The organism is Paraburkholderia sp. CNPSo 3274 (assembly GCF_024206475.1).
Lineage (GTDB): Bacteria > Pseudomonadota > Gammaproteobacteria > Burkholderiales > Burkholderiaceae > Paraburkholderia.
This window is the reverse complement of record NZ_JAMBPR010000011.1, coordinates 113,443-156,984: the sequence shown is the minus strand read 5'-3', so window position 1 is coordinate 156,984 and position 43,542 is coordinate 113,443. Positions and strand designations below refer to the sequence as shown.

Sequence of the window (43,542 nt, the reverse complement as noted above, 5' to 3'; positions counted from 1 at the left end):
CTATAACGGCGGCGGCTGGTATCACGGCGGTTATTACCATGGCGGCTACTACCATGGCGGCTACTACCATGGCTACGGCTGGTATCACGGCGGCTACCGTCACGGCTGGTATGGCTGCTGCGGTTCGGCGAGCGTCGGCTTCTACTTCGGCCCCGGCTTCATCTACGGCTATCCGTTCTATCCGTACTACTATCCGCCGTACATTGCGAGCGTCTACTACCCCTACGTTTCCGGCGACTTCTCGCAGCCCACTCAGTGGATCGAACAAGGCCAGGGCCAGGCCGAGCCCCAGTACGGGGGCGCCAATATGTACGATCAAAACGAGCAGTACGGGCAAGGCGGCGGGCAAGGCGGGCAGGGTGGCGAGGCACCGTACGGCGTGTGGTACTACTGCGTCGCGTCGCAGACCTATTACCCGTATGTGCAAACCTGCCCAGGCGGCTGGCAGCAGGTGCCGGCGCGGCCACCTGACAGTTGAATGACTGCGCGTCATCCCACCGCGTAGCGTTAGGCGGCGGCGTGCCGGAACGCGCCTGGTCTCAATTGACTAGCGTATAAGGGTCCGCTTCCAGCGCGACGCCCGCACCGCGAATCACCTGCATGTAAGCGAACGTGTCGCCAACGGCAGCGCTGGCCTGCTCCGCGAGACTGCGCACATCTGCCGACTTTTCGGCGCTCGCCATCATGGATTCGAGCGCTTCCGAACCCGCAAACCCGTGCGCGGCCGCCGCGCTGAGAACCGCATCGAGAATACGCCGGGCCGCCGCGCGGGCATCGACCGACGCGAGCGGGGCGCGGTAGGCGAGAAAGCCTGCCATCAGCAGAAATTCGGCTGGGCTGATACGGTGACCATTGCCAACCGGCACGCCTTCCGGCATGTCGTGATGTCGCGACATACATCGCCTCCCGCTTTGGAGCGCTGTGAATGCTGCTGCCAATGCCAAAAAATATAGTACAGAAAGCATCGCTCATGCCGACGAATGCGGTGTTCGCGGTGTTCTGCCGTGTTCAATCGGCGGCGGCGTTGTTAATTGGGTGTTTCGATAGGCGGGCACAGACGTTTTTTCGACGTCCCGCGACAGCAAGTCGTAGTATTCTTGACCCGGGCAAAGCGGCTATCCAGCAAATTGTCATGTTTTTGTAGGCTTCGAGACAAATTCACGATTTTTCTCCGAGGGCATTCATGAAAACGCTGTTTCTGCAGGCACCTTCCTATGAAGGCTTCGATGGCGGCGCGGGCTCGCGCTTTCAAACGAAGCGCGAAATCCGCTCGTTCTGGTATCCCACGTGGCTCGTCCAACCCGCCGCGCTGGTCGAAGGCAGCCGCGTGGTGGATGCCCCCGCAGACGACCTGACGCTTGAAGCGACCCTGGATATCGCTCAGGAATACGAACTGGTTTTCATTCACACGAGTTCGCCCTCATTCCAGAGCGACATTCAGTTCGCCGAGCACCTGAAGCGGCGCAAGAGCACGATCCTCATCGGCATGATCGGCGCAAAAGTGGCGGTCGATCCCCATGGTTCGCTGAGTGCGAGCGACGTGCTCGATTTCGTGTGCCGGGAAGAATTTGACTTCACGTGTCTTGAGATCGCCCAAGGTCTGCCGTTCGAATCGATCCTTGGCCTGAGCTATCGCCTGCCCGACGGCGGGATCATGCACAACGACGCCCGGCCGATACTGGAAGACATGGATCGGCTTCCATTCGTCTCGCCAATCTACAAGCGCGACCTCACGTCCGAGCATTATTTCAGCGGCTATCTCAAGCATCCGTATCTCTCGCTCTACACGGGGCGCGGCTGCAAGTCCCGCTGCACGTTCTGCCTTTGGCCGCATACGGTGGGGGGCCATCGTTATCGCACGCGCTCGGTCGAGCACGTGCTGGAAGAGGTGAAATGGATTCGGGACAACATGCCCGAAATCAAGGAGATCATGTTCGACGACGACACGTTCACGGATCTCAGGCCGCGCGCCGAAGAGATCGCGCGCGGGCTTGGCAAGCTAGGCGTGACGTGGTCGTGCAATGCCAAGGCGAACGTGCCGTACTCGACGCTCAAGGTGATGAAGGACAACGGCTTGCGGCTCCTGCTCGTCGGCTTCGAATCCGGCGACGACCAGATTCTCGTGAACGTCAAAAAGGGCGTGCGTACGGACTTCGCGCGCCAGTTCAGCGAGGATTGCCGCAAGCTCGGCATCAAGATTCACGGGACCTTCATCCTCGGCCTGCCGGGCGAGACGCACGAAACGATCCAGAAGACCATTCAGTACGCAAAAGAAATCAATCCCCATACTATTCAGGTCTCGCTCGCCGCGCCTTATCCTGGCACGGTGCTTCATAAACAGGCGGTCGAAAATGGCTGGCTGAACGATACCAAGGTCATCACGCTCATCAATTCGGCTGGCACGCAGGCATCGACGATCGGCTATCCGCACCTGTCGCGCGAAGAGATCTACCTTGGCGTCGAGGAATTCTACAAGCGCTTTTATTTCCGGCCGTCGAAGATCTGGGAAATCGTCCGCGAGATGCTGGTGAGCTGGGAGATGATGAAGCGGCGCCTGCAGGAGGGCGCAGAGTTCTTCAAATATCTCCGGGCGCGCAAGGTCTGAAGAAGCGTCCCTCCTCGAAAGAAAACGCCCGGGATTCCGGGCGTTTTTTGTTGCCGCCCTTGCCAAACTGGCACTCGGGCGTGCGCTTTTCAGTTCTTTGGGGAAGTATCAAGGCCTGCCGGTAGCAGGCCGGTTCGGCTGGCGATTCGAACTCGATTGCGATTGCACCTGCGTCGGCGCGATCACTCCAGATCGCGCGTTTCAAGCTCCACGGACTGGCCCCCGTTTTTCTCCAGCGCGTGGCGCGCGGCCAATTCGATACTCGGGCGGTTCGCCTCGAATGCGCTCAATAGCGCATGCGCCGATGTGCCGGTGTTGCCGAAGCGGTCGTTCAGCGCGTCGAGCGATACGCTGCACCATACCGGGCGGTTGTCCACGTTGGCTTCGAACGCTACGCGTGCGGCAGCCACGGCGTGACGGCGACTCGTGAATTCGATTCTCATCCTGGTCCTCCGTGAGTTTCATCGTTAAAGGGTAGAGCCTGGCGCGGCCAATGGTGAGCTCTTTTTGCGCTATTTCGCCTGAGCGTCACTGGCAGGGTCGCTGCGCATCATCTTGTCGTGAGCGGCGGGCCCCTTGGGTTTCTTCACAGGCATGTTGTCGGGGTTGGATTCGCTCGCAATGCCTGGAGCCGCTGCCGGCGGCTTCACCATCGGCGGCGCAGGTGGATGAGCGGTTGTTTGGGCCTGTACGTTGGCGGGTAGCGAGGAGGCGGCGAGCGCCACACAGGCGATCGAGCCCCAGACGTGAACATGCGCTGGCTTCATGGCGTCTCCGTTGGTCTTCATCGTCATGGTCCAGCAAGGTGTCGCGAATCGCATGCACGGCGCGACGTCATTTCTCTCTTGAGAACAGGGTCTTTCGCATTGGGCGTGCCTGCTTCGCGTTTCATGCGCTCCGGTTAAACCCCGACCGTGCCAGGGTTTTGAAAGGGGTTCTAGAATGAGGTCGTGAGTGTAAAGGAGACCGTAATAACGTCATGGATACACAAGCGAAAACATTCGAGGAATTGCTACAGCGGGAATATCGGCACGGGTTCGTTTCGGACGTGCAGTCGGATACGTTGCCGCGCGGCTTATCCGAGGAAGTGGTACGTCTCATCTCGGAGCGCAAGCAGGAGCCGGACTTCATGCTCGAATGGCGGCTCGCCGCCTACCGGCATTGGCTCACGATGACCGAGCCGCATTGGGCGAGCATCGAACACCCGCCCATCGACTTCCAGGACATCGCCTACTATTCGGCGCCGCATACGCAGGCGAACCGACCGAAGAGCCTCGACGAAGTCGATCCGGAACTCCTGCGCACTTACGAAAAGCTCGGCGTGCCGCTGCAGGAGCGCGAGGTGCTCGCGGGCGTGGCCGTGGACGCGGTATTCGACAGCGTGTCCGTCGCCACGACGTTTCGCCGGCAGTTGGGCGAGCTTGGCATTGTCTTCTGCTCGTTTTCGGAAGCGGTGCGCGACCATCCGGACCTCGTGCGCCAGTACCTCGGCTCGGTCGTGCCTTACACCGACAACTTCTTTGCAACGCTCAACTCGGCCGTATTCAGCGACGGTTCGTTTTGCTACATCCCGCCGGGCGTGCGTTGCCCGATGGAGTTGTCCACGTACTTCCGCATCAACGCGCGCAACACGGGCCAGTTCGAGCGCACGCTCATCGTGGCCGACAAGGGCGCTTACGTGAGCTACCTGGAAGGCTGCACCGCGCCGATGCGCGACGAAAACCAGTTGCACGCCGCCGTGGTCGAGCTCGTTGCACTGGAGGGCGCGCAAATCCGCTATTCGACGGTGCAGAACTGGTATCCGGGCGACGCGCAAGGGCGCGGCGGCATCTACAACTTCGTGACCAAGCGCGGCGATTGCCGCGAGGCTAACGCCCGGATTTCGTGGACGCAAGTCGAAACCGGCTCCGCCATTACCTGGAAATATCCGAGCGTGATCCTACGGGGCGACAACTCGATTGGCGAGTTCTATTCGGCGGCGCTCACCAACCACTATCAGCAGGCCGATACCGGTACGAAGATGGTCCATATCGGGCGCAATACGCGCAGCACGATTCTCTCGAAGGGGATATCGGCTGGCCGCGGCAAGAACGCCTATCGCGGTCTCGTGAAAATGGCGCGCTCGGCCGAGAACGCGCGCAATTACACGCAGTGCGATTCGCTGTTGCTCGGCGATCGCTGCAGTGCCTTCACGTTTCCTTATATCGAGGTGAAGAACCCGAGTGCGAAGGTCGAACACGAAGCGTCTACGTCGCGTATTGGCGAAGACCAGCTGTTCTATTGCCGGCAGCGCGGGCTCACTGAGGAGGACGCGGTGTCGATGATCGTCAACGGCTTTTGCAAGGACGTGCTCAGGGAATTGCCGATGGAATTCGCCGTGGAAGCGCAGAAGCTGCTGGGCGTGAGCCTGGAAGGCAGCGTAGGTTGAAAGGGAGAGAAGCATGCTGGACATCCGCAATCTGAATGTCGAAGTGGAAAGCAAGCCGATTCTGCGCGGTGTGGATTTGCGCGTGAATGCGGGCGAGGTTCACGCGATCATGGGGCCGAACGGCTCCGGCAAAAGCACGCTCGCCCATGTGCTGGCGGGGCGCGAGCAATACGTGGTCACGGGGGGCAGCGTGCAGTACGACGGCTGCGACCTGCTCGCGCTTGCGCCCGACGAGCGCGCGCGCCGCGGGCTTTTTCTCGCGTTTCAGTATCCAGTGGAAATACCGGGCGTGAGCAATATCTATCTGCTCAAGGCCGCGCTCAACGCGCAGCGCAAACATCGTGGCGAGGCGGAACTCGACGCCATGGATTTTCTCGCGCTGGTGAAGGAAAAAATGGCGGCCATGGAGATGAAGGAAGACCTGCTGTACCGGGGCGTGAACGAAGGGTTTTCAGGCGGCGAGAAAAAGCGCAACGAGGTGCTCCAAATGACGGTGCTGGAGCCGCGTCTCGCCATTCTCGACGAGACCGACTCCGGGCTCGATATCGATGCGCTGCAACTCGTCGCCCGTGGTGTGAACCAGATGCGCAGCGCGGACCGGGCCATCGTGCTCGTGACGCACTACCAGCGCCTGCTCGACTACATCGTGCCGGACCAGGTGCACGTGCTTTCGCAAGGGCGCATCGTGCGCTCGGGTTCGCATGAGCTCGCGCTCGAACTGGAGCGCAGGGGTTATGGCTGGCTAGGCGAGCCGGATAGTGACGGGACGGCAGGTGGGCAGGGCGCCGGCACGCAACACACGGCATCCGCCAGGGAGCAACGATGAGCGAATCAACGCGCGAGCATTACCGCGACGCTTTCCGCACGATGGCGGGAACGCTGGCGGGCGTCGAGCTGCCATGGTTGCGCAAGGCGAGGCGGCACGCGTTCGACCGGTTCGAAATACTGGGCTTTCCCGGCACGCAACTCGAAGCGTGGAAATACACCAATGTCATGCCCATTGCAAAGCCGCATTGGCATTTCATGCCTTCGGACGGCGAGCAAACAGACTACGCCCGCCTGATCGACGACCTCGTGCCCGCCGATGCTGGGGGGCGCATCGTGTTCGTAAACGGCCGCCACGCGCCGAAGCTCTCGTCCTTGCCGCCTTTGCCGGAAGGCGCGTTCGTTGGCACGCTCGCACAGGCAATGCGCAGGATTCCTGAGCGGATCGAATCCCTCATGGCTCGGCGTGCGCCCGAGGACGGCTTTGCGGCGCTCAACGGCGCATTTCGCAGCGACGGCTACGTGGTCGTACTGCCGCCCGGCTGTGCGCTGGACTGGCCGCTGCACGTGCTGTTCTTCAGCAGCGAGGCCGCGCTCGCCATGCATCCGTTCAACGCGGTGGTGGCGCAGCGGGGCGCGCGATGCTCGATCGTCGAGCAGTTCGCGGGCATCACCGACGAGGCCTATTTCGTCAACACCGCGACGGAAATCGTCGCCGAGGAAGAGGCTGACGTTCAGCATTGCCGCATCCAGCAGGAGGCGCGCAGCGCGTTTCATATCGCACACGTAGGCGTTTCGCAGCGGCGGGCCAGCCACTTCACCTCGCACTCGTTTGCGTTTGGCGGCGCGTTGTCGCGCACGCAAATCGACACGCGCCTGGATGCGGAAGACGCGCAAGCCGACCTGAACGGCCTGTATTTCGTGAGCGCGCGGCAACACGTGGATCATCACACGCGTATCGACCATGAGATGCCGCGCGGCACGAGCCGGGAATACTATCGCGGCGTGCTCGACGGCGCTTCGCATGGGGTGTTCGATGGCCGTGTGATCGTGCACCAGAACGCGCAGCAGACCAACGCGCATCAAGGCAACGACAATCTGCTGCTCTCGCGCAACGCCGAGATCGACACGAAGCCGCAACTGGAAATTCACGCCGACGACGTGAAGTGCACGCACGGCGCGACCGTCGGCCAGCTCGACGAGAGCCTGCTCTTTTACCTGCGCTCGCGCGGCATAGACGAGCGGATGGCGCGCGCGCTACTCGTGTGGTCGTTCGCGCGCGTGAGCGTGGATCGCGTGGAAAGCGCCGCACTGCGTAGCCGGCTCACGCAACAACTGCTCGCGCGCCTGCCCGGTGGCGAATACCTGCGAGGACTGTCATGAATCTACTCGAACCGGTGGGTATTCCCGACGCCGAAACGGTCATGGGCTGGCGCCGCGACTTTCCGATTCTGCGCGAAAGCGTGCACGGCAAGCGGCTCGTGTACCTCGACAACGCCGCTACCACGCAGAAGCCCGCGAGCGTGATCGCCGCCGGCCAGGCCTATTATGAGCACGACAATGCCAACGTGCATCGCGGTGTGCATCTGCTGTCGCAGCGCGCGACCGATGCCTACGAGGGCGCCCGCGCGCGCATTGCGCGGTTCATTCACGCGGCGCACGAGAAGGAGATTGTGTACACGCGCGGCACCACGGAAGCGATCAATCTGGTGGCGCAAAGCTACGCGCGGCCGCGCCTTCAGCCCGGCGACGAAGTGCTCATCACCGCGATGGAGCATCACTCGAATATCGTGCCGTGGCAACTCGTCTGCGCACAGACGGGCGCGGTGCTGAAGGTGGCGCCAATCGACGACGACGGCACGCTCGACCTCGACGCATACGAGCGCCTGCTCAGCCCACGCACGCGCATGGTGGCAGTGGCGCATGCGTCGAACGCGCTGGGAACCGTGAATCCGCTTGCGCAAATGATCGAGCTTGCGCATGCGCGCGGCGTGCCGGTGCTGGTCGATGGCGCGCAGGCGATCGCGCATCTCCCCGTGGACGTGGCCGCGCTCGATTGCGATTTCTACGCGTTTTCGGGTCACAAGATCTACGGCCCCACCGGTATCGGCGCGCTGTACGCGAAGGCTGCGCTGCTCGAAGCCATGCCGCCATGGCAGGGCGGCGGCGACATGATCCGCTCCGTGACGTTCGAGAAGACCGAGTACAACGTGATTCCGTGGCGGTTCGAAGCGGGCACGCCGAATATGGCCGGCGCGATCGGGCTCGGTGCCGCACTAGACTACGTAAGCGCGATTGGGCTGGAAGTGGCACAGAGGCACGAGGCCGATCTGCTCGCGTATGCCGACGAAGCACTGCGTGCGATGCCTCACGTGAGAATGATTGGATCTGCGAAGGAAAAAGTGGGAATTCTCTCGTTCGTCATGGAGAACGCGCATGCCCACGACATCGGCACGATACTCGACCAGTACGGCGTGGCGGTGCGAACGGGCCATCATTGCGCGATGCCGGTGATGGAGCGCTATGGTGTGCCGGCCACGGTGCGCGCCTCGTTTGCGTTGTACAACACGCGCGCCGAAGTCGACGCGCTGCTGGACGGCCTCGCGCGCGTAGAGGAGGTGTTTCCGCTATGAGCGACTTGCGCGACCTATACCAGGAAACGATTTTCGACCACTACAGGCGGCCGCGGAACTGTCACGCCCTGCCCGGTGCGACGCATAGCGCCGAAGGCTACAACCCGTTGTGCGGCGACCGCGTCACGTTGTATCTGCGTATCGAGGACGGCGTGGTCAAGGACGCCGGGTTCGAGGGCGCGGGGTGCGCGATCGCAACGGCTTCGGCTTCGTTGATGACCGAAGCGCTCAAGGGCCGCACGCAAGCGGAAGTCGAGGCGCTGTTCGAACGCTTTCACGCAATGGCGACAGCGCCTACGGACCGCCCAGTCTCTGCCGAAGGGCTCGGTAAGCTCGCGGTGCTCGGGGGCGTGCGCGAATTTCCGGCGCGCATCAAATGCGCGACGCTTGCGTGGCACACGCTGCACGCCGCGTTGCGCGATGAGCGCGGGACCGTTTCGACGGAATGAGGCTGCGCATGCCTGGAGGTAAATGACGATGAATACGCAAACCGCGAGCAACGATCTGCGCGAACGCGTGATCGACGCGCTGCGCTCGGTGTTCGATCCGGAGATACCGGTGAACATCTACGATTTGGGGCTCGTGTATCAACTGGACGTGGACGCCGAAACGGGTCGCGTGACGATCCGCATGACGCTGACCGCGCCGGGCTGCCCGGTCGCGCAGACGTTTCCCGGCACGGTCGAAGAATACGTGAACGACGTGGAGGGCGTGAGCGCGACGAATGTGGAGTTGGTCTGGGACCCGCCGTGGACGAGAGCGCGCATGTCCGAAGCGGCGCTGCTGCAATTGGGGATGCTCTGACATGGCCAATTGGGTGGACGTGGCGCCATACGCCGAGTTTCAACCGGGCTCGGTACGTAGCGTCGACGTGGACGGCACAGCGGTCGCCGTGTTCAATCTCGAAGGGATCTGTTATGCAATCGAGGACACCTGTCCGCACGATGGCGGCGTGCTCACGGGCGGCGACGTGGAGGGCGACGAGGTGATTTGCCCGCGACATGGCGCCCGTTTTTGCATCAAGACGGGGAAGGTCCTCGCACCGCCCGCGTATGAGGACGTTGCGGTGTTCGCGGTGCGCGTGGAAGCGGGCATGGTGCAGGTTCGGGATACGCGCTGGGACGAGGGCTTTTCCTGAGCGCGGAAGGCATGGCGGCGCCTCGCGCGCAGTTGTCAGCGGCATAATGGGTGCGCGGATTGGAGGAGCGGTGGCTTGTTCCGATCGCGCCGATCTCCGCGCTTTGCATGCGTTGCAACTATCGAGAGGCATCCATGAAGGCACTGTTCCATCTTGCGGCGGCCGCCGCGGCAGGCACGCTCGTCATGTTCTATCTGGACCCGGTTTCCGGTCCGCGTCGCCGCGCGCGGCTGCGGACCACGCCGTTTTCGCGTCATGGCGGCCGTGCGAACGCTCACGGCGATGCGACTCAGCTTGGCGTAGACGGTGAACTGGCGGGCCCGGGCGGCGGCATTGGCACCGCGCCGTGAGCGCGTTAAGGCGAGCGTCTTGCGCGAGAGCGGCTATGAAATGGAAACAAATCGCAGAAGGCAGAGCGCCGCCTCGGCGCGGTCGATGTGCTCGTGAACAGGTGGCGTCAGTTTCATCTAAGCCACCTGTTCAATTTCCGGTCGCGGTGCTGTGGCCATTTCATTTAGTTCATCTTGTTTGCTAACCGGCGCGTGAGCGCCGCGCAATCTTCATACCTGAATTCAAGACCGGTTTTATCGCCGCAGTGCCAATTGAGTGCCGATTCAGCGCCAAACTTACCAATCGAAAATATTTCGTAAGGAGTCTGACGCCGAGCATTCATACCCCGATGCTCTAATCCTCATGCCGTGTAGCCTCCGCATTCAGCTGGCATGAGTGCCACGATGCGGGCTGCATAACGCCTTTGCCGGCTTCACGGTGATCCCGACAATACGAAACCAACCAGGAGCCGAATATGCAATGGCGTCACGTCGCAGTTGGTTCGCTCACAGCCGCAGCATTCGCATCGACAGTTGCGTGGAGTGCTGGTGACGATCACGACAAGAATCATCCGGAACACGGTCACACTGCCACCCCGATCAAGCACGTGGTCGTGATCTATGGCGAGAACGTTTCGTTCGACCATTACTTCGCGACCTATCCGCATGCGACCAACCCGTCCGGCGAGCCTGCATTCAAGGCGCAACCCGGCACGCCCGAAGTGAACGGTCTTACGGGCACGCTGCTGACCAAGAACCCGAACTCCACGAATCCGGGCAATGGCGCGGGCGCGGCCAATCCGTTCCGTCTGGATCGCACGCAGGCGGCCACGGCCGACCAGAACCACGCTTATACGGCCGAGCAGCAAGCGTACGACGACGGCCGGGCCGACCTCTTCCCCGAGTTCACGGGTAATGGCACGAGCGGCGGCGCTGGCGCGTTCGGCACGAAGGGCCAGGTGATGGGCTATTACGACGGCAACACGGTCACGGCGTTGTGGAACTACGCGCAGCACTTCGCGTTGAGCGATAACGCCTATACGTCGACCTACGGTCCTTCGACGCCCGGCGCGCTCGAAGTGGTCTCGGGTCAGACCAACGGCATGAAGGTTGTGCTCACAACGAAGAAGCCTTCGACCGCCGGTTCGTACTATGTGAACGACGGGCAGAACGGCTTTACGATGATCAACGACGTCGATCCGGCCTACGACCTCTGCTCGAGCACGACCGATCAGGCGCAGATGACCGGCAAGAATATCGGCGACCTGCTGAACGCGCGTAATGTCTCTTGGGGCGGCTTCATGGGCGGCTTCAACCTCGCGACGACGAACAGCAACGGCACGACGGGTTGCAAGCGCAGCACGCTCTCGCCGGTGGTCGGCGCGTCCACGGCCGACTATATTCCGCACCACAACTGGTTCCAGTATTACGCTTCGACGTCGAACCCGCAGCATCTGCGTCCGGGCTCGCTCGCCGCGATCGGGCACACCGTGGGCAAGAATGGGAACCCCGACCCGGCGAATCACCAGTACGATATCGACGACTTCTTCAATGCCGTGAAGGCGGGCAATTTCCCGTCGGTGAGCTTCCTCAAGGCCCCGGCCTACCAGGATGGCCACGCGGGTTATTCGGACCCGCTCGACGAGCAGGCTTTCGTCACAAAGGTCGTGAACTTCCTGCAGCAGCAGCACGACTGGGAAGATACGGCGGTTATCGTGGCATGGGATGACTCGGACGGCTGGTACGACCATGCCTACGCGCAGCCCACTAGCGCCTCGTACGACAGCGTTGCCGACCAGTTGACCGCGGCCGGCATCTGCGGCACGGGTACGGCGCCGGCCGGCTTGAGCGGCAAGCCCGTGAACGGCCGCTGCGGCCCGGGCACGCGCATTCCGTTTGTGGTGATCTCGCCGTGGGCCAAGGAGAACTACGTCGACCATACGCTGATCGACCAGTCATCCGTGGTGCGTTTCATCGAAGACAACTGGCTTGATGGCCAGCGCATCGGCGGCGGTTCGTTCGATGCGACGGCAGGCAGCATCATGGGCATGTTCGACTTCGACCGCCGCGGCCGCGGCCACGAAGACCGCACGCTGTTCCTCGACCCGACGACGGGCGTGGTGCTCGACAAGGCACCGAGGATTTGACAGGTCAGGATCGCTTGTCGTTGATGTGTGAAAAAAGAGCGCGCCCCTGCGAGATTCGTCAAGCAGGGGCGCGCTGCGTTTTTCAGCAGTCGATCACGCGGGGTGGGAAGCGTGCCCGTGATCGCCTGCTCCGCGCACGTCGTCGTATTCGCGCGAAATATCCTTGTTCGTGTAGTCGCCCATGCGCCAGGCGGCGAGCAGACTGATCACCGCGCACACGGCGATATAGATCGCAATGGCATAACCCGTGCGGTAGTACGCGAAGAGCGCCGTTGCGATCAACGGCGCCGGGCCGCCGGCAATAACGGAAGCCAGCTGATAACCGAGTGAGGCGCCGCTGTAACGCAGCCGCCCCGTGAACGATTCGGCGATGAACGCCGCCTGCGGACCATAGAGCATGGCGTGCGGCACGAGCGAAAGCACCACGGCCGCGAAAATCAAAGCTGTGTTTTTCGTATCCACCATGCCGAAGTAGATAAAGCCGAAGATGCCCGCGGCCACCGCGCCGATCATATACATGCGCTTGCGTCCGATCAGGTCGGACACGTGCCCAAAGAATGGAATGGTCGCGAACTGCAGCACGGCGGCCGCCAAAACCGCGGTGAGCATGAGGTCACGCGAAACGTGCAGCGTCTTCACGCCATAGGTAAAGACGAAGGCCGTGTAGATGTAGAACGGCGCCTGTTCGGCCATGCGCGCCAATGCCGAGAGGAGAATGTCCTTGGGCTGGCGGCGAATGACTTCGAGCATCGGCGTTTTCTCGATCCTGTTCTCGGCGAGGAGCTTCGCGAAGATCGGTGTTTCAAGAATGCTCAGGCGGATATAGAGTCCGATCGCGACCAGCACGATGCTGAGCAGGAACGGCACCCGCCATCCCCATGTCATGAAGGCGTCTCCGGAGAACTGGCTGACGGCGAGCACCACGAGATTGGCGATAAAGAGACCCGCCGGCACGCCGAATTGCGGCCAGGAAGCGACGAAGCCGCGGTGCGAATTGGTGCGCGCCCATTCCATGGACATCAGGACCGAGCCACCCCATTCGCCGCCCACGCCCACGCCCTGAATGAAGCGCAGCACTGTTAGGAGAACGGCGCCCCAGATGCCAATCGATGCATAAGTCGGAACAAAGGCCACGGCAAAGGTGGCGAGCCCCATGAGCAGCAGCGTGACGATCAGCGTGGCTTTGCGGCCGACGCGATCGCCATAGTGGCCGAATATGGCTGCGCCAACCGGTCGGGCGATGAAGCCCACGGCATAGATGAGAAAGGCCTGCAGGGTGCCAACGAGCGGGTCGGATTCAGGAAAGTACAGCTTCGCGAAGATAAGCCCGGTGACAATACTGTAGAGGAAAAAGTCGTACCATTCGATCGTCGTGCCGATGGTGCTGGCAATCACAGCGCGGCGCAACTGGCGATGGGCGTCTTCCTCCGAAAGGAGCGTGGCTCCCGGTTGATCGGCATTCATTTCGCACCCCCAAGGAAAGGGCGATATGGCCAGTGCAAATCGCATGGCCAGGGCTCCCGGTGGCGCGCAATAAACGTGCCCCAATCTGCCGGGATGATGGCTTCGCCGGATCGGGTGGAAGTGATACGTCCCTCGCTATCGCTCCATCCTGATTGGCATGGGTTGAGACGTTGTTATACAAGTAGATGGTATATCACGTTGTGATGCAGTGTGCGTGTTTTGAATGAAATCGCCATGCGGCAGTGCATCACGCAACACAGAGACGCGATGATCTCCCAGCTATCCTCGCAGGCACTCAGCCCTTCGGAGTATATTGCGCGGCATCTGCAGAATTTCGCCTCTTCCACACCACCTTCGGCGTTTGTGGATCGGCATCCGCAATTGATCGTGTGGAATGAGGACGTATGCCTAGTCGCGGGCGTTCTGTTCGTTGTGCTCGCATGCATCGGTGCGCACCGGGACAAGTGGGCGCTGTGTGCGCTGACTCCTGGAGTGTCGTTCGGCCGGCGTCATTAGGTCTGGTGGTCCTGCGCCTGGCGTCAGTGGTTCGCGAGCGCGTGCGCGCAATCATCGCCGGCAATTTCGCTTGCGATTGCCGGCATGCCCTTCATCCGACAACGGCTTTCAACGGTATCAGCCGCCATTCGCCGGCGGTCGCGAAAGCGATGATCTGCGAGAACGTGGCGGGCGCGCTTTTGAAAATCTCGGCCTCGAGCGCGGGTACGTCGCCGGTGCGATGAATGATCGAATCCGGGTCCTCGTCCAGCAGCCCGTAGAACACCTCGACGACGATGCGGCCGACCACCGGTCCAAGACGCGTCAATGCGCCGACGCCGAGCTTGTCGTCCTGTGTGCCGAGCATCGTGTCTTCACTGAAAGTCACGCCAACGGGCGCAAGTTTGAGCACCGGAAGTTGCGCTTCAGCGACGATATAAAACCATAACGGCGTGTCGTCCTTGAACGTGTCGCCAAGCGCAGGGCTCTCGCCATCCGCATTCAGCGATGCAATGCGATCGAAGCGGAAGGTCTTCGACGGGTCGCCCGAAACCTGTGTGCGGACCACGAGTTCGTCGGGACCGAGCGGCGTTACGCCAAGCGCACTCGCCACCGTTTCGCCGCTCGGCAGGCCGTAGACGTTGCCGCGCAACAGGTTGAGCATGGCGAGCGAACGAAAGCCGTTTGCCGATGCCAGTTTGTTTGCCGCGTCGGGAATCGGCACATCGGACACGCTGTGCGGGAGTTTCGAAAGGGGATCGACGAGCGACGTATCGAACTTGTACGCGTATTGCAAACGCTTGACGTCGTTCGAAGCATTGTCGGCAATACCGGCGGCGGCTTTGTTCGCGCCATCGAGTCCGGGTCCGCCTTTCTCGCCCGGTAGCGGATGCTCGCGCGGGAAGAAGCGTTGCCAGTCGTCGATCACGTGCGTTTCGGGCAGCCGGTCGAAACCGACGAGGCTATCCTTGTTCGCATTCGTGCCGTCGAATATCGGTGCGCTGAAATTGTCGTTCAGCACATAGCCGTTGCGCACGCCCGAGTGGCCATACCGGTATGCGGCTCCCGTGAATTCGCGCGGCAGGTTGCGTCTCGCTGGACCCGGACCATAGAGCTTGTAGGCATGCGCACGGTCCTGGTCGTGCGCGGTCGCGAATGCTTCGACGACAGACGAATCGACGATCCGATGCAGGAAGTCTTCGACCAGCACGCGCTGATAGGCCCAGCGCACCTGCGCGCGCGCCGCTTCGAACAGATCGCTTCCGCGCAGCGTGTCGTCGGCTTTCGCGAGCCGCGCGACCACGCGGTTGTGAAAACGCAGGAACAGCATCTGAATCTGGCAGACGATCGAATTCTCGTCGTTGCGCTTGTCGCCGATAATCGCGCGAGCGTTATACGCATTCTCGGTTCGCGGCAGATCGTCGTGACCCTCGATCAGCGAGGCGCCCTGATAAATCCCCTTATTCGGGTGGTTTTCGTCCGCATACATATAGGGCGCGTCGTCGGGTCCCGGGCCGTAGACGTTGTCGAGATCGAAGCGCGGCGTGCGCAGATTCGTTGGAAGCTGGCCAGTCGTGCGCGCCTGGATCAAGGTCAGCTGCGACGTGGTATCGAGCGTCAGGTCGTGATCGATGAACTGGCCAAAATACGTGTATCCAGCCGGTACATAAAGGTTCTCCTCGGGGTCGGGATCGTTCGATACGGTCTCCGCCGCTGACTGCATACCTCGGGCGAGTACGGCCAGGTGCGCGGGGTCATGGTGATTGAAGCGCGGCGGGAAAATCGAAGTCAACTCTTCGTTCAGGCGGCTCATTCCCGCATGGGCTTCGACGAGGTTGCGCGGTGTACCTTGGGGATTCATCATCGTTATCCTAAGTAATTCATCGCAGAAAAGACACTTCGCAAGCGAGCTGGCGAAGGACCCCGTTCGACTTCGGACCAAGTGGATTATTTTGAGGCGCTGCGGCGACGATCGCCGCAGACGGAGAGGGCGGATTGACAGGACGTGGAGTTAATCTTTTTGAAAGCTTTGAATGTGCGCTAACCCCCGCTTGGGCGGCGCTTCGATTTGCGAACGTTCGGAAACGCATGTAGGCAATCGCGCCGAAACGGTCCGGTTGATTTTTACGTTACGGTATTCGCGTGCTGCGCGCCGAACTGCAGCGCCGCGAGCTGCGCATAAAGCGGCGAACTCTGCAGCAGGTCCGCATGCCGCCCTTGCGCCACGATGCGGCCCTGGTCCATGACGACAATGCGGTCGGCTTGCTGCACGGTGGCGAGACGATGCGCGATGACGAGCGTCGTGCGGTTTTGCGCAGCGTTGTCCAGCGCCGTCTGCACGAGCCGTTCGCTCGCGGCGTCGAGCGCGCTGGTGGCCTCGTCGAGCAGCAGAATGGGCGGATTTTTGAGGATCGCGCGCGCGATGGCAATACGCTGCCGCTGGCCGCCTGAAAGGCGCACGCCGCGCTCGCCGAGGAACGTGTCGTAGCCTTGCGGCAGTTCGTCGATAAAGCCGGCCGCCGCCGCCATGGCGGCGGCGCGCTGGACGGCTTCGAGCGTGGCGTCGGGCGAGCCGTAGCGAATGTTGTCGAGCACGCTGCCCGAAAAGATCACCGACTCCTGCAGCACGACGCCGATCGCCTGGCGCAACGCCGCGAGCGACACCTGTTGCGTCGGGACGCCGTTGATGCTGAGGCTTCCCGATTGCGGGTCGTAAAAGCGCAGCAGCAATTGAAAGAGCGTGGTTTTGCCTGCGCCCGACGGACCGACCAGCGCGACATGCTCGCCCGGGCGCACGTCGAGCGAGAAGGCGTCGAGCGCGGCAATGCCGGGGCGCGAGGGGTAGGAGAAGCCAATGTTGTCGAACCGGATGCCCGCGCCGTGAGCCGGCAGCGGCACGGTCGCCGCCGCCTGCGCCACGGGCGAGCGCGCGGCGAGCAGTTGCAGCAGCCGTTCGGTGGCGCCAGCGGCCCGTTGCAGATCGCCCCACACTTCGGCAACGGCGCCCACGGCGCCGGCCGTGAACACCGCGTAGAGAATGAACTGGGAGAGCTGGCCGGCGCTCATCTGGCCGGCCAATACTGCCTGCGCGCCGAGCCAGAGCACGAACACGATGGCGGCGAACACGAACACGATCACCACGGCCGTCAACCCGGCGCGCGCCCGAATGCGTGTGAGCGCCGTTTCGAAGGCCGCTTCCACGGCGCCGCCAAAGCGCTTTGCCTCGAACGATTCCTGGGCATACGACTGCACCGTGGGCATGGCGTTGAGCACTTCGCCCGCCAAAGCGCTTGCGCTCGCCACCTTGTCCTGGCTCGCGCGCGAAAGCCGCCGCACGCGCCGCCCGAAGATGACGATAGGTGCGACCACAACGATCAGTGTGGCGATGATGTAGCCGGACAGCACCGGGCTCGTCGCGACGAGCATCGCCACGCCGCCGACCGTGAGGAGCAGGTTGCGCAGGCCCAGTGAGAGGCTGGTGCCCACCACGGTCTGGATCAGTGTCGTGTCGGTGGTCAGACGCGAGAGCACTTCGCCCGTTTGCGTGGTCTCGAAGAACTGCGGGCTCATGCGTATCACGTGGTCGTACACGGCGCGCCGCAAGTCGGCTGTCACCCGCTCGCCGAGCCACGAGACCCAGTAGAAGCGCAGCGCCGTCGCCGCGGCGAGGATCAGCGAAACCACGAAGAGCGCGATGAAATAGCGGTCGATATGCGCGCGATCTCCGCTGGCGAAGCCACGGTCGATCAGGTACTTGAACGCCACCGGCAGCGCGAGCGTCGCGCCCGCCGAGGTCAGGAGCGCGAGGAAGGCAAGCGCCCAGCGCCCCGCATAGGGGCGCAGGAAGGGCAAAAGGGCGAAGAGGGGCGCGACGCGTGAAGGGCGGCGGGCGGCGACATCTGGCATGGAGCTTCCTGGCGGATCGACAATGAAGGGATTGTGCCAGCCCGTGGCAGGACGAGGCTGGCCCTGGCTTACTGCGCGGGCGGCGTGGCTCCATTGCGCACCTGCTCGCGCTCTTCCGGCGTCATCTGCTGCCACTGTTGCCACTGGTGCCAGTGCATGCGTCGGCGGCAGCCGCCATGTCCGCGGAATCCGCCGAACAGGATCCGGCACAGCACCAGCAGGCCGATCGCGCGTGGATAGTCGATGGCATGCGCATTGGCCACGATCGCCGGTGCGATCCAGTTCCACAGGCCCATGACGATCCCGCCCAGCACGGCGATGACCGCAATCATCAGCAGCGCCTTGGCAAACATTTTGCGGCGAAACTTCATTCCAGTCTCCTTCGGTTCAAATCTCGAGGTCGTCCCATGACGCGCGCAAACGTTCGCGCAGATGCAGCACCGCATAACGTTTGCGCGCCAGCAGCGTGTTCACGCCTACCCCGCTCGCTGCGGCCAGCTCCTTGAAACTGCGCCCGTCCAGTTCGTGCGCGATGAACACCTCGCGCTGGCTGACGGGCAATTCGTCGAGCGCGGCGCGCAGTGCGTCGAGCATCGCTGCGCGCTCGTAAGCGGCCTCGGGGCCGGCGTCGGGCGACGGCAGCGCGAGGTCGAGGCGGTACTCGCCTTCGTCCTCTTGCGGCTCGATGAGCGACACTTCCCTGCGTTTGCGAAACCGGTCGACGATGCGATTTCGCGCCACGCGAAAGAGCCACGCGCCAACCTGCTCGATAGGGTCCGGCAGGCGCCACGCCTGGACCAGTTCCTCGAACACGTCCTGAAGAATGTCCTCGGCTTCGTCCTGGTCGATCACGCGGCGGCGGATGAAATTGCGCAGCCTCGGGCGCTCGCGGGCGACCGTGTCGGCGATTTCGCGGTCCTGCGTACTCAGCGGGCTCGGGGTGGGCGGCGGTTCCATACCCGTGTAGACGATCCGGAAAGAGAAATATTGTGACGCGTAATCGCCGGATTTATGTGGCATGAATATTTCGCTAAACAGGGCCGGAGATAGCCGCATTTTTATTGACATCGGTCACTATATTTCGGTCACAATGCAGGCGTCGAACAAAACCAATAAATTCACACGCAATCGGTCATGCACCTTCACGAGCCTGGCAGCGGTACTGCGTCAAAAACTCTGGAACTCCTCGCGGACCCTGGGCAGCTGCCCCTGGAAACACCGCTGCCATTGGCGGTGTTTCACCATGATGGAACGATGCTACTGCCGCAAGGCGGTGTGCTGAACGGCGAGCAGCGCGACTTCCTCTTCGCGCACTTCCAGCCTTATCGCAACACGGCGGAGGAGGCGAGTCTCGCGAGCGCGCAAGACAGCCTGGGCGAGCGTGGCGAGCGTGGCAAAGGGCCGTTGACGCTGGACGACATGAATCTCGCCATTGGCGCGCTGCTAGGCATACGCAGCCAGGCGGGCACGGGGCGCGAGATGCTGCCGTGCCGGCTGATCGGTTTCCGGCCGGGCGGCGCGATGTTCGTCACGCCACCCGCCGCGTCCAAGCCCGCGTGGGAGCCGTTCCAGGGCGAGCAGGTCGAGATCGTTGCGATCGCAACACAAGCCGTGTTCTGGCTCGTCTGCACCGTCGAGGCGGTCTGCACGCATCCGTTCCGCTATCTCGTGCTCTCCGAACCGGGCACGATTCGCCGGCTGCGCGAACGCCGGGCCGTGCGCGTGCGCACGCAACTCGCAGTGCGCTATGGCGTGGACCTGACGGGCTCGGAACTGGACCGGCTCGGCATTGGCTGCGATATCAGCGTGCTGGGCATGTCGCTCGCCGCCGGGCGCAAGATTGGCGAGATTGGCGAGCGCATTTGCGTGGTGTTTCCAATTGAAGCGGGGAACATGGGGGCGACGTTCCAGGCCGTCGCCGTGATTCGCAATCTGCGCGCCGATACTCCACAGGAAGGACTCACCTTGCACGGACTCGAATTCGACGCGATTTCTCCCGAGAACCAGGTCGCCCTCAAGACGTTCGTGTTCGATCGGCAGGATGCCGTGTCTTACTGGGCTGGCATGCCGACCTGAACCCGCCAAGGGATAGCGCTTAATTCCGCTTACCGCGCTTTGCCGCCACCGCGCCTTTTTTGGCTGCCGCAGCGGTGGCCGTTTTTTTCGCGGCGGCTTTGGGGGTCGACGCTGCGGTGGGCGCTGCGGTGGACGGCGCGGCGGCGAGTGTGTAGCCCTGCGCTTTCGCTGTCATGTGCTCGGCAATCAATTCCGTCTGAAACCGGTTGATCGTGTCGGGGTCCGTAAAGATGGTCTGCGTGTTGTTTTGAGCCAGGTAGCCCGGGCCTCCCGGCGCGCCCTTGATTACGAACGTTCCCTCGCCGGACGCCGACCAGTTCACCGATCCCTCGCCGCCCACCTTGCCATCGGCCACGAATCCCTTCGTATGACTGATTTGATGGGTCGTCGACTCGCCGATTACGAAGAACGTGTTGAATTTGACCGGGTCCTGCGCAATATCGGACTCGAGTAGCTTCTTTTCATGCACACCGGCCGCCTGGCTTTTGTCGAGCGTGATCATCATGGTGATGGACGGGTCGAGCGCTTGCTGCATGAGGATTTCGTTGAGCTCTTCGTCGTCGAATCCGAACATGTTCATGTAAAGCGAAACGCTGGCGCGGGAAAGGACGTACTTCAGGATGTCGTGGACGTCGTCGCGTCCCACGTAGAAGAGATGGAAGTCCTTGCTGGCTGTGCTCGAATAGCTTTTCTCGCGCGTGTATTGCTGCAGTTCGAGCAGATCGAAAGTCTGCAGGGTTTGCGTGACATCGGATATGACGTTGCTCGCACTAACGTTCTCTGCCATTTCAGGTCTCCTCGTTTGGGTCAGCGCAATGACCGGGTATTCGTACTCGAAGGCACGGGTGTGAATGTGCAATTTGGGTCTTTGTGCGCCGGATCTTTGCAGCATGCCAGCAAGGCATCGACCGACGCGACGTTTGCCTTGTCCCATTGCTCATTACTCATCGCGTTGTCGGTCGGCATCCAGTGGTTTAGTGGATAGTTGTTGGCGAGCCGGTCGTTTCCTGGCGCTTTGAGCTTGCCCACCGAAAGCCCGAGAAAAACCGTACAGCTCTGCTCGCTGCCGATACGGTGGCAGCCAATGCAGGTGTTGCCGGGTGTGCTCATCGTCATGAGGTGATACGACGAGAAAGCCTGCCCGATGCTCGAATACTTCCCCCATGGGTCGGTGGGCACCTTGTCCCACACCTGCCCGATATACGGGCTGAAGATAAAGGGTCCCGCGTCGTGGCATTTTAGACAGGTGGGGTTGTCCGCAGTGCTGGAGGCGACCATGGCGGGTGTCGCCCAGAATTCGACTGCGGAGAGCTGTCCTGCGGGCGGCCTTCTCTCGTTTGGCGGCGGCACACGTGTCGCAACGAATCCGCTACTCGCTGGCACGTCGGCTTGCGATTTGGGTAGCGGCGGCGGCTTCGACGCGAACCAGCAGGTCTTGCCGTTGCCCGAGTGATGCATCACGACGACTACGAGGTCATAGTGTGGATCGTTGTCGCCGCGCGGCACATCGCGACGGCAGTACGCGGAAATTTGCGTGTTGCCGCGCGACAGATTCAGAATCTTCGAAAACGGCGTGCATTGACCGTCTGCTTCGGTGCGTGGGTGTAGCAATGAGGGCTTGTCGCATCGCTTCGGGGACTCATTTGGGCCGGGCGGCTTTCCATCGATCGTAATGGGAATATCCGTTCCGTCATTGCAATTGAACGGTGGGATTTCGCCAATTTCTCTCACGCATTGATCAGCGTATTCGAGCAAGGTCTGCTCATGCGTGAAGGCAGCAAGGGGCACGGCGAACAAGCAGCACAGAGCGAACAAGCGGGCGCGGACAGACATGGTCATCCTCCGCTTTTCATCTGCATTTGCGCGACTTTGCGAATCGCTTCGCGATACTTCACGTAGCCTGTGCATCGGCACAGGTTTCCCCCCACCCAAGTGTCGATTTCCGTTTCGAGCTGGTCTGCGCTGATACGGTACGCCTTCACATGTTCGAGCATGGCGGTCGCCGCCATCAGAAAGCCCGGCGTGCAGTAGCCGCACTGAAATGCGAAAGACTCGAGGAACGTCTGCTGCAGCGGCGAAAGCTTATTGCCGTCCGCGAGGCTCTCCACGGTATAGATATGTTGATTCGCAAGCGCGCTCACAGGCGTGACGCACGCGAGGGTCTTCTCCATCAACGCGTCGTGGCTGCTGCGCAGGCCGACGGTGCACGCACGGCATGCGCCAATGCCGCAGCACACCTTGGTCCCCGTCAGGTCGAGGCGCTCGTGAAGGTATTCGGCGAGGCTCATGTCGGTATCGGCGGCCGGCACAGTGACGGCGTGTCCGTTCACGTGAATCTTGATGGCGGCTTCGCTCACTTCAGGGCCTCGCGTATCTTTTCGGGCGTGACGGGGGTTTCCCTGAAGCGATGCCCGGTTGCCATGGCCAACGCGTTCAGGATTGCCGGCGCAATGGGACACATCACGGCCTCGCCGATGCCGCGCGCGCTGTGATGGTCCCCGTCTGGCGGCGGCAGCGCGATCAGTTCCTGCTGCGGGACGTCGGTCATACGCGTGATGAGGTAACGGTCGAGATTCCACTCGCCGTTGCCGGGGCCGTAATTGTCCAGCGGACACGACTCGCTCAACACATTGCTCATCGCCATGGCCACCGCGCCTTGCGATTGGCCTTGTACGATCTCTGGGCAAATGAGGCGGCCGGCGCTGAGCGTCGTGACGACATGTTCGACCTTCACGTGGCCGCTTTCGGGGCTCACGGACACCGCGACGAGCGCTGCCGAAGGCGCATAGTTCGTGCGCCCGAAATTGAACGTATCGGTTGGCGGCAGCAACTTGCCTTGAGGCAAGCTCTTGAGATTGTGCGTATCGGTGCCAACGGCTATGAAGTCGCAGTCCATCTCGAAGGAGCCCGACGCGAACGTGTACGTGCTTTTCCAGAACCCACCCGCATAGGTGACGTGAGCGGCGGCCACGGTAGGCAACTGCCGGCGGTTGATCTCGTCGAGCAACGCAGGCCAGTCAATTGGCTCGCGACCCGCGGCGGTCAGCTTTCCGTTTGTCCACTTGAGGTCTTGCCGCGCGATGTGCGGGTTGCGCCATAGTGCGCGTGCGGCAGGCAGCACGCTTTGCAACATCAATACCATTGCCGCGCGGTCTACCGCCTGAAAGTGATGGAACGCACCGAGGCAGGCGCTCGAAGAACTAAAGGGGCCCGAGATCGCTTTGCTTCCGTAAGCGTCCAGGATGCCCAGCTTTGTGTAATCGAAACCCGGTATCTGAAACGCCTCGACTTCGTTCATGGTGATTTTCTGCGCGTTCTGCCCAAGGTAGCTGGCAGGCGCGAGGGCTAGCGTGGTCGCCGCGCCATTGCCCATGTCCGTGTAATGCGTGAGCACATGCAGGCCCGCGTTCGGCTGAATCTGCACCATCGCGAATACGGCGTCTTTGCCGGTGCCGTATGCCTGATTCGACATGGCAAGCCCAACGCCATATCGCAACCCGTGTGTGCGCCGTTGCGCGCGCACGCTTTCCCTGTTGCGCCATAACTCGTGCGCTTCAAGCCGGTTCAGCAGCTCGGCGAGTTGCAGGTCGAACAGAATGGGTGCGCCCGTGATTGTTTTGCCATCGCCCTTGCTGAGCAGGTTGTTGTGCCGGATATCGAACGGACTTTTATTCAGCGCCTGGGCGGCCTCGTCCATGAGCGTTTCGATGGCGAGATAAGCCTGTGGAGCGCCGAAGCCGCGCTGCGAGCCGCCGAACAACGCAGGCGTATAGCTCACGTAGCTTTGCGCAATGGCGCGCGGAATGTCGTAGCAACTCATGGCGCTCATGGCGGCAAGGTCGCCAACTGGGCCCGTGAGATTCTCTTTGCCGCCGCCATTGAAGCTGAAGGAACTGATGAGTGCCTGGAGCCTGCCGTGATCGTCGAGCCAGATGGACTCCGTGAAATGCGTTTCCGCGCGCTTCAAACCGACCTGAAACTGTTCATAGCGCGACTGCTGCCAGCGCAACGCCCCCTTCGCGAATGGCGCAGCGAGGGCGAGATAAACGGGAAAATTCGATTCATCGCGGCCGCCGAATCCGCCGCCTGGGTAGCAGCTGATCACGTGAACGTGCTTGACGTTGATATTGCTGTCCTTAAACACCTTACCTGCGGATGTGCAATCGCCGCGCGGCGATTGCGTGCCAAGCACCAGATTCAGACAACCGGAATCCGCCTGAAACCACGCCAGCCCCGACTCCGGCTCCATGAAGACGGGATCCATTGCGGGCGTTTTGAAAGTGCCATCGAACTGGTGCCACGTCTTGCTGTCGACCTTGGCGTTGGCTCGATCGAGAATTTCTTTACTCGCGCTGTTGCGCGCGGCGGTGAATTTCTCCTCGGGGAGGCTGTTCCTCTGGAGGTTCGAAAACGACCTGGCGTCGTCGCGGACATAAGCCTTGGATGCGGACGCATACAAGGTGGTGACGGTGCTTTTCGGTACCGTTGCGCCGTAACGAATCACCGACGTGTTGAAATCGAGCAGTTTCTTTGCGTGGCGATAGGTATCGAAGTCTTCGAAGATCAACAAGGCGACGGGCTGGCCGTAGCAATTGGCGGGGCTGCCTTCCTGCGCAAAAAGATAGATATCCTGGTGACCGACCGGATCCTTCTCGGAAGCGAGATAGATGCGATTGTCATTCAACGTCTGGTTGGATACCACGGCGATCGGGCGAAGAGGGTGCGGCAAGACGCTCAGGTCGAAACCTTCGTAATTCCTGTCGATGCAGTTGCATCTCAGGGCGTATAGCCAGTTTTCCTCTTTCGGCCAGCCGTCGAAATCGCGCGCCTTGTAATCGCGTGCGTAGAGCTTCCCGCCTGTGACCTTGGGCACGCCCTCGATGCGCCAGCGCGCCTTGCCCGGCTCCGGCGCCCAGTCGGGCGCGCCATTCGGCGCTTGCGGCGTGGTGTGGGCGTTCGTCGCGGCATTCGCTGTGGCGTTTGCGGTAGAACTGGCGGCGGCGAGGGCGGTGATGGAGCTGACCGAGACCGTGAATGCGCCACTCCCCATGGCCTTGAGGAATGTCCGGCGAGTGATCGGAACATCGCAAGCCATGTTGCGCCTCCACGTACGGTAACCAGAACCTTACGCGTGTGCTCACAGGTTTTGGGCGGCTGCCCATAGTCTATGAACAGGCCCAGGCAAATTCAAGGAAGCGGCTATGCGCTTCCAGGCAATACCCGCAGCGTAATCTGCGTTATTTCATATCGCGCGCTACGCGAAATCCATTGGCTTCGTAGCGAACGCTGCTGTCGTATTTAAAGCGCGTGGCGGCGAGCATATAGCCCGCGCCGTCGCGCCACGATCCGCCACGGATCACGCGCGTCTGGCAGTTGGGCTCGTCCCACGAGTGGCCATCGTTCGGCGCGTTCTTATACGAGTTATGCCAGCAGTCGCTGACCCATTCCCAAACGCCGCCGGCCATGTCGTAGAAGCCAAACGCATTGGCCGGAAAAGAGCCGACGTCGTCGGGCGCCTCGACGTGCCACGGCGGGCCGCAGTCCTTGCAGTTCGCCGTGCCCTTGCGCATGTCGTTGCCCCACCAGTAGCGTGCTTCGGTGCCGGCGCGCGTGGCGTATTCCCATTCCGCCTCCGTCGGCAAGCGATAGGGTTTGCCACTGACCTTCGAAAGCCATTTCACGTATTGCTGCGCGTCGTCCCAGCTCAGGTCGCGCACGGGGGCGTTCGGCGAGACGTTGTTCTCGTTCGACAGGCGCGGGCAGGCGCCGGCGGCGACGCACGCATTCCACTGCGCCACCGTCACCGCATACTTCGCGAGCGCATAGCTATGGCTGATCGTCACGTGATGCGCAGGCCGCTCCGATGCGTCGTCGGTGTCGATGCCCATGGTGAAGTTGCCTGGCGTCACCGCGATCAGCACCGGGCAAGATGGGCAGTCCTGAATGTCGTGCGGACCCGGCTTCGAAATGGCGGGGCTCGCCTTCGCAGCAATCGCCGCGGCTGCGGCCGTCGCCGCTGCCGTGGCCGCGGCGGGAGGCGCGGAGGCGGGCGCTGCCTTGGTCTGCGCGGCTGGCGGTGTGGGTGACGGGGCGGCCGGAGGCGGCGGTGTCTTTGCCTGAGGCGCTGGCGCTGGCGCGGGTGCCGGCGCGGCGGCAGCGGGGGTGCTAGCCGGGTGCAGGGTGGACGTAGCAGGTGCGGCGGACGCTGCAGGCGGTTTCGATGCTTCCGCACGCAAACGTGTCAGGCGGGCCTGCGCGAGCGGCGCGAAGCGTCCATTCGGATAGGCCTTGAGATACGCCTCGTAGTCGCTCGGGTATTGACTGTCCTTGATCGAATTCCAGAACGTGATTTCGTATTCCTGGGAAGTGTCTTTCGGCATCAGGCCGACTCGCACGATCGCTACGCCATAGCGTTGCCGCGCTGCGCTGGCCGCGGCGACCCAGCCATGCGCGGCGGGGGCGGTTGCGTACCGACCAGGGTCTCGCAGCTCGAGACGCGGCTGCACGCGAACCGGAGCCGGACGGTCATGCGCAGCCGGCGCGGCTGAGCGTAGCGTCGAGGTCAGGCCTAGCGAGATCAACAGGCACACAGGCAACACTAGCCGCCACATGTTCGTTCTCCCTATCAGGTGCCAGCCGAGGTGCAAACCCAGGCGTCATCGCCTTCCAACGCCGACAGTGCGCTACCCCGCTGCAGTCGCCGGCCGCGCTCGCGTGAAACGCGGGCCGCCGCCGGCACAAGCACTGCCTGCGCACAACTACAAAATAGCACGCACGCCGGGCGTTGCAGTAACTGGGTGGCACTCGCGCGCCCGCGCCGATTTATCTCCATCCGCTTGAATCCGTCCTAAGCTGTAGAACACGCACCGAACTCCAAAGCCGCGCGCCGTCTGCCGAACAAGGAGCACGAAGATGCAACGAAGAGCAACCCTGTTGGCCCTGGCAGCGGCCGTTCTGATGCCGCGACTCGCGTTTGCCGAGCGTACCCCGTCGCCGCCCGGCGCGGAGGTCTACATCATCTGGCCGCCCGACGGCGCGACGATTCCCACCGGCAAGTTCTGGGTGCGCATGGGGCTGCGCAACATGGGCGTCTGCCCCAAGGGGATCAACAAGGCGAACACTGGCCATCATCACTTGCTCATCGACACGGATCTTCCACCGCTCGATCAGTCGATCCCGTCGGATCGCAATCATCTTCATTTCGGCGCGGGCGAAACGGAAGCCCGGATCGAGCTTCCGCCGGGCAAGCACACGCTCCAGTTGCTGATGGGCGACTACAACCACGTGCCGCACGATCCGCCGGTGTACTCGAAGAAGATCACGGTCACGGTCAAGTAGCGAAGGACGTCCGTGTTTAGCCGCAGCGCAAAAGAAGCGGGAGTGCATGCCATGAACAGGTTCCTTGTTTTTGCTGCCAGCCTCGTGCTGCTCGCGGGCGGTGCGGCGCATGCAGGCACGACGCCGGCCGACCCGAACGCGCACGTCTATATCGGCTGGCCCAACGACGGCCAGGTCATGCCGGCCGGGCGGCCATTTCGCGTCTGGTTCGGCCTGCGCAACATGGGCGTGGCGCCGGCTGAAGTCGAGTTTCCCAACACGGGCCACCACCATCTGCTGGTCGATACTGACTTGCCGCCGATGGATCAGCCCATTCCATCCGATCGTAACCATCTGCACTTCGGCGCCGGCCAGACCGAAACCATGCTTCAGTTGCCGCCGGGCAAACACACGCTGCAACTGCTGATGGGCGACGCGCACCACGTGCCGCACAACCCGCCTGTGCATTCGAAGAAAATCACCATTTACGTTAAGTGATTCATACGATTCGATCGCGCACACCACGGCGACACACGAACGTTTGCGACGCTTTCACGTCACTCCGCGAAGCGTTGTTCGCAACACACCAACATAAGCCGATCGACGAGTTGGCGCACACCCATCACAGTGCACGACTCGCGCGCGCCACGCGCCGCGCGTGAGACACCGGGAATTCCAGAATAGTCCTTATGAAACGGGCGTTGTGCCGAGGCGCGCTCGCGCGTTCGTGCACCTGGCACGCCTCATGCCTTGTTGGACCCGAGCCCGCAACCTTGCAGCTCAAAACCCCAACAATGTTGCATCCTATTTCTGGAGAACTGCCATGAGCAAGCTGATGATCGCCGACCTGAGCGTCGCACAAGAACTCGACCGCCGTGAAATGAGCGCCGTACGCGGCGGCCTGGGCCTCTGGCCCGTCTACTACCCGACGCCGAGCGTGAAGGTCGACTCCACCAACTTCACCGCAGAGCAGCTGATCGGCCAGACGAACACCATCCTGAGCAACACGGGCAATGACGTGGCGTTCGTGAACAACCTCCATTCGTCGGTCAACCCCGTGCAGACGGCTCACAACACGATCAACTTCTGATCGTGCTGCCAGCCGTGGAGGCTTACCCGCCTCCACGGCGCCGCCCTCCACCGCATCCGTTGCACACCGCTTCGTCGTCGCATCATTCGCCGCCTTCCGCTCAAGGAGTCGATTGTGAACACACCGCTCTCGCCGTCCGCCGCACATGCAGGCCGCGGCGCGTCGCGCTGGCTGACCCGCTTCGTCGGAACGGCTGGGTTGTGTGCCGTGGCGCTGTGCGGCTGCACGGATCTGAGTACGCCTGCGTATCGACGCCCGGACATGCCTGCGAAGGACGCCTGGGCGCATACGAGCCGCACGTTTTCCGCGGCTGATACGGTCAATCCGCAGTGGTGGAAAGCGTTCGACGATCCCTACCTGAATACACTTATAGCAAAGGCGATTGCGGGCAATATCGATATCCGGGTGCTGGCGGCGCGCATTGGCGTGGCCGGGGCGCAGATCGGGGAAGTGCAGGCCGGTGCACTTCCCACGGTCGACGCGGGCGCGGGTATCGACTATGAGAAGAGCACGGGGCTAGCGCTCTCGAAGACCTATAACGTCGCCACTCAGGTGAACTGGGACATCGATATCTGGGGCAAAGTCGAAAAAAGCGTGCAGGCCCAAAAGGCTGAGTATCACGCTAGCGAAGCGGATTGGCGTGCAGGCTATTTGACGCTCGTTGCGAATGTGGCGAGCACTTATTTCCAGATTCTCCAGTTCGACGATCAGATCCGGGACGAGGAAGGCACGCTCAACAGGAACAAGCAGATTCTCACCATTTACCAGCAGATGTACGCAAACGGTGTAGCGCCCAAAACCGAGGTGCTGCGTCAGAGCGCGGAGGTCAATGGCGTGACGACCGAACTGCTGGAACTGCACCGTGAGCGCGATACCGCCGAAAACGCCCTTGCCACGCTGGTCGGCGTGCCGGCGGGCGAGTTCAAAATGCCATCAGGCCAGTTGCGCGAGCGCGTGAAGTTGCCGGACGTGCCCATGGGCCTGCCCGCGCAGTTGCTGGGGCGCCGCCCCGATGTGGTGGCCGCGCAGTACCGCATTCTCGAATCGTATGACGAAGTCGGTTCCGCGCGGCTCGCGCAATTGCCGACCATCAGTCTCACCGGCCGCGCCGGCACAGCCGCGTTCTCGCTCTCCGACCTCTTCAAGGTGTTCACGCTGAGCTTCATGCCGAGCATTGACTTCCCGATGTTCGACCCCGGCGTGCATGCCCACATCAAGACGACCGAGGCGCAGAGCAAGGTTACCGAAGAGCAGTATCGCCAGGTGGTGTTCGCGGCCTTCGAAGAGGTCGAAAGCGCGCTCGTGAATCTCGACGCGCATAAAAAGCAGCGCATCGAATTGCTGCAGCAGAACGAGCGGCTGCGCACCGTCGCGGCGCAGGTCGAGGCGCAGTTGAAGGAAGGGCTCGTGTCGCAGCTCGAAGTATTGGAGTCCGAACGTTCGCTCGCTAACGCGGAACAGTCGCTTCTCTCCAACCATGAGCTGATCCTGAGCGACACCGTCACCCTCTATAAGGCGATCGGCGGCGGCTGGCCCGACGCCGATGTAGCCAACGTGGCCTCGAGTTCCGCTGTGTCGGCGGCGCCCGTCAAGTGAGCGCGCTCGTTGCGTTGGGCCGCGTCAGTTGTTTGACTCCAGCCAACAGTCGCCTACACTTTTCTAACACCCCGATCGCCGTGTGCAAGGCGCGCGGCTTCACACGGAGAGTCAGTGCGCACGCGGCGCTTGCGCCACGCGCCGCCTGGCTGACAACTGCTGATCGCTGGCGGAATCATGGTGCCTGACGCCGCTTCCATTGCCGAGAGCCAGACATCGCTCGACCGGACGTTCGATATCGTGCTGCGGCCGATATCGCATGCGGAGCTGGGCGAGGTCCGCATCGACAAGGATCTTTTCGCAGTTGGGCGGACACAGCCGCCTTTTGCCGCGGCGCGGCCGGAGGTCGTCGTCGATGTCTCGCGCCGTCACGCACGCATCTTCCGCGAGGGCGCGGCGGCCTACGTCGCCGACCTGGGCAGCAAGAACGGCACAGCGGTCAACGGTGTCGAAGTCACCCAGAAGCCCCACGTTCTCAACGACGGCGACGAACTCAGCTTTGCCGGCGCGCTCGCGTTTCGCGTGAGCTTCGCGCCGCGTACGGTGCGCGCGGCGGTGCGGGCGACCGTGGTGACGCTCACGCCGGAGCGCGCCGATCTCGGTTTGCAGCAGATCGTCGTCACGAGCTTTCCGTTCCTGGTCAGCAAGGCCGACGAGACGTTCTCGCAGTATCACGACGCGTATCCGCATCAGGTGAACTATTTGTCGCGGCGTCATGCGCACATCTATGCCGAAGACGACGCGATGTATGTCGAAGACCTGGGCAGCACCAACGGCACGTTCCTCGACGGACAGCGGCTCGACGATCACGCGGTCAGGCTCGAAGACGGGCAGCGGATCGCATTTGGCGGCGAGCACTTCGTTTACCGGGTTGGCCTCGAAAGTACGTATGGAAGCGATGCCACCGTGACCGCGACGCGCGAGCGCCACGCGTCGGTGCTCGCCGAAGACGCGGACCGCACGACCTTCATCGGCAGCGCGCACTCGTTTCTCGACATTTTCTGCACGCCGCCCGCGCCCGCCCAGGACGACGAAATCAACCCCGATGCGCCTCAACCCGCGCCGGAACCGGGCCACGACGCGCGACGCCGGCGCGGCAGGCTCGAGGTCTTCCTTAGCGAGCTGAGCGAAGCGCTGGGCGGCAGCGGAAAGATCAACATGGGCGCGTTCGCGCGCTGGGGCGGCGGCGGGCTTGCCGTGATCGTCGCGCTCGTTGCGCTCACGTATTTCCAGGGCGCGCCGCAGCGCGACATGCAGGCATTGCTCACGAGCGGCCAGTTCGAAAGCGCGGCGCGCGTGGCCGATCAATATCTCACGCGCCACCCGAATGACAGCACGTGGCGCGCGATGGGGACAGAAGCGCTCATCAAGGCGGACGTACCCGACTGGGTCGCCGCGATCAATGCGGGTGCGTTCGACCGTGCGCGTGCCATCGTGGAAGATATGCGTACGCTCGCGCGCCACAATCCGGACGCCGCGCCGCTCGTGGAAAACATCGGCTGGATCGGCGCGCTGCAATCGTTCGTGCAGGGACGGGGCGGTCCGCAAGCGCTGATTCGCATCTACCGCGACGAAGCGCCGATCCACACGCTGACGAGCCGCTGGAACGACGACCCCGGCGAGCATCAACGTGCATTCGACCGGATCTCGGCCTACGTGCCAGCGTTTGCCGCCGTGTATGCGGATTCGCTCAGCCACTTGCGCAAGCTGCAGAGCGACGACTCCGTGTATGTGGCCGCGCTCGATCGCATCCATCAGGCAATCGACAGCGCGCTCGCAAGCGACCGCTTCGACGCGCTCACCGCGATGCTGAGCGACTATGCGCAGCGCTATCCGCGCCTCGCCGGGCTCGATACTGTGCGCGCCGACGTCGACGAGTATCAGCAGATCGACAGCGAGGCGCACGCGGGCCATGTGCAGGCCGTGCACGACCGCCTGGCCGCCGCTCACTTCGCGACGCCGCCGTTCGCTGCCCATGCGGGCGCGCTCGAAAAGCTTGCGCTAGCGGGAGGGCATGTTGAATCCGCGCCAGCTCATTGAGCGCCTGCGCAAGGTGTTCGGCATGTATGGGGGGCATGCGGCGCCCGAACCTCCGCGGCCACTTGGCGAGGCGCTGGGCGACCACAGCGAGGAGGGCGTAGCGATCCTCACGGCGCGCCCGTGGCGCCTCATTGACGCCACGATCATCACGATGGTTGCGCTCGTGGTGTGCGCGCTCCTGTGGTCGTTCGTCGGGCGCGCCGATGTCATCGTGAGCGCGCAGGGGGCACTTGCTCCGGAGTCCGAAGTGCGCCGCATCTACGCGCCAGTGGATGGAGAGCTGGTGGATATCTACATTGCCGAAGGTCAGCCCGTGGAGAAGGACGACGTCATTGGCCGTATCAACGCGCGCGGCGCGATCCAGGCGGCGACCAACGCGCTCGACGCGCGCCTGAAGCTCGACGACGCCGAGCGCGACTGGAAGGAGTTCCCCGAGAAGAAAGCGCTCATGGAGCGCAAGGCCGAGGCGCTCAAGGCGCAGATGGACGTTGAAGCGCATATGCACGAAACACGCGTGGCGGAAGGCACGAGCAAGCTCCAGCAGGCCGAGAACGCCCAGCTCGACGAAGCGCGCGGCAATATCGACAACGCCCGCCACGTGCGCGACCTCGCGAAGGAAGACCAGGACAAGTACGAGCGCCTGTTCGCGCTGCCAGGCGGAGGCGGGGTCTCGCAAAGCCAGGTCGAGGAAAAGCGCAGCGCGTTCCTGCAGGCGGATAACAACTACCGGATCGCGCAGGCGCGGCTCTCCGAATTGCAGGCGCAAACGAGCCACGAGTTCTCACAGGCGAAGGCGCAGCTCGAAGGCAGCGCCGGGCAACTCACCTCACTGCGCATCGAATACGACGCGACGGAGCGCGAAATCGCCAATACCGAGGACAAGCTGCGCCTGCAGGTGCAAACCGCGCGCCTTGCCGCCGACGCTGCGGCGCGCATCCGCTTCGAGAACATCGACAAGGACAACTTCCTGCTCGTGCTCGCGCCGGTCTCGGGCGTGATTACGGACGTGACGACGACGCAGCCCGGCGACAAGATCCAGGCGAACACGCCGCTAGGGGGCATTGCACCAGCCAATGCGCGCCCGGTCGTGAAGGTGGCGATTGCGGAGCAGGACCGCGCGTTCCTGCACGAGGGTTTGCCCGTCAAGCTGAAATTCAACGCGTTTCCGTATCAGCGCTATGGGGTGGTGGACGGCACGCTCGAATATATCTCGCCGACTACGAAGCCGCAGGCGCAGACGAAGGAGCCAGTTTACGAGGGGCGCGTGCGTCTCGCACGCGATCACTTTTCGATTGGCGGCGCGACGTATCCGCTGCGCTACGGCATGACGGCAACCGCCGAAATCGTGGTGCGCGAGCGGCGCGTGATCGATTTCGCGCTGGACCCGTTCCGGCAGATCGCTGGCTGAAGACACTTACCAGTTCAGAATTCGGGCATCAGAAATCAGGGGAATGCAATGACGACAATCGTACGGATCGACGATGAAGCGATAGGCACGGAAGATTTCATCCGCGCGCTCAAACTCACGGGGCAGTTCGAGAGTCTCGTCGAACAGCAGGTGCGCGACCGGCTGACGGTCATCGCCGCGAAGAAAATGGGCGTGAAGGTGGAGCCCGACGAAATCCAGCAACGCGCCGACCAGTTTCGCCGCGTGCGGGGGCTGCACCGCGCGGCGGACATGAATCGCTACCTGGACGTGTTCGGTATCAGCCTCGATGAATTCGAGCGCTTCATTACCGATACGCTCTATCAGGAGAAGACCTTCAACCTGATCTGCAACGACGAGGCGGTCGAAAGCTATTTCAAGCTCAATTCGCCGAAATTCGACAGCATCGAAGTGAGCCACATCGTGGTGGACTCGGAAGGCAAGGCGCGCGAGGTCATGTCGATTCTGGAGGACGAGCCGCAGGCGTTCGGCGAAATGGCGCGCGAGCATTCGATCGCGGACACGAGCGAACGCGGTGGCGTGATCGGCAAGGTGCTGCGCGGGTCGTTGAAAACGGACATCGAGGCAAAGGTGTTCAATGCGCAGGTTGGTGACCTGCTTGGCCCGTTTCCCGCGTCGGACGGTTCGTTCTTCGAAATTTTCTGCGTGACGGCAAAACATCCGGCGTCGCTCGAAGCGGACGTTTCTTCCGAGGTGCGGCGGCTTTTGCGCGAAGAGTGGCTCGCGGAGCGCGCGCAAGAACATATCATCGACGCGCACTGAGCGCGCAGAGCCACGCTGATGGACACCCAGGCGCCCGCACCGGCTAGCGCACCGTCGCTGGCGGATTTTCTCGCATCGGTCGAACCGCTCTCGCTTTTTTCGCGCGAAGAGCTCGACCGTCTCGCCGCGCAGGTCGAAACGCGCAGCTATGCATTCGGCGACACGCTCTGCAAGCGCGGCGAGCCCGCAGCCGGGCTCTATGTGATCCGCTCGGGCTCCGTGCGGCTCATCGCCGAAGAGCGCGGCAAGGAAATGAGTCTCGGCGTGCGCAAGGAACGCGAAGTGTTCGGCGAAATCGCCATGTTGCGCGATTACTGGCACGAAGTGTCGGTGCGCGCTTCCGCGAAGACCGAGGTGCTTTGCATCCCCCGCGCGGCGCTCGAACCGCTACTGGCCGCGAATCCGGCCGCGCAGTCGTTCGTGACGAGCTATGTGGCGATCAGCTCCGCGGGCGGTTTCGTCACGCGGCTTTTCGACCTGCGTGGCAAGCTTTCGCGCGCCGAACTGGAAGAGTATGTGTCGAGCGTGGGCGTCAAGCGCGTGAGCGCGGGCAAGGAGATCATCCATCAAGGCGCTGGTGGCGACATGCGCCTGTATGTGGTGCGTCAGGGCGAGGTCAGTATTGCGCGCGAGGAAGACGGCACCGTCTATCAGATCGCGAAGCTCGGCGCGGGGGAGATTTTCGGCGAGCGCGCGTGCCTGCTTCGGCAGGATCAGCCTGCGAGCGTTACGGCGCTCACCGATGTACGGCTGCTGGTGATTCCCGAGAAGACCGTGCATTTCATGCTGGAGCGCAACCCGAAGCTGCGCGAGGTGCTGGAAGAGCGCGTGCGCTTCAACGAGCGCGAATTGCAGCGGCAGAAGAAGGTCGCTGAGCGCCGCAGCCGGCCCGTTGCCGTGGACAGCGGGGCGGACGCGACTTTCAGCGAACGCGTGATCAAGCGCTTCGTGCTGGTCGAGCAGGCCGAAGAGATGGATTGCGGCGCGGCGTGCCTCGCAATGATCTGCCGGCATTACGGCATTCCCATGACGCTCGGCAAGTTGCGCGACCTCGCGAACGTGACGACGCAGGGCGCGACGCTGGACAGTCTCGCGCGCACCGGCGAGGCGCTCGGCTTCACCACGCGCGGCGTGCAGTGCACTTACGAAGCGCTGCAAGGGTTCGAGCTGCCCTTCATCGCGCACTGGGAGGGCTACCACTATATCGTCGTGTACGGCGTTTCGAAGCAGTGGGTGAGGGTGGCGGACCCGGCGCTCGGGTTTCGCAAGCTGAGCGTCGAAGCGTTCGAGCGCGGCTGGAACGGCACGTGCCTCTTGTTCACCGCGGGCGAGACCACGGGCGCGCAGGCGGCGACGCGCTCGCCGTGGGTGCGCTTCATCGGTTATCTGCTGCCATACCGGAAAATACTCGCCCACCTGTTTCTCGCGACCTTCGTGATCCAGATGCTGGGCGTGGTGCCGCCGCTCATCATCCAGAACATTCTCGACAGCGTAATCGTCCACCAGAATGTGAGCTTGCTGCATCTCCTGATCGTGGGGCTCATTATTTCGCACGTGTTTACGCAGCTCATGACGACGATACGCGCGCATCTGTCGAATTTCATGGTGCGCAGTCTCGACTTCGCGATGATGTCGCAGTTCTTCAAGCACACCATGTCGCTGCCGTTCTCGTTTTTCGCGCGCCGTAAAACGGGCGATATCTTCGCGCGCTTTCAGGAGAACCAGACGATACGCGCGTTTCTGACTGAATCGACGGTGACAACGGCGCTCAACCTGCTGATGATCTTCATCTACTTCACGATCATGTTCCTCTACAACGTGAAGCTGACGCTGCTGCTGATCGCGTTCGTGATTCCCATCATGGCGCTCACCGCCATTGCCACGCCGCGAATCAAGCGCTACGCGCGCGAGGTCTTTGCCGTGTCCACCGACGCGCGCTCCATGCTGATGGAGACCCTCGGCGGCGTCGAAACCGTGAAGGGCATGGGGATAGAAAGAGCGGTGCGCCTGAAATGGGAGCGCAAGTACGCGAAGTCGCTCGAAGTGCAGTATCGCGCGCAGGCGTTCCATATTCTGGTTGGACTCGGTAGCCAGTTGCTCAACGCCGCGACCACGATCGTGATTCTCTGGGCGGGCGCCACGCTCGTGCTCGATCAGGAGTTGAGCATCGGACAGCTCATTGCGTTCAATGCGTTCATGGGCAGCGTGCTTGCGCCGCTCATGGGCCTCGTCGGGCTCTGGAGTCTCATGAACGACGCGGCGGTCGCGATGGAGCGGCTAGGCGACGTGCTCGACATCGAGCCCGAGCAGAAGCCTGCCGACCTGGGTTCGCGCGTGCTGCTTCCCGACCTGCAGGGCGACATTGAATTCGACGGCGTGTATTTCCGCTATGGCGGCAACGAAACGCCTTATGTGCTGGAAAACATCAGCTTTTCCGTGGGGCGCGGCCAGATGGTGGCCATCGTGGGGCGCAGCGGATCCGGCAAGACGACGCTCGCCAAGCTGCTGGTGGGCTTCTACGCGCCGACCGAAGGCAAGATCAACGTGGACGGCTACGACATGAGCGCGATCGACCACGCGTACTTTCGTGCCCAGGTGGGCTACGTGATGCAGACGAACCTCGTGTTCTCCGGCACGATTGCCGAGAACATCGCGTGCGGCGATGCAACGCCGGACTGGCGGCGCATGGAGGAAGTGGCGCGTATGGCCGATGCGCACGCGTTCATCAGCAAGATGCCGCTCGGCTACGAACAGGTGGTGGGCGAGCGCGGCATGGGCCTTTCGGGCGGGCAGGTCCAGCGCCTTTGCATAGCGCGTGCGCTCTATCACGACCCGCGCCTGCTCGTGTTCGACGAAGCCACCTCGTCGCTCGACACGCAGTCGGAAAGCAACATCCTCTCGAACATGCACGACATTCTCCAGGGCCGCACCGCGCTCATCATCGCGCACCGGCTGAGTACCATCATGCGGGCGGACAAGATCCTCGTGCTCTATGAAGGGGCGATCGTGGAGCAGGGGCGTCACGAAGAACTCGTCGAGCGCAAGGGCATGTATTACCAGCTCGTTCAAAAGCAGCTGGGGGCATCATGAAACTCTTCGACCCGCACGGATTCGGCAGTTCCGTTGTGTCATATGCGGAGCTGCTCGAGAAGATCGAGATCCTGCGCTCGACGCTGCGCTGGGCGCCGCGGCTCGAACGCACCGACATCGAAAAGCTTTTGAACCAGTCGAACGCGCTGCGCGACGAAGTCATGCAACTTTCGCGCAAGGAGCGCTTCGTCGAAGCGGCGGCAGAGGCGCCCGAAGCGCTCGATACGCTGGCAAGGCCGGATGCCCTTACGCCCTCCGCGCACCGCCGGCGCGAGGCGCTTATCGAGCGCAGCTTCATATTCGAAGGCATATTCGGCGACAACCCGAAGCTGCTCGCAGCGCTGGAGATCGCGGAAAAGGCGGCGCCCACCGACTTGCCCGTGCTGATCGACGGCGAAAGCGGTACGGGCAAGGAGTTGATGGCGAAGGTGATCCACGCCAACGGCGCGCGCGCCGACCGTCCATACATCTCGGTCAACTGCGGCGCGATACCCGAGAACCTGCTCGAATCGGAGCTGTTCGGCCATCGCAGAGGGGCGTTCACGGGGGCGTCGAGCGATCGCAAAGGGAAGTTCGAAAGCGCGCATACGGGGACGATCTTTCTGGACGAGATCGGTGAGTTGCCACTGCAGGGGCAAGTGAAGCTGCTGCGTGTGCTCGAATCGCACGAGATTCAGCGGGTGGGCTCCGATGAGCCCATTGGAGTCGACACGCGCATCGTTGCCGCGACCAACCGCAACTTGCGCGAACTCGCCGCGCACGGGCAGTTTCGCGAGGACCTTTTTTATCGGTTGAGCGTGATTCATGTCACGCTGCCCGCGCTGCGCGAACGCAACGACGAGATTCCGCTACTCATTGCGTATTTCGGCGATGAGGCCGCTGGGCAGCTCAAGCGACGGCCTGTGAAGCTTACGCCCAAGCTGCGCGATTTCCTGCTTACGTATGCTTATCCGGGGAATATTCGCGAGCTGCGTAATCTCATTTATCGGATTTCGTGCCTGGCGGGTGACACGGCCGATATCGAGCATCTGCCCGATGATATTCGGCCTAAGCCTGCCGCGCTGGCTTTGCGGGTCGTGGAGGCTGAAGCGGCAGGTGCGCCTCTCTCATTGAGCGATGCGAAGCGCGCTGCGAGTGATGAGGCCGAGAGGGCGTTTCTTGAGCGTGGGTTGCAGGAGACGGGGGGGACGGTGGCCGAGCTCGCCCGGCGCTGTGATATGAATCGCTCGCATTTGCAGATGCTGCTTAAGAAGCACGGGATTCATTCGAAGGATTTTCGGCATGCCGATAAGGTGAATCACGAGAAGGAATCCTGAGCGAGTGCTCAGTGGGTGATTTTTGTCGTGGATCTTGGCGGGTTGGCATTTCCTTGTGTTCGTGTCGGTATGCAGGCGTTGCCCCTGTGCGGGGCGGCACCTACTTTCTTTGCCGCGGCAAAGAAAGTAGGCAAAGAAAGCCGCTCACACCGCCAATGCCTGCCACGGTTCACCTCGCGCCATTAATGGTGAATGGCTCCGGAGCGTCTGTCACCTCGCACCACCAAAGTGAGTGACAAGGCAGTCATGCATCCCGCTGCTCGCTACGCGCGCTGCGGTCGGGTCTGCAAGGGAAACCCAATGGGAGGAATCAGGATTCGCGAGAATGCACGCGCCCCAACGGTTTTTGGTTATGCCCCACGGCGCCCGCAGCGCCGCCGGAGGGATGAGCGCCTTGTCACTAACCTTGAAGGCGCGAGGTGACAGACGCTCCGGAGCCATTAACCATTAAAGGCGAGAGGTGAACCGTGGCTGGCACTAGCGGTTTGAGCGGCTTTCTTTGCCTACTTTCTTTGCCGCGGCAAAGAAAGTAGGTGCCGCCCCGCACAGGGGCAACCCAGGCAGACCGACGCGAAAACAAGGAAATGCCAAAGGCAAACACCAGGCAGACCGACGCGAAGACAAGGAAATGCCAAAGGCAAACACTAACGCCCAACAGCAGGATTAACCAGCGTACGATCCGACGCAACAGGATCATCCACCCTCACGACGACCGCGGTGATGTTATCGCGCCCACCCGCCTGCAAGGCCATCTCAACGAGTACATCAGTTGCATGCTGGCAGTCGCCGCCCTCGAGCGCGCGCACCATCTCGGGTGTCTGCACTTCATTGCTCAGGCCGTCGCTGCATAGCAAAAAGAGGTCTCCGTCGCGCACGACGATGCGGCCTTCGTCTAGATCAAGCCAGTCTGCCGCACCGACGGCCCGTGTTATCAAATGCTGCGATGGATGGTGACGCGCCGCTTCTGCGCTCAAATGCCCCTGCGCCTGAAGCTCCGCCACGTAACTATGGTCAGTCGTAAGCGGTTCGAGCTGCGCATCGCGGTACAGGTAAATGCGGCTGTCGCCCGCCCATAACCAGCCAAATTCGCGCCCCCTCGCCATCAGCACGGCAACGGTGCTGCCAATCATGCGAACCCCGCGCCGCACCGCTTCCTCGCGCAACTGGTGGTTCACCGTCTGCAGCGTGCCGCGCGCCGCAGCCGAGAAACTGGTGAGCGCGTTGGGCGCGGCAAGCGCCCCAAGCGAGCGCACGATCATGCCACTGGCAAGATCGCCCGCCGTGTGCCCGCCCATGCCGTCAGCCACTGCCCACAAGCCCCGTTGGGGCTGATCGAGACACGCATCCTCGTTGAGCGCCCGCACACAGCCCACGTCAGTGCGCGATGCCGAACTCCATAACAATCCGCCTGTCACGATCGAGCCTCCATAGGCTACGCGACGAGTCCGTTATTCTTGCCGTTCTGGCCCACGCCTACCGTCACGTTCGAATTGGACGCGGAATTGGTCACGTCGAGCGTCTGGTACTGATTGACGACCTGATTCGCGTAGAACGTATTGTTGGTCTGGTAGAGATTGATGATGGATCCGAGCGGGGAAGGCTGTGCGGGCTCGTAGGGCTGTATCCAGCCGAATACCCACGGCGCGCCGGCGCCCCGGATGAACGACATGGCCTTGCGGTCGAGATCGCATTGCAGGTGAAGGTCGGTGATGGCGAGCGAGGTCATGACAAGTCTCCGTCAAGATGATGGCCGCGGGCGCGCGGCGTTCCGACCATACCTTGCAAGCAGCATGCCATTTTTTGGCGAAGCGCGGCGCTCGCGCGCCACATCCCCGTGAGGCTTGCCCCATATGACGTTGCGCGCGCGAGCCGCGCTCTGCGCTGGCCCGCGCCTCATGGGTCCGCGGTGCACTGGTCGTGCGCTCGCCAACACGTTGGTTGTCCGTCGTCATCAGGACTCCGACACATGAACGATCGCGCTTCGTGAGCCGGGTCGGCGGCGAATTGATGGTTCAGCGCCGACACAATCGAAGCACTCGAGTTGGTGCACCGCCGACACACGGGCGCCTCCAGCACGCATGTTCTCCCGCTACGCCTTATAGAACCGTGATCGGCCGCCTGGCATGTCTGATGCAGGTTAGTTGGCAACCGGCAAACCGTCGAGCAGCACGGGAAGCCAGCAACCAGCCAGACGGATGCAGCAATGAGCCCCGATCTTCAACCGACGTTCCACGCAGATGAACCGCCGCTCGGCGCGCATCTCGTGTCGCGTCGCGCGGGCTACAGCCATCACGGTATCTATGTCGGTGGCGGCCGCGTCGTCCACTACGCCGGGTTGTGCGTATCGCTGCATCGCGGTCCGATCGAAGAGGTCACGCTCGAACGTTTCGCGGCCGGCTACGAAGTCGCCATCGTCGCGCATCCGTGCGCGGCCTTCGTGGGTCGCGAAGCCGTCGTGCGTGCGCGCTCGCGTCTGGGCGAAGACCGCTACCGCCTGCTCAGCAACAACTGCGAACACTTCTGCACCTGGTGCGTGGACGGCAAGGGCCGCAGCGAGCAGGTCCGCACCTGCATTGCCCATCCGCTGGCCGGCTTGCGCGTGATGCGCGCGCTGGTTCACGCTCGCCGCCTGCAAGCCAGCCACGACGGGTACGCCGCGCAGGCGGCGTGAACGCCATTTCCTGTCGACCTCAATACGACACGCATCGCCACTTGCTTCGGAGACCATCATGAATTCCGCCGAAACTTCGCTGCGCACCCTCGTCGACAAGTGGCTCGCACCGAACGCGCGTGTGCCGGCCCGCGTGGTGCGTTTTAGCCGCACGCAGGAGCAACGGCTGCGCTACGTTTGCGTAGAAGCGGTGCATCCCGCGCGCACGATTGCAATCTTCTTCTTCCGTCACGACGATGGCACCTGGTGCGTATTTCCGCCTGCCAGCACGCGTCCGGCCATGACCGCGCGCGCTGCGTGAATTCAACGCAGCAGCGTCGGGCGGGGCGGCGCCGTGGGGACGGTTGCCGGCCCTCGCTGGGCGGGCGAGCCTTCGATCTCCACACGTACGCCGATGAACGGCCGCGGCACGAGTAGCGTCCGCCGCGACGCGATGCGGGCGCCGCCCACGATCGCAGCCATTGCCTGCCTGTCCAGTTCCACGCTTTCCGGAAGGTCCTTGATGACGATAATGCTCATGGTCTGCTCCACGAGAGCGGATTCGGCTTGAGGGGTTTCGCTTGAGTATAGGCGGTGGCGCGCAGCGCACGTAAACAAACAGGCGGCGCCTCGCGGCGCCGTCTGCATGTTCCCTTCGCGGCAGCGGCTAAAACGTCACGCCGGTGTTGGCGTATTGCGAGGGATTGACCTTGAGGTTCAGCGGCCCGAAGCCAGCGCCGATATAACCGATGTTGTTGAGCGCCGCGACGTCGACCACCTGAACCTGCGAGATGTTCTGCACGATGTTCGGCGAGACGGTGATGTTGGCAATCGAGCCGTAGCCACCGTAGGAGCTGTTATTGCCGCCGCGTACGGCTGTCATGGCGCGGCGGTCGAGTGCCGTTCCGGGAGCCAGCTCGCGGATAACGAGGGAAGTCATGATGAGCCTCCAGTTGTCGATGAATGGGGCGGATGGACCCGGGCGATCGCGGCACGCGAATGAACGCAGGGTGCGGCCGCGCCGCCGCCAGGACGATCAGAAGTTGATCGTGTTGTGGGCGGTCTGCACCGGGTTGACCGTCGCGTGGATGTTCTGCGCGAACGCGACGTCGTTGCCCACGTTGTTCTCGATGGTGTTCGTCTGGCCGATCAACTGCTGGGCGCTGAAGTTCGTCGTGTCGTACTTGAACGACGGCGCCGGGTAGTAGCCGGGCCAGAGGCTCAGGCCGCCACCGCCGCGCACGGCGCTCATTTCGCTGCGGTCGAGTTCTTGCGCGACGCTCAGGTCGGCGATCATCAGCTTGCTCATGACAGTTCTCCAGAAGGGCAGTACAGGGTAGTTGGCGATTGAGCTGCAGTATCTTGCGGGCTCGCTCCTCTTAATGCACAGGGTGTGCCAGCGGCTTCGCGCTCACGTCACGAACCGCTCGACGCCTTGTGCGACAGGGCTTTGCGGAAAGCCGCCGCGTGTGTGCAGGACAGGTGGCAGCGCTCGCGCGCGAAAACGCTGATGGTGCGAGCCCAACAGCGCGCGGCGCGGCCGTTGGATCCGGGGCGACACGTGCGGGCCAAGGGCCTGGTTCAGGCACCGATTGCACTGCGCGTTGCCGCAGATTAATCTCTCATCAGACCTTGTTGCATGGTTGAAAGCGCGTGCGCCGACGGAGATCACGGTGCGCGCAGATTCGGCGGCGACTCTGTATGCTTTAAAGATGACGAGACCACGTTGCAGCGGGCTCGACGGGGATCGCGGCAACAGCCACACGCGGCGCGATCGCGCGCCGGGAACATGTGACGGAAAGCGCCTCGGCCATCCTGAAGCTGAGTTGAAGGCATACGAATGATGAGCCTTGCGCAGCTGATCCAGACATTCCAGAGCGGGGCGCTCTCACGCGAGGCGTTCTTCGCCGAGATCGACCACGTGCTCGCGGTCGACGCGGCCAATTGCGCTCGCCTGCGCGAGGCGGTGGACGCGACGCAAACTGTCCATCCGCTGCCCGATGCCGTGTATGCCGAAGTCCTGCGCCGCATCGAACATCGCCAGGACAACGCGGCGGCCGTGGACGACTCCACTCGCATCCACGAAGCTCTTGCCGCTGCGCGTTCCGCCGCCGCGGGCGACGACGCGGACCACGTGAAGGGGATTGGCGACACGCTCAATGGACGCTTCGTGCTCGAAGAATGTCTGGGTGTGGGCGGCATGGGCACCGTCTACAAGGCGCTCGATTTGCGCAAGCTCGAAGCTTCG

At 62.6% G+C, this 43,542-nt stretch carries 42 protein-coding genes (1 of these 42 only partly in view); 24 read left to right on the top strand and 18 right to left on the bottom strand.

The window, feature by feature from the left end; genetic code table 11:
• A partial coding sequence (locus M3I54_RS10130) for a hypothetical protein (protein ID WP_254335284.1) occupies positions 1–478 on the top strand: 478 nt, incomplete at its 5' end.
• Between the two features lie 61 nt (positions 479–539).
• Here M3I54_RS10130 and M3I54_RS10125 read toward each other — a convergent pair.
• A complete protein-coding gene (locus tag M3I54_RS10125) occupies positions 540–896 on the bottom strand; it encodes a hypothetical protein (protein ID WP_254335283.1) in 357 nt (118 codons plus the stop codon).
• Between the two features lie 287 nt (positions 897–1,183).
• On the opposite strand from M3I54_RS10125, the gene hpnJ reads away from it, so the two are divergent.
• On the top strand, positions 1,184–2,605 hold the full coding sequence (hpnJ, locus tag M3I54_RS10120; RefSeq protein WP_254335282.1) for a hopanoid biosynthesis associated radical SAM protein HpnJ: 1,422 nt from the start codon (positions 1,184–1,186) through the stop codon (positions 2,603–2,605).
• A gap of 182 nt (positions 2,606–2,787) precedes the next feature.
• Here hpnJ and M3I54_RS10115 read toward each other — a convergent pair whose 3' ends face one another.
• Together M3I54_RS10115 and M3I54_RS10110 are read right to left on the bottom strand one after the other, a co-directional pair.
• Complete coding sequence (locus M3I54_RS10115; RefSeq protein ID WP_028204289.1) at positions 2,788–3,048, bottom strand: DUF1488 domain-containing protein; 261 nt, start codon at positions 3,046–3,048, stop codon at positions 2,788–2,790.
• Between the two features lie 69 nt (positions 3,049–3,117).
• Positions 3,118–3,372 carry a hypothetical protein gene (locus M3I54_RS10110; RefSeq protein ID WP_254335281.1) on the bottom strand — a complete coding sequence of 85 codons (255 nt, stop codon included), beginning with the start codon at positions 3,370–3,372 and terminating at the stop codon, positions 3,118–3,120.
• A 212-nt stretch (positions 3,373–3,584) separates the two neighbouring features.
• Here M3I54_RS10110 and sufB point away from each other — a divergent pair, with 212 nt between their 5' ends.
• The 9 genes from sufB (at position 3,585) to M3I54_RS10065 (ending at position 12,045) form a co-directional block, all read left to right on the top strand.
• Entirely contained in the window at positions 3,585–5,033 is a 1,449-nt protein-coding gene (gene sufB / locus M3I54_RS10105; protein ID WP_254335280.1) for a Fe-S cluster assembly protein SufB, read from the top strand.
• Between the two features lie 13 nt (positions 5,034–5,046).
• Positions 5,047–5,859 carry a Fe-S cluster assembly ATPase SufC gene (gene sufC / locus M3I54_RS10100; RefSeq protein ID WP_254335279.1) on the top strand — a complete coding sequence of 271 codons (813 nt, stop codon included), beginning with the start codon at positions 5,047–5,049 and terminating at the stop codon, positions 5,857–5,859.
• On the top strand, positions 5,856–7,181 hold the full coding sequence (gene sufD / locus M3I54_RS10095) for a Fe-S cluster assembly protein SufD (RefSeq protein ID WP_254335278.1): 1,326 nt from the start codon (positions 5,856–5,858) through the stop codon (positions 7,179–7,181). The genes sufC and sufD overlap by 4 nt, the downstream gene beginning before the upstream one ends.
• On the top strand, positions 7,178–8,431 hold the full coding sequence (locus M3I54_RS10090; protein WP_302058905.1) for a cysteine desulfurase: 1,254 nt from the start codon (positions 7,178–7,180) through the stop codon (positions 8,429–8,431). Before sufD ends, M3I54_RS10090 begins: the two co-directional genes overlap by 4 nt.
• Positions 8,428–8,880: a Fe-S cluster assembly sulfur transfer protein SufU gene (gene sufU, locus M3I54_RS10085; RefSeq protein ID WP_254335275.1), complete on the top strand. Its 453-nt coding sequence runs from the start codon at positions 8,428–8,430 to the stop codon at positions 8,878–8,880. Before M3I54_RS10090 ends, sufU begins: the two co-directional genes overlap by 4 nt.
• A gap of 28 nt (positions 8,881–8,908) precedes the next feature.
• Complete coding sequence (locus tag M3I54_RS10080; protein WP_254335274.1) at positions 8,909–9,235, top strand: SUF system Fe-S cluster assembly protein; 327 nt, start codon at positions 8,909–8,911, stop codon at positions 9,233–9,235.
• Between the two features lies 1 nt (position 9,236).
• On the top strand, positions 9,237–9,569 hold the full coding sequence (locus M3I54_RS10075; protein WP_254335272.1) for a non-heme iron oxygenase ferredoxin subunit: 333 nt from the start codon (positions 9,237–9,239) through the stop codon (positions 9,567–9,569).
• A gap of 134 nt (positions 9,570–9,703) precedes the next feature.
• On the top strand, positions 9,704–9,919 hold the full coding sequence (locus M3I54_RS10070; protein ID WP_254335270.1) for a hypothetical protein: 216 nt from the start codon (positions 9,704–9,706) through the stop codon (positions 9,917–9,919).
• Positions 9,920–10,374: 455 nt separating this feature from the next.
• Positions 10,375–12,045 carry an alkaline phosphatase family protein gene (locus tag M3I54_RS10065; RefSeq protein ID WP_254335268.1) on the top strand — a complete coding sequence of 557 codons (1,671 nt, stop codon included), beginning with the start codon at positions 10,375–10,377 and terminating at the stop codon, positions 12,043–12,045.
• Positions 12,046–12,138: 93 nt separating this feature from the next.
• Here the strand turns inward: M3I54_RS10065 and M3I54_RS10060 are convergent, their stop codons facing one another.
• From M3I54_RS10060 to M3I54_RS10040, 5 genes are all read right to left on the bottom strand, one after another.
• Complete coding sequence (locus tag M3I54_RS10060; protein ID WP_254335266.1) at positions 12,139–13,509, bottom strand: MFS transporter; 1,371 nt, start codon at positions 13,507–13,509, stop codon at positions 12,139–12,141.
• 607 nt (positions 13,510–14,116) lie between these two features.
• Entirely contained in the window at positions 14,117–15,868 is a 1,752-nt protein-coding gene (locus M3I54_RS10055) for a peroxidase family protein (protein WP_254335263.1), read from the bottom strand.
• A gap of 260 nt (positions 15,869–16,128) precedes the next feature.
• Positions 16,129–17,910, bottom strand: coding sequence for an ABC transporter transmembrane domain-containing protein (locus tag M3I54_RS10050; RefSeq protein ID WP_254335261.1), 1,782 nt, complete (start codon positions 17,908–17,910; stop codon positions 16,129–16,131).
• Positions 17,911–17,978: 68 nt separating this feature from the next.
• Positions 17,979–18,281, bottom strand: a complete 303-nt coding sequence (locus M3I54_RS10045) for a hypothetical protein (RefSeq protein ID WP_254335259.1) — start codon at positions 18,279–18,281, stop codon at positions 17,979–17,981.
• Between the two features lie 16 nt (positions 18,282–18,297).
• The gene (locus M3I54_RS10040; protein WP_028204274.1) at positions 18,298–18,867 is read right to left on the bottom strand and encodes an RNA polymerase sigma factor; all 570 of its coding nucleotides are present in this window, start codon (positions 18,865–18,867) and stop codon (positions 18,298–18,300) included.
• A 297-nt stretch (positions 18,868–19,164) separates the two neighbouring features.
• On the opposite strand from M3I54_RS10040, the gene M3I54_RS10035 reads away from it, so the two are divergent.
• On the top strand, positions 19,165–19,986 hold the full coding sequence (locus M3I54_RS10035; RefSeq protein WP_254335257.1) for a flagellar brake domain-containing protein: 822 nt from the start codon (positions 19,165–19,167) through the stop codon (positions 19,984–19,986).
• Between the two features lie 19 nt (positions 19,987–20,005).
• On the opposite strand, the gene M3I54_RS10030 is transcribed toward M3I54_RS10035, so the two are convergent.
• The 5 genes from M3I54_RS10030 to M3I54_RS10010 form a co-directional block, all read right to left on the bottom strand.
• On the bottom strand, positions 20,006–20,773 hold the full coding sequence (locus M3I54_RS10030) for a hypothetical protein (protein ID WP_254335255.1): 768 nt from the start codon (positions 20,771–20,773) through the stop codon (positions 20,006–20,008).
• Between the two features lie 20 nt (positions 20,774–20,793).
• Entirely contained in the window at positions 20,794–21,819 is a 1,026-nt protein-coding gene (locus tag M3I54_RS10025) for a hypothetical protein (RefSeq protein WP_254335253.1), read from the bottom strand.
• Between the two features lie 2 nt (positions 21,820–21,821).
• Positions 21,822–22,343, bottom strand: coding sequence for a (2Fe-2S)-binding protein (locus M3I54_RS45105; protein WP_254335251.1), 522 nt, complete (start codon positions 22,341–22,343; stop codon positions 21,822–21,824).
• Entirely contained in the window at positions 22,340–25,081 is a 2,742-nt protein-coding gene (locus M3I54_RS10015; RefSeq protein ID WP_254335249.1) for a xanthine dehydrogenase family protein molybdopterin-binding subunit, read from the bottom strand. The genes M3I54_RS45105 and M3I54_RS10015 overlap by 4 nt, the downstream gene beginning before the upstream one ends.
• 142 nt (positions 25,082–25,223) lie before the next feature.
• The gene (locus M3I54_RS10010; protein ID WP_309249596.1) at positions 25,224–26,597 is read right to left on the bottom strand and encodes a formylglycine-generating enzyme family protein; all 1,374 of its coding nucleotides are present in this window, start codon (positions 26,595–26,597) and stop codon (positions 25,224–25,226) included.
• Between the two features lie 301 nt (positions 26,598–26,898).
• Between M3I54_RS10010 and M3I54_RS10005 the strand changes: the two genes are divergently transcribed.
• The 9 genes from M3I54_RS10005 to M3I54_RS09965 all read left to right on the top strand — a co-directional run bounded on the left by M3I54_RS10005 (position 26,899) and on the right by M3I54_RS09965 (position 38,644).
• The gene (locus tag M3I54_RS10005) at positions 26,899–27,324 is read left to right on the top strand and encodes a DUF4399 domain-containing protein (RefSeq protein ID WP_254335239.1); all 426 of its coding nucleotides are present in this window, start codon (positions 26,899–26,901) and stop codon (positions 27,322–27,324) included.
• Between the two features lie 51 nt (positions 27,325–27,375).
• Positions 27,376–27,801, top strand: a complete 426-nt coding sequence (locus tag M3I54_RS10000; protein ID WP_254335237.1) for a DUF4399 domain-containing protein — start codon at positions 27,376–27,378, stop codon at positions 27,799–27,801.
• A gap of 325 nt (positions 27,802–28,126) precedes the next feature.
• A complete protein-coding gene (locus tag M3I54_RS09995) occupies positions 28,127–28,393 on the top strand; it encodes a hypothetical protein (protein WP_028204267.1) in 267 nt (88 codons plus the stop codon).
• A 171-nt stretch (positions 28,394–28,564) separates the two neighbouring features.
• Positions 28,565–29,989: an efflux transporter outer membrane subunit gene (locus tag M3I54_RS09990; RefSeq protein ID WP_375542121.1), complete on the top strand. Its 1,425-nt coding sequence runs from the start codon at positions 28,565–28,567 to the stop codon at positions 29,987–29,989.
• Between the two features lie 177 nt (positions 29,990–30,166).
• Entirely contained in the window at positions 30,167–32,029 is a 1,863-nt protein-coding gene (locus tag M3I54_RS09985; protein WP_254335235.1) for an FHA domain-containing protein, read from the top strand.
• Positions 32,030–32,051: 22 nt separating this feature from the next.
• Positions 32,052–33,437, top strand: coding sequence for an HlyD family efflux transporter periplasmic adaptor subunit (locus M3I54_RS09980; protein WP_254335300.1), 1,386 nt, complete (start codon positions 32,052–32,054; stop codon positions 33,435–33,437).
• 48 nt (positions 33,438–33,485) lie between these two features.
• On the top strand, positions 33,486–34,238 hold the full coding sequence (locus M3I54_RS09975) for a peptidylprolyl isomerase (RefSeq protein WP_254335232.1): 753 nt from the start codon (positions 33,486–33,488) through the stop codon (positions 34,236–34,238).
• Positions 34,239–34,256: 18 nt separating this feature from the next.
• A complete protein-coding gene (locus M3I54_RS09970) occupies positions 34,257–37,328 on the top strand; it encodes a peptidase domain-containing ABC transporter (RefSeq protein ID WP_254335230.1) in 3,072 nt (1,023 codons plus the stop codon).
• Positions 37,325–38,644 (top strand): sigma-54-dependent Fis family transcriptional regulator, encoded by a 1,320-nt coding sequence (locus M3I54_RS09965; protein WP_254335229.1) that lies wholly within the window; start codon positions 37,325–37,327, stop codon positions 38,642–38,644. Before M3I54_RS09970 ends, M3I54_RS09965 begins: the two co-directional genes overlap by 4 nt.
• A gap of 644 nt (positions 38,645–39,288) precedes the next feature.
• Here the strand turns inward: M3I54_RS09965 and M3I54_RS09960 are convergent.
• Together M3I54_RS09960 and M3I54_RS09955 are read right to left on the bottom strand one after the other, a co-directional pair.
• Positions 39,289–40,059: a protein phosphatase 2C domain-containing protein gene (locus M3I54_RS09960; RefSeq protein ID WP_254335221.1), complete on the bottom strand. Its 771-nt coding sequence runs from the start codon at positions 40,057–40,059 to the stop codon at positions 39,289–39,291.
• Between the two features lie 17 nt (positions 40,060–40,076).
• Complete coding sequence (locus M3I54_RS09955; protein ID WP_201695097.1) at positions 40,077–40,370, bottom strand: hypothetical protein; 294 nt, start codon at positions 40,368–40,370, stop codon at positions 40,077–40,079.
• 477 nt (positions 40,371–40,847) lie between these two features.
• Between M3I54_RS09955 and M3I54_RS09950 the strand changes: the two genes are divergently transcribed.
• Positions 40,848–41,315, top strand: a complete 468-nt coding sequence (locus tag M3I54_RS09950; RefSeq protein WP_254335219.1) for a lecithin retinol acyltransferase family protein — start codon at positions 40,848–40,850, stop codon at positions 41,313–41,315.
• 58 nt (positions 41,316–41,373) lie between these two features.
• Positions 41,374–41,616, top strand: a complete 243-nt coding sequence (locus tag M3I54_RS09945; protein WP_028204751.1) for a hypothetical protein — start codon at positions 41,374–41,376, stop codon at positions 41,614–41,616.
• A 2-nt stretch (positions 41,617–41,618) separates the two neighbouring features.
• Here M3I54_RS09945 and M3I54_RS09940 read toward each other — a convergent pair whose 3' ends face one another.
• The 3 genes from M3I54_RS09940 to M3I54_RS09930 form a co-directional block, all read right to left on the bottom strand.
• A complete protein-coding gene (locus M3I54_RS09940) occupies positions 41,619–41,834 on the bottom strand; it encodes a hypothetical protein (protein WP_254335217.1) in 216 nt (71 codons plus the stop codon).
• 127 nt (positions 41,835–41,961) lie between these two features.
• On the bottom strand, positions 41,962–42,234 hold the full coding sequence (locus M3I54_RS09935) for a hypothetical protein (RefSeq protein ID WP_254335215.1): 273 nt from the start codon (positions 42,232–42,234) through the stop codon (positions 41,962–41,964).
• 96 nt (positions 42,235–42,330) lie between these two features.
• Positions 42,331–42,603 carry a hypothetical protein gene (locus tag M3I54_RS09930; protein ID WP_254335213.1) on the bottom strand — a complete coding sequence of 91 codons (273 nt, stop codon included), beginning with the start codon at positions 42,601–42,603 and terminating at the stop codon, positions 42,331–42,333.
• Positions 42,604–43,134: 531 nt separating this feature from the next.
• Between M3I54_RS09930 and M3I54_RS09925 the strand changes: the two genes are divergently transcribed.
• On the top strand, positions 43,135–43,542 hold the 5' end (the start) of the coding sequence (locus M3I54_RS09925) for a serine/threonine protein kinase (RefSeq protein ID WP_254335211.1). 1,692 nt of this gene lie beyond the right edge of the window; the window shows 408 of its 2,100 coding nt (coding positions 1–408); it begins with the start codon at positions 43,135–43,137; its stop codon lies off the right edge, out of view.

Excerpts from the sequence above, each read along its gene's own strand:
- M3I54_RS10125 (WP_254335283.1), bottom strand. The coding sequence starts at position 896 with ATGTCGCGACATCACGACATGCCGGAAGGCGTGCCGGTTGGCAATGGT.
- hpnJ (WP_254335282.1), top strand. The coding sequence starts at position 1,184 with ATGAAAACGCTGTTTCTGCAGGCACCTTCCTATGAAGGCTTCGATGGC.
- M3I54_RS10115 (WP_028204289.1), bottom strand. The coding sequence starts at position 3,048 with ATGAGAATCGAATTCACGAGTCGCCGTCACGCCGTGGCTGCCGCACGC.
- M3I54_RS10110 (WP_254335281.1), bottom strand. The coding sequence starts at position 3,372 with ATGAAGCCAGCGCATGTTCACGTCTGGGGCTCGATCGCCTGTGTGGCG.
- sufB (WP_254335280.1), top strand. The coding sequence starts at position 3,585 with ATGGATACACAAGCGAAAACATTCGAGGAATTGCTACAGCGGGAATAT.
- sufC (WP_254335279.1), top strand. The coding sequence starts at position 5,047 with ATGCTGGACATCCGCAATCTGAATGTCGAAGTGGAAAGCAAGCCGATT.
- sufD (WP_254335278.1), top strand. The coding sequence starts at position 5,856 with ATGAGCGAATCAACGCGCGAGCATTACCGCGACGCTTTCCGCACGATG.
- M3I54_RS10090 (WP_302058905.1), top strand. The coding sequence starts at position 7,178 with ATGAATCTACTCGAACCGGTGGGTATTCCCGACGCCGAAACGGTCATG.
- sufU (WP_254335275.1), top strand. The coding sequence starts at position 8,428 with ATGAGCGACTTGCGCGACCTATACCAGGAAACGATTTTCGACCACTAC.
- M3I54_RS10080 (WP_254335274.1), top strand. The coding sequence starts at position 8,909 with ATGAATACGCAAACCGCGAGCAACGATCTGCGCGAACGCGTGATCGAC.
- M3I54_RS10075 (WP_254335272.1), top strand. The coding sequence starts at position 9,237 with ATGGCCAATTGGGTGGACGTGGCGCCATACGCCGAGTTTCAACCGGGC.
- M3I54_RS10070 (WP_254335270.1), top strand. The coding sequence starts at position 9,704 with ATGAAGGCACTGTTCCATCTTGCGGCGGCCGCCGCGGCAGGCACGCTC.
- M3I54_RS10065 (WP_254335268.1), top strand. The coding sequence starts at position 10,375 with ATGCAATGGCGTCACGTCGCAGTTGGTTCGCTCACAGCCGCAGCATTC.
- M3I54_RS10060 (WP_254335266.1), bottom strand. The coding sequence starts at position 13,509 with ATGAATGCCGATCAACCGGGAGCCACGCTCCTTTCGGAGGAAGACGCC.
- M3I54_RS10055 (WP_254335263.1), bottom strand. The coding sequence starts at position 15,868 with ATGATGAATCCCCAAGGTACACCGCGCAACCTCGTCGAAGCCCATGCG.
- M3I54_RS10050 (WP_254335261.1), bottom strand. The coding sequence starts at position 17,910 with ATGCCAGATGTCGCCGCCCGCCGCCCTTCACGCGTCGCGCCCCTCTTC.
- M3I54_RS10045 (WP_254335259.1), bottom strand. The coding sequence starts at position 18,281 with ATGAAGTTTCGCCGCAAAATGTTTGCCAAGGCGCTGCTGATGATTGCG.
- M3I54_RS10040 (WP_028204274.1), bottom strand. The coding sequence starts at position 18,867 with ATGGAACCGCCGCCCACCCCGAGCCCGCTGAGTACGCAGGACCGCGAA.
- M3I54_RS10035 (WP_254335257.1), top strand. The coding sequence starts at position 19,165 with ATGCTACTGCCGCAAGGCGGTGTGCTGAACGGCGAGCAGCGCGACTTC.
- M3I54_RS10030 (WP_254335255.1), bottom strand. The coding sequence starts at position 20,773 with ATGGCAGAGAACGTTAGTGCGAGCAACGTCATATCCGATGTCACGCAA.
- M3I54_RS10025 (WP_254335253.1), bottom strand. The coding sequence starts at position 21,819 with ATGTCTGTCCGCGCCCGCTTGTTCGCTCTGTGCTGCTTGTTCGCCGTG.
- M3I54_RS10015 (WP_254335249.1), bottom strand. The coding sequence starts at position 25,081 with ATGGCTTGCGATGTTCCGATCACTCGCCGGACATTCCTCAAGGCCATG.
- M3I54_RS10010 (WP_309249596.1), bottom strand. The coding sequence starts at position 26,597 with ATGTGGCGGCTAGTGTTGCCTGTGTGCCTGTTGATCTCGCTAGGCCTG.
- M3I54_RS10005 (WP_254335239.1), top strand. The coding sequence starts at position 26,899 with ATGCAACGAAGAGCAACCCTGTTGGCCCTGGCAGCGGCCGTTCTGATG.
- M3I54_RS10000 (WP_254335237.1), top strand. The coding sequence starts at position 27,376 with ATGAACAGGTTCCTTGTTTTTGCTGCCAGCCTCGTGCTGCTCGCGGGC.
- M3I54_RS09995 (WP_028204267.1), top strand. The coding sequence starts at position 28,127 with ATGAGCAAGCTGATGATCGCCGACCTGAGCGTCGCACAAGAACTCGAC.
- M3I54_RS09985 (WP_254335235.1), top strand. The coding sequence starts at position 30,167 with ATGGTGCCTGACGCCGCTTCCATTGCCGAGAGCCAGACATCGCTCGAC.
- M3I54_RS09980 (WP_254335300.1), top strand. The coding sequence starts at position 32,052 with ATGTATGGGGGGCATGCGGCGCCCGAACCTCCGCGGCCACTTGGCGAG.
- M3I54_RS09975 (WP_254335232.1), top strand. The coding sequence starts at position 33,486 with ATGACGACAATCGTACGGATCGACGATGAAGCGATAGGCACGGAAGAT.
- M3I54_RS09970 (WP_254335230.1), top strand. The coding sequence starts at position 34,257 with ATGGACACCCAGGCGCCCGCACCGGCTAGCGCACCGTCGCTGGCGGAT.
- M3I54_RS09965 (WP_254335229.1), top strand. The coding sequence starts at position 37,325 with ATGAAACTCTTCGACCCGCACGGATTCGGCAGTTCCGTTGTGTCATAT.
- M3I54_RS09955 (WP_201695097.1), bottom strand. The coding sequence starts at position 40,370 with ATGACCTCGCTCGCCATCACCGACCTTCACCTGCAATGCGATCTCGAC.
- M3I54_RS09950 (WP_254335219.1), top strand. The coding sequence starts at position 40,848 with ATGAGCCCCGATCTTCAACCGACGTTCCACGCAGATGAACCGCCGCTC.
- M3I54_RS09945 (WP_028204751.1), top strand. The coding sequence starts at position 41,374 with ATGAATTCCGCCGAAACTTCGCTGCGCACCCTCGTCGACAAGTGGCTC.
- M3I54_RS09940 (WP_254335217.1), bottom strand. The coding sequence starts at position 41,834 with ATGAGCATTATCGTCATCAAGGACCTTCCGGAAAGCGTGGAACTGGAC.
- M3I54_RS09935 (WP_254335215.1), bottom strand. The coding sequence starts at position 42,234 with ATGACTTCCCTCGTTATCCGCGAGCTGGCTCCCGGAACGGCACTCGAC.
- M3I54_RS09930 (WP_254335213.1), bottom strand. The coding sequence starts at position 42,603 with ATGAGCAAGCTGATGATCGCCGACCTGAGCGTCGCGCAAGAACTCGAC.